The organism is Coprothermobacter proteolyticus DSM 5265 (genome assembly GCF_000020945.1).
Classification (GTDB): domain Bacteria; phylum Coprothermobacterota; class Coprothermobacteria; order Coprothermobacterales; family Coprothermobacteraceae; genus Coprothermobacter; species Coprothermobacter proteolyticus.
The window spans coordinates 510,905-568,575 of the sequence record NC_011295.1; the positions used below are offsets into that span (position 1 = coordinate 510,905).

53 protein-coding genes (2 of these 53 running past the window's edge) are annotated in these 57,671 nt (G+C 46.1%); 37 read left to right on the top strand and 16 right to left on the bottom strand.

What is annotated here, in order from left to right:
- The 14 genes from atpB to COPRO5265_RS02670 form a co-directional block, all read left to right on the top strand.
- Positions 1 to 476, top strand: partial view of a F0F1 ATP synthase subunit A gene (atpB, locus tag COPRO5265_RS02605; protein WP_012543928.1) — the 3' portion only. 163 nt of this gene lie to the left of the window's left edge; 476 of the gene's 639 nt are visible here — the last part of the coding sequence; the start codon falls outside the window, past its left edge; it ends in the stop codon at positions 474 to 476.
- On the top strand, positions 473 to 712 hold the full coding sequence (atpE, locus tag COPRO5265_RS02610; protein WP_012544564.1) for an ATP synthase F0 subunit C: 240 nt from the start codon (positions 473 to 475) through the stop codon (positions 710 to 712). The genes atpB and atpE overlap by 4 nt, the downstream gene beginning before the upstream one ends.
- Before the next feature lie 29 nt (positions 713 to 741).
- Positions 742 to 1,476: an ATP synthase F0 subunit B gene (locus COPRO5265_RS02615; protein ID WP_012544128.1), complete on the top strand. Its 735-nt coding sequence runs from the start codon at positions 742 to 744 to the stop codon at positions 1,474 to 1,476.
- Entirely contained in the window at positions 1,466 to 2,947 is a 1,482-nt protein-coding gene (atpA, locus tag COPRO5265_RS02620; RefSeq protein WP_012544315.1) for a F0F1 ATP synthase subunit alpha, read from the top strand. Before COPRO5265_RS02615 ends, atpA begins: the two co-directional genes overlap by 11 nt.
- Complete coding sequence (locus COPRO5265_RS02625) at positions 2,925 to 3,755, top strand: F0F1 ATP synthase subunit gamma (protein ID WP_012544606.1); 831 nt, start codon at positions 2,925 to 2,927, stop codon at positions 3,753 to 3,755. Before atpA ends, COPRO5265_RS02625 begins: the two co-directional genes overlap by 23 nt.
- A complete protein-coding gene (atpD, locus tag COPRO5265_RS02630; RefSeq protein ID WP_012543762.1) occupies positions 3,745 to 5,100 on the top strand; it encodes a F0F1 ATP synthase subunit beta in 1,356 nt (451 codons plus the stop codon). Before COPRO5265_RS02625 ends, atpD begins: the two co-directional genes overlap by 11 nt.
- Complete coding sequence (locus COPRO5265_RS02635; protein WP_041735621.1) at positions 5,093 to 5,437, top strand: F0F1 ATP synthase subunit epsilon; 345 nt, start codon at positions 5,093 to 5,095, stop codon at positions 5,435 to 5,437. The genes atpD and COPRO5265_RS02635 overlap by 8 nt, the downstream gene beginning before the upstream one ends.
- A 77-nt stretch (positions 5,438 to 5,514) precedes the next feature.
- Positions 5,515 to 6,729 carry a molybdopterin molybdotransferase MoeA gene (locus COPRO5265_RS02640; RefSeq protein ID WP_012543960.1) on the top strand — a complete coding sequence of 405 codons (1,215 nt, stop codon included), beginning with the start codon at positions 5,515 to 5,517 and terminating at the stop codon, positions 6,727 to 6,729.
- Positions 6,726 to 8,570 (top strand): substrate-binding domain-containing protein, encoded by a 1,845-nt coding sequence (locus tag COPRO5265_RS02645; protein WP_012544365.1) that lies wholly within the window; start codon positions 6,726 to 6,728, stop codon positions 8,568 to 8,570. Before COPRO5265_RS02640 ends, COPRO5265_RS02645 begins: the two co-directional genes overlap by 4 nt.
- A 96-nt stretch (positions 8,571 to 8,666) precedes the next feature.
- On the top strand, positions 8,667 to 9,605 hold the full coding sequence (locus COPRO5265_RS02650) for a GTP 3',8-cyclase MoaA (RefSeq protein WP_012543542.1): 939 nt from the start codon (positions 8,667 to 8,669) through the stop codon (positions 9,603 to 9,605).
- Positions 9,606 to 9,652: 47 nt separating this feature from the next.
- Positions 9,653 to 10,918 (top strand): bifunctional folylpolyglutamate synthase/dihydrofolate synthase, encoded by a 1,266-nt coding sequence (locus tag COPRO5265_RS02655; protein ID WP_107689294.1) that lies wholly within the window; start codon positions 9,653 to 9,655, stop codon positions 10,916 to 10,918.
- Positions 10,899 to 11,417 (top strand): cyclic pyranopterin monophosphate synthase MoaC, encoded by a 519-nt coding sequence (locus COPRO5265_RS02660; RefSeq protein ID WP_012543706.1) that lies wholly within the window; start codon positions 10,899 to 10,901, stop codon positions 11,415 to 11,417. The genes COPRO5265_RS02655 and COPRO5265_RS02660 overlap by 20 nt, the downstream gene beginning before the upstream one ends.
- Complete coding sequence (locus COPRO5265_RS02665; protein WP_012543750.1) at positions 11,402 to 11,971, top strand: cyclic pyranopterin monophosphate synthase MoaC; 570 nt, start codon at positions 11,402 to 11,404, stop codon at positions 11,969 to 11,971. Before COPRO5265_RS02660 ends, COPRO5265_RS02665 begins: the two co-directional genes overlap by 16 nt.
- The gene (locus COPRO5265_RS02670) at positions 11,964 to 12,458 is read left to right on the top strand and encodes a MogA/MoaB family molybdenum cofactor biosynthesis protein (RefSeq protein ID WP_012543919.1); all 495 of its coding nucleotides are present in this window, start codon (positions 11,964 to 11,966) and stop codon (positions 12,456 to 12,458) included. The genes COPRO5265_RS02665 and COPRO5265_RS02670 overlap by 8 nt, the downstream gene beginning before the upstream one ends.
- Here the strand turns inward: COPRO5265_RS02670 and COPRO5265_RS02675 are convergent.
- The 3 genes from COPRO5265_RS02675 to COPRO5265_RS02685 are packed head-to-tail and all read right to left on the bottom strand — an operon-like array spanning position 12,448 to position 15,727.
- Complete coding sequence (locus COPRO5265_RS02675) at positions 12,448 to 13,317, bottom strand: ROK family protein (protein WP_012544399.1); 870 nt, start codon at positions 13,315 to 13,317, stop codon at positions 12,448 to 12,450. The two genes, COPRO5265_RS02670 and COPRO5265_RS02675, sit on opposite strands and share 11 nt — an antisense overlap.
- A gap of 41 nt (positions 13,318 to 13,358) precedes the next feature.
- The gene (locus COPRO5265_RS02680; protein WP_012544578.1) at positions 13,359 to 14,558 is read right to left on the bottom strand and encodes an NAD(P)-dependent malic enzyme; all 1,200 of its coding nucleotides are present in this window, start codon (positions 14,556 to 14,558) and stop codon (positions 13,359 to 13,361) included.
- Positions 14,549 to 15,727 carry a sodium ion-translocating decarboxylase subunit beta gene (locus tag COPRO5265_RS02685; protein ID WP_012544642.1) on the bottom strand — a complete coding sequence of 393 codons (1,179 nt, stop codon included), beginning with the start codon at positions 15,725 to 15,727 and terminating at the stop codon, positions 14,549 to 14,551. The genes COPRO5265_RS02680 and COPRO5265_RS02685 overlap by 10 nt, the downstream gene beginning before the upstream one ends.
- A 61-nt stretch (positions 15,728 to 15,788) precedes the next feature.
- On the opposite strand from COPRO5265_RS02685, the gene COPRO5265_RS02690 reads away from it, so the two are divergent.
- Positions 15,789 to 16,520 carry a phosphocholine cytidylyltransferase family protein gene (locus COPRO5265_RS02690; RefSeq protein ID WP_012544069.1) on the top strand — a complete coding sequence of 244 codons (732 nt, stop codon included), beginning with the start codon at positions 15,789 to 15,791 and terminating at the stop codon, positions 16,518 to 16,520.
- Complete coding sequence (locus COPRO5265_RS02695) at positions 16,513 to 17,559, top strand: iron-containing alcohol dehydrogenase family protein (RefSeq protein ID WP_012544480.1); 1,047 nt, start codon at positions 16,513 to 16,515, stop codon at positions 17,557 to 17,559. The genes COPRO5265_RS02690 and COPRO5265_RS02695 overlap by 8 nt, the downstream gene beginning before the upstream one ends.
- Here COPRO5265_RS02695 and COPRO5265_RS02700 read toward each other — a convergent pair.
- The 6 genes from COPRO5265_RS02700 to COPRO5265_RS02725 form a co-directional block, all read right to left on the bottom strand.
- Positions 17,485 to 18,270, bottom strand: a complete 786-nt coding sequence (locus COPRO5265_RS02700) for a lytic transglycosylase domain-containing protein (protein WP_012543589.1) — start codon at positions 18,268 to 18,270, stop codon at positions 17,485 to 17,487. The two genes, COPRO5265_RS02695 and COPRO5265_RS02700, sit on opposite strands and share 75 nt — an antisense overlap.
- On the bottom strand, positions 18,237 to 19,772 hold the full coding sequence (locus tag COPRO5265_RS02705; protein ID WP_234397841.1) for a bifunctional metallophosphatase/5'-nucleotidase: 1,536 nt from the start codon (positions 19,770 to 19,772) through the stop codon (positions 18,237 to 18,239). The genes COPRO5265_RS02700 and COPRO5265_RS02705 overlap by 34 nt, the downstream gene beginning before the upstream one ends.
- An 11-nt stretch (positions 19,773 to 19,783) precedes the next feature.
- Positions 19,784 to 20,590, bottom strand: coding sequence for a DegV family protein (locus COPRO5265_RS02710; RefSeq protein ID WP_012544241.1), 807 nt, complete (start codon positions 20,588 to 20,590; stop codon positions 19,784 to 19,786).
- Between the two features lie 53 nt (positions 20,591 to 20,643).
- Positions 20,644 to 21,468 carry a DegV family protein gene (locus COPRO5265_RS02715; protein ID WP_012543793.1) on the bottom strand — a complete coding sequence of 275 codons (825 nt, stop codon included), beginning with the start codon at positions 21,466 to 21,468 and terminating at the stop codon, positions 20,644 to 20,646.
- 34 nt (positions 21,469 to 21,502) lie between these two features.
- Positions 21,503 to 22,789, bottom strand: coding sequence for an asparagine--tRNA ligase (gene asnS / locus COPRO5265_RS02720; RefSeq protein ID WP_012544112.1), 1,287 nt, complete (start codon positions 22,787 to 22,789; stop codon positions 21,503 to 21,505).
- Positions 22,790 to 22,853: 64 nt separating this feature from the next.
- Complete coding sequence (locus COPRO5265_RS02725) at positions 22,854 to 23,282, bottom strand: type III secretion system chaperone family protein (RefSeq protein ID WP_012544764.1); 429 nt, start codon at positions 23,280 to 23,282, stop codon at positions 22,854 to 22,856.
- A gap of 112 nt (positions 23,283 to 23,394) precedes the next feature.
- On the opposite strand from COPRO5265_RS02725, the gene yfcE reads away from it, so the two are divergent.
- Positions 23,395 to 23,946, top strand: a complete 552-nt coding sequence (gene yfcE, locus COPRO5265_RS02730; protein ID WP_012543904.1) for a phosphodiesterase — start codon at positions 23,395 to 23,397, stop codon at positions 23,944 to 23,946.
- Here the strand turns inward: yfcE and COPRO5265_RS02735 are convergent.
- On the bottom strand, positions 23,939 to 24,991 hold the full coding sequence (locus tag COPRO5265_RS02735; RefSeq protein ID WP_012544576.1) for an asparaginase: 1,053 nt from the start codon (positions 24,989 to 24,991) through the stop codon (positions 23,939 to 23,941). The genes yfcE and COPRO5265_RS02735 overlap by 8 nt on opposite strands.
- Before the next feature lie 192 nt (positions 24,992 to 25,183).
- Between COPRO5265_RS02735 and COPRO5265_RS02740 the strand changes: the two genes are divergently transcribed.
- On the top strand, positions 25,184 to 25,960 hold the full coding sequence (locus COPRO5265_RS02740) for a radical SAM protein (protein WP_234397818.1): 777 nt from the start codon (positions 25,184 to 25,186) through the stop codon (positions 25,958 to 25,960).
- Between the two features lie 23 nt (positions 25,961 to 25,983).
- Here the strand turns inward: COPRO5265_RS02740 and COPRO5265_RS02745 are convergent, their stop codons facing one another.
- A complete protein-coding gene (locus COPRO5265_RS02745; protein WP_012544474.1) occupies positions 25,984 to 26,499 on the bottom strand; it encodes a type II secretion system protein in 516 nt (171 codons plus the stop codon).
- A 398-nt stretch (positions 26,500 to 26,897) separates the two neighbouring features.
- Here COPRO5265_RS02745 and infC point away from each other — a divergent pair, with 398 nt between their 5' ends.
- From infC to COPRO5265_RS02775, 6 genes are read left to right on the top strand one after another with little or no spacing between them, the layout of a single operon-like run.
- On the top strand, positions 26,898 to 27,449 hold the full coding sequence (gene infC / locus COPRO5265_RS02750; RefSeq protein ID WP_012544089.1) for a translation initiation factor IF-3: 552 nt from the start codon (positions 26,898 to 26,900) through the stop codon (positions 27,447 to 27,449).
- Positions 27,406 to 27,600: a 50S ribosomal protein L35 gene (rpmI, locus tag COPRO5265_RS02755; protein ID WP_041735625.1), complete on the top strand. Its 195-nt coding sequence runs from the start codon at positions 27,406 to 27,408 to the stop codon at positions 27,598 to 27,600. The genes infC and rpmI overlap by 44 nt, the downstream gene beginning before the upstream one ends.
- 14 nt (positions 27,601 to 27,614) lie before the next feature.
- The gene (gene rplT, locus COPRO5265_RS02760; RefSeq protein WP_012543582.1) at positions 27,615 to 27,968 is read left to right on the top strand and encodes a 50S ribosomal protein L20; all 354 of its coding nucleotides are present in this window, start codon (positions 27,615 to 27,617) and stop codon (positions 27,966 to 27,968) included.
- Positions 27,968 to 28,987, top strand: a complete 1,020-nt coding sequence (gene pheS, locus COPRO5265_RS02765) for a phenylalanine--tRNA ligase subunit alpha (RefSeq protein WP_012543792.1) — start codon at positions 27,968 to 27,970, stop codon at positions 28,985 to 28,987. The genes rplT and pheS overlap by 1 nt, the downstream gene beginning before the upstream one ends.
- 21 nt (positions 28,988 to 29,008) lie before the next feature.
- Positions 29,009 to 31,402 carry a phenylalanine--tRNA ligase subunit beta gene (gene pheT, locus COPRO5265_RS02770; RefSeq protein ID WP_012544284.1) on the top strand — a complete coding sequence of 798 codons (2,394 nt, stop codon included), beginning with the start codon at positions 29,009 to 29,011 and terminating at the stop codon, positions 31,400 to 31,402.
- Complete coding sequence (locus COPRO5265_RS02775; protein ID WP_012543971.1) at positions 31,399 to 33,747, top strand: endonuclease MutS2; 2,349 nt, start codon at positions 31,399 to 31,401, stop codon at positions 33,745 to 33,747. The genes pheT and COPRO5265_RS02775 overlap by 4 nt, the downstream gene beginning before the upstream one ends.
- 30 nt (positions 33,748 to 33,777) lie before the next feature.
- Here COPRO5265_RS02775 and panD read toward each other — a convergent pair whose 3' ends face one another.
- From panD to COPRO5265_RS02795, 4 genes are all read right to left on the bottom strand, one after another.
- Entirely contained in the window at positions 33,778 to 34,140 is a 363-nt protein-coding gene (panD, locus tag COPRO5265_RS02780) for an aspartate 1-decarboxylase (RefSeq protein WP_012544392.1), read from the bottom strand.
- Between the two features lie 7 nt (positions 34,141 to 34,147).
- Positions 34,148 to 35,011 (bottom strand): pantoate--beta-alanine ligase, encoded by an 864-nt coding sequence (panC, locus tag COPRO5265_RS02785; protein WP_012544839.1) that lies wholly within the window; start codon positions 35,009 to 35,011, stop codon positions 34,148 to 34,150.
- A 255-nt stretch (positions 35,012 to 35,266) separates the two neighbouring features.
- Positions 35,267 to 36,025, bottom strand: coding sequence for a 3-methyl-2-oxobutanoate hydroxymethyltransferase (gene panB, locus COPRO5265_RS02790; RefSeq protein WP_012544332.1), 759 nt, complete (start codon positions 36,023 to 36,025; stop codon positions 35,267 to 35,269).
- 4 nt (positions 36,026 to 36,029) lie between these two features.
- Entirely contained in the window at positions 36,030 to 36,833 is an 804-nt protein-coding gene (locus COPRO5265_RS02795) for a DUF2520 domain-containing protein (protein WP_012543805.1), read from the bottom strand.
- A gap of 525 nt (positions 36,834 to 37,358) precedes the next feature.
- Here COPRO5265_RS02795 and COPRO5265_RS02800 point away from each other — a divergent pair.
- From COPRO5265_RS02800 to COPRO5265_RS02830, 5 genes are all read left to right on the top strand, one after another.
- Positions 37,359 to 38,531 (top strand): DNA double-strand break repair nuclease NurA, encoded by a 1,173-nt coding sequence (locus tag COPRO5265_RS02800; protein ID WP_041736038.1) that lies wholly within the window; start codon positions 37,359 to 37,361, stop codon positions 38,529 to 38,531.
- A 381-nt stretch (positions 38,532 to 38,912) separates the two neighbouring features.
- Positions 38,913 to 40,712, top strand: a complete 1,800-nt coding sequence (locus tag COPRO5265_RS02810; protein WP_199906641.1) for an ATP-binding protein — start codon at positions 38,913 to 38,915, stop codon at positions 40,710 to 40,712.
- A gap of 412 nt (positions 40,713 to 41,124) precedes the next feature.
- Entirely contained in the window at positions 41,125 to 44,514 is a 3,390-nt protein-coding gene (locus tag COPRO5265_RS02820; protein WP_012544262.1) for a site-specific DNA-methyltransferase, read from the top strand.
- Positions 44,511 to 47,930 (top strand): DEAD/DEAH box helicase family protein, encoded by a 3,420-nt coding sequence (locus COPRO5265_RS02825; protein ID WP_012543525.1) that lies wholly within the window; start codon positions 44,511 to 44,513, stop codon positions 47,928 to 47,930. The genes COPRO5265_RS02820 and COPRO5265_RS02825 overlap by 4 nt, the downstream gene beginning before the upstream one ends.
- A 48-nt stretch (positions 47,931 to 47,978) precedes the next feature.
- A complete protein-coding gene (locus COPRO5265_RS02830) occupies positions 47,979 to 49,286 on the top strand; it encodes an acetamidase/formamidase family protein (RefSeq protein ID WP_012544713.1) in 1,308 nt (435 codons plus the stop codon).
- A gap of 92 nt (positions 49,287 to 49,378) precedes the next feature.
- Here COPRO5265_RS02830 and COPRO5265_RS02835 read toward each other — a convergent pair whose 3' ends face one another.
- On the bottom strand, positions 49,379 to 50,203 hold the full coding sequence (locus COPRO5265_RS02835) for an alpha/beta hydrolase (RefSeq protein WP_012543893.1): 825 nt from the start codon (positions 50,201 to 50,203) through the stop codon (positions 49,379 to 49,381).
- A gap of 185 nt (positions 50,204 to 50,388) precedes the next feature.
- On the opposite strand from COPRO5265_RS02835, the gene COPRO5265_RS02840 reads away from it, so the two are divergent.
- From COPRO5265_RS02840 to leuS, 8 genes are all read left to right on the top strand, one after another.
- Positions 50,389 to 51,306 carry a DUF5655 domain-containing protein gene (locus COPRO5265_RS02840; protein WP_012544791.1) on the top strand — a complete coding sequence of 306 codons (918 nt, stop codon included), beginning with the start codon at positions 50,389 to 50,391 and terminating at the stop codon, positions 51,304 to 51,306.
- 146 nt (positions 51,307 to 51,452) lie between these two features.
- Positions 51,453 to 51,737 (top strand): 30S ribosomal protein S6, encoded by a 285-nt coding sequence (gene rpsF / locus COPRO5265_RS02845; RefSeq protein WP_012544154.1) that lies wholly within the window; start codon positions 51,453 to 51,455, stop codon positions 51,735 to 51,737.
- A gap of 3 nt (positions 51,738 to 51,740) precedes the next feature.
- Complete coding sequence (locus COPRO5265_RS02850; protein WP_012544406.1) at positions 51,741 to 52,229, top strand: single-stranded DNA-binding protein; 489 nt, start codon at positions 51,741 to 51,743, stop codon at positions 52,227 to 52,229.
- A gap of 92 nt (positions 52,230 to 52,321) precedes the next feature.
- Positions 52,322 to 52,546 (top strand): 30S ribosomal protein S18, encoded by a 225-nt coding sequence (rpsR, locus tag COPRO5265_RS02855; RefSeq protein WP_012543648.1) that lies wholly within the window; start codon positions 52,322 to 52,324, stop codon positions 52,544 to 52,546.
- Between the two features lie 133 nt (positions 52,547 to 52,679).
- Positions 52,680 to 53,678, top strand: a complete 999-nt coding sequence (locus COPRO5265_RS02860) for a DUF2232 domain-containing protein (RefSeq protein WP_012544493.1) — start codon at positions 52,680 to 52,682, stop codon at positions 53,676 to 53,678.
- A 6-nt stretch (positions 53,679 to 53,684) separates the two neighbouring features.
- Complete coding sequence (rplI, locus tag COPRO5265_RS02865; protein WP_012543954.1) at positions 53,685 to 54,131, top strand: 50S ribosomal protein L9; 447 nt, start codon at positions 53,685 to 53,687, stop codon at positions 54,129 to 54,131.
- A gap of 18 nt (positions 54,132 to 54,149) precedes the next feature.
- Positions 54,150 to 55,520, top strand: a complete 1,371-nt coding sequence (dnaB, locus tag COPRO5265_RS02870; RefSeq protein WP_012544341.1) for a replicative DNA helicase — start codon at positions 54,150 to 54,152, stop codon at positions 55,518 to 55,520.
- Positions 55,492 to 57,671: the 5' portion of a leucine--tRNA ligase gene (gene leuS / locus COPRO5265_RS02875; RefSeq protein ID WP_012543639.1), read on the top strand. It continues 337 nt past the right edge of the window; 2,180 of the gene's 2,517 nt are visible here — the first part of the coding sequence; its start codon is at positions 55,492 to 55,494; the stop codon falls past the right edge of the window. Before dnaB ends, leuS begins: the two co-directional genes overlap by 29 nt.

A 57,671-nucleotide genomic window follows, 5' to 3' on the forward strand; every position in this document is an offset into this window, starting at 1 on the left:
AAGAACTTCTCGGTGATTATGCTGAGGAAGTTATGCCTTTTCTAGCCACATTTTTTGTTTACATTCTAACGGCGAACTGGTTGGGGCTGCTACCTGGATTTGTAGCTCCCACACGTGACCTATCTGTAACAGTAGGTTTGGCTTTACTTTTGCTCATTTGGATACATGCTTATGCCATAAGAAAAATGGGATGGAAGAAGTATCTTGCTGTGTTTTTCTCTCCGGCGTGGTGGATGTTCCCTTTAAACTTGATGGAACACATAACCAGGTTACTGTCTCTGTCTGTACGTCTTTATGGTAACGTATCAGGTGAACATTTGGCTGTTGCTGTCATATCTTTGCTAGTTCCTTTGATTGCGCCCATACCGTTATTGGGCTTAAGCATGTTTACAGGTTTCATTCAGGCATACATTTTTATGACTCTGGGTATGGCTTATACCGCTGAGTTTTTGGAAGAAGGAGGTCTTTTAACATGAGTAATGTAGTTGCTGCCATTTTATCTGCTGGATGGCCGTTGGGCATTGCAGCTGGATTAGCTGCTTTGGGCATGGGAATAGCTGCGGGAAAGGCTTTTGAGGCCATTTCTCGTCAGCCTGATGCATCTGGAGACATAAGAAGCTTGACGCTTATAGCTTTTGCTTTTATTGAGTCTTTGGTTATCTACGTTCTGGCTGTGGCTTTCTTGATGCTGTTTGTTAGACCAGGCGTTTAGTGAGCAAGTGAAGAGCTGTGTGATGGACTATGACCTTTAACTGGTTTTCGCTAGCAGCAGCCGTTGTTAACTTACTGATTCTTTATTGGATACTTCAGAGATACCTGTTTGGTCCACTGCTGAAGACCATAAAAGACCAGCAAGAGCAGTGGTTACAGAAGGAAAAAGAACTACAGCAGAAAGAACTGGAGATTGCGTCCAGAGAAGAACAATTAGAACATGAGCGACAGGAGCTTGAGTACGAGGTTAGGACGTACTACGAACAGGCCATGAAAGAAATAGAGGCGTTTAAGGAAAATGAGCAGGCCGATGCTAGGAAGAAAGCAGAGACAGTTTATCAACAAATTGTAAATGCGGCTAGAACCGAAGCCGATCGCATTAAGAAAGAAGCCTTGCAGCAGATCGACGATACCATAAAGGACGTTGTGACAAATGTCTACAAAGCATTTTTCCAGGGGCTAAACCACAATGGTGACTTTGTTGCTCTGCTGCTAGAAGGCCGTATTGATGAGATAAAGCCCTTGCTTGGGCAAGGACGTTCATACATCTTTACCAGCTCTCATCCACTTGACGATAAGCAGAAAGCCAGGGTGGAACATGTGCTCCAAGAAAAAGCCGGAGTTGGTGTATCCTCCTTTGAGGTGGATGAAGAGCTTGTTTTGGGCTTTCAGCTTTCCTGGAAAGCTGAGATGATCGAATACTCCCTGGCACAGCAGATCAGAGAGTACGTAAAGATTGAGGAGGCAGAAGGCATTGGAAGTTAAGCGCGAGCTGCCTTTTAGAATTGTTGTTCAGCCCCAAAGGTTGGAGAAGAAATTCTACGGCAGAGTAGTGGCTTACCGTGATGGCATAGCTACGGTGGAGGGCCTGGGAAACATTGGCTACTACGAGACCGTGCAGTTTGAAGAAGGTGCAAAGGGCATTGTCATGGACGTGGACCCCCAGCTTTCCTATGTAGTTACCACCAGTGGTGAAGTCCACATAGGTGAAATGTGTCTGGCCACTGGCGAGGTACCTGCTATACCGGTGGGTTATGATGTGTTGGGAAAGGTGCTGGATCCACTTGGAAACGTCCTGGAGGGCGACACTTTCACTCCTGCTCAGGTTTACCCGGTTGAGCGACCTGCTAAGCCCTTGTATGAAAGGTCTAGGGTCAACGAACCTGTGGAAACAGGTATTGCTGCCATTGACATGCTCATTCCAGTTGGGCACGGGCAAAGAGAGCTAATTTTGGGAGACAGGCAAGTAGGTAAAACCACATTAGCCACTGATATTCTCATAAATCAAAAAGGTAAGGACGTTATAGGCGTTTACGTCAGTATTGGCCAGAAGGTTTCAGATACCGCTGCCATCATTAATAGTTTCAAGGTGAATGATGTCATGGACCAAGTTGTCATGGTTGTAGCCGCAGCTAGCGACCCAGCCATTGTTAGGTTTTTAGCACCTTATGCTGGAGCTTCCATTGCTGAATATTTCATGGAACAAGGCAGAAAAGTAATCATCGTTTTTGATGATCTCTCCAAGCATGCTGTCAGCTACAGGGAACTTACGTTGCTCCTAAGGCGTCCACCGGGCAGAGAAGCTTATCCTGGCGACATCTTTTATGCCCATTCACGACTCTTGGAAAGAGCTGCCAAATTAACCAATGGCGGCTCCATAACAGCTTTTCCTATTTGTGAGACTCAGCTGGGTGATTTTTCAGCATACATTCCCACGAACCTCATCTCCATAACAGATGGTCAGCTGTTCCTTGACAGTGGGCTTTTTAATGCGGGTCGGCGGCCTGCCATAAACATTGGTCTGTCGGTATCCCGTGTAGGTGGGGCGGCACAGTACCCGGCGATAAGAAAGCTTTCTTCGGGTTTGAGATCCACATTGGCGCGCTATGAAGAATTGTCTGAGTTCACAAGATTTGGCGGCAAGTTGGATGATGCTTCTCAAAAAATCTTAAGCCGAGGAGAAAGAACGATTAAGCTTCTTGTACAAGCAGCCCATGAACTGTACAGTTCGTTGGAACAAGCTGCACTACTCGTGCTCCTGAACAATGGGTACTTTGATGCAGCAGATGTGGGCAACGTTAAGGAAGTCTGGAACAGCGTACGCGAGTACTTGAGGACAGAAGTGCCTCAGCTGAAGAGTGTAGACCTCCATGAGCCACTAGACGATGAAACTACCAGGCTCATACTCATGGCTGGCGAGAGGGCGATGAAAATTGGCAAGCTTAATGGAGCTTAGGAGACGTCTTAATACTATCCAAGGTCTCAGTCGCATTTCTCGAGGACTAAGGATTATTAATAGTTATTACATGGCTGGGGTGCGCAGGGATTTTGAGCAAATGGAGGCGTATGACGAAGCGTTGCTAGACAGTGTGGGAGCCATTTTGGGACTACTACCTTCAGAAGTCATTCAGTCTTCTCGATTCATAAATGCTCCTTCGTTGGCTCCGCGCGTAGTCTTGGCTTTTTTCAGCGATGGAGGGCTTTGCGGTAACTACAACGAGCTTGTGACCGAAGGTTTAGTCAGTTTAAAGTTGACGCAAAATGACAGGGTTTACGGTATTGGAACATTGGCTCCTGACAAACTTTCGGACCTTGGCATTAAGCCCGTGGATTACATTGGTGGACTCTATCAGTCTAAGAACACACCGCTTTTGGTGGATTTCTTCTTGGGCATAACTGAGGAGCTTTTCTCAGAACTTTGGCTGGTGTTCGTGCGGTCGGTGCCAGGTAAAGAGGGGCAATACGTTACTCAGAAAGCGAGCCCCATAACCTTGGAAGTGCAAGCGCGACATGGAGAGCTAATTGGAGAGCCCGAGGAGATCATTGATCAGGTATTAAGTTCCTACCTTACTGCAACCATGCTGCGAGCTTTCTACTCAGCTGCGTTTAGTGAGTTTTACATGCGCTGGTCGGCCATGACGCACGCAGAAGATAAAGCAAAAGAACTGGCTGACTCTGTAAAACTGAAGATTTCCCAAACTAGGCAGGAGCGTGTGACTAGGGAGCTACAAGATATAGTAGGTGGTATGAACTATGGAAGGTAAAGTAATAGGTATTCACGGTCCAGTTTTGGACCTTCAGTTCACTGATTACACCCCCTTTGAGCGTGAGCTCATAAAGGTGCGAGACATATTGGTGGAATGCAGAGCACTGTTGGGCGAAGGAAAGGTAAGAACAGTGGCACTGGGTCCTACCGAAGGCATCCGAAGAGGAGATAAAGCTACTGCACTTGGAAAGCCCATGACTATAAAGGTGGGAGAACAGCTCATCGGGCGTGTACTTTCGGGTATTGGAGCTCCACTTGACCAGAAGGAAGAACCCGAAGGTGAAGAACGCAGCGTATTCAACGTTCCACCGCAGGTGACTGCGGTTCTTCCTGTGTCCACTGTTCTGGAAACAGGTATAAAAGCATTGGATCTTCTAGCCCCGTTCCCACGTGGCGGTAAGATTGGTTTATTTGGAGGAGCTGGCGTTGGTAAAACCGTTTTGGTCATGGAGCTCATTCACAACGTCGCCATAAAGCACCGTGGTTACTCCGTATTTGCCGGTGTAGGAGAGCGCACACGTGAGGGGCAAGAGCTGTGGGAAGAGATGAGAGAAAGCGGTGTCATGGACCATTTGGTCATGATTTTTGGTCAGATGAACGAGCCACCCGGTGTTAGGGCAATAACGCCTTACGCTGCTGCTACTGTGGCTGAGTACCTCAGGAGCCAGTATGGTGGTGAAATCCTTTTGTTCATGGACAACATCTTCAGGTATGCTCAGGCAGGTATGGAAGTCTCCACTTTGCTCGGAAGGATGCCATCAGCCATGGGCTACCAGCCCACATTGTTCTCCGAAGTGGCACAAATTGAAGAAAGGATAAACAGTTTGGCTGAGGGCGCTATTACCTCAGTGCAAGCGGTTTATGTACCTGCTGACGACATCACTGACCCCGCACCTGCTACCATCTTTGGGCACCTGGATTCTTCTGTAGTTCTTTCGCGTGCCTTGACTGAAGTGGGTATTTATCCAGCCGTAGATCCGCTGCAAAGCAGTTCAAAAATGCTTGACCCAGAGGTGGTGGGATACAATCACGTACAAGTGGCTGGGCGCGTGAAGGAATTCTTGCAGCGTTATGAAGAACTAAAGGACATCATTGCACTACTTGGTATGGAAGAACTCAGTCCAGAAGATAGAGAAGTTGTACTTAGGGCGAGAAAAATACAAATGTTCTTGAGCCAGCCTTTCTTTGTAGCTGAGGCTTTTTCAGGTGCACCTGGTAAGTACGTGCCTTTAGAGAGAACCGTAGAAGGCTTCAAAGCCATAATCGATGGTAAGCTGGACCATGTACCAGAGAGCGCTCTGTACATGATCGGTGACATTAGCGAGGCTGGTGTTGATGTTTAGGGTGAACATTATAAGTTCCGATCAAATGCTTTTATTTGAGGCAAAATCGGTCATATTACCACTGGTAGATGGTTACATGGGTGTACTCCCTAGACACAGTCCTTTCGTGGCCACGTTGGACGTGGGGTTGGTTACCATAAAAACCGCAGAGGACGAGGAGAAGAATTATGCAGTTGCTGGCGGAGTGGCATCCTTCTCCTCTGGTTTTCTGCGTATCATAACGCCTGCTGTGTATGAAACTGACGATCTGAATACTTTTGTGGAAAAACTGGATGAGGAATACAAAAGAGCTCACGAAGCAAGTCAGCGTTACCGTTCAATAAAGCTGAATCCATAGCCGGCGACTCAAAAATGCTGTACATAATCATGAACAACAGCGTCCCATGATGAGTAAAACTATGCGATAATATTTTCATGGCTTTTTTGAATCTTTTTGACCAACGCAAGCTTTGGGAACTCGCAGAAAAGATTCCATTAGAACCTTTATCCGAGCGAAAGTCAATTTATGATGCATTGGGCTTGGTTTGCGCTGAGGACGTATTGGCACCTGAGGACATACCTCCAAAGGCTCGTTCTGAAGTAGATGGATACGCAGTACGGAGCCGTGATGTCAAAGGGGCTTCTGTGGAAAGGCCATCACTTCTTACGCGTGTGGGTAGCATTGTCGTAGACGAAGTTCCACAGTTTGAGCTTAACCCAGGTGAGTGTGCTTATATTCCTACTGGTGCTATTTTGCCTAAAGGCGCAGATGCTGTTGTAATGATTGAATATGTTGAAGAAAGTGGCAATTATGTGGAGGTTTTTAAGCCTGCTGCACCCTTGGAAAACGTGGTTTCGCCTGGCGAAGACATGAAACAAGGTGATATTGTACTAAAACGTGGTCAGCGCATTACTCCACAGGTAGTTGGATTGCTAAGTTATTTAGGAAAGTTGGAGGTTCAGGTGTACAGGCCTTTAAAGGTATTTGTGGCTGCTACTGGTAACGAAATTGTGGAACCTACTCAAGTACCTAACTTGGGACAGTACCGTGATGCTAACAGCTTAACTGTGTGGTCCATGCTCAAGGAAAGAGGATTTTATGCGCATAGGGGCTCCATTATTCGCGATGAACTCGAAAACATACATGAAGTCATAAATAAAGCTACTCAAAATTACGATGTCATTGTTTTGACTGGTGGTAGCAGTGCAGGCATTAGGGATTTGGTAGTACGTGCGGTGGAAGAAGCTGGTGGTACGGTACTTGCGCACGGGTTCACCATAAAACCTGGAAAACCTACGGTTATTGGCATTGTCAAGGAAAAACTGTTTGTTGGGCTACCAGGCCACCCCATGTCCTGCTTTGTTTCCGCATCACTAATCGTAATGCCTCTGCTCAGAAGGTTACAAGGTGAGAACGTAAAGCCAATGCCACTGCTTAAAGCTCGTTTGCGAACCGCTGTATTCTCCAGAATCGGTGTGGAAGAATGGATTCCGGTCAGGCTCAGCTATGAAGAAGAGCTGTGGGCAGAGCCTGTATTCTCCAAGTCTGGTATGGTAAGCAGCATGGTGCGAAATGAAGGCTTCTTGAGGATACCTCCCGAGTGTGAAGGAATGGAGCCCGGTGAGGTTGTGGAGGTGCTGTTGTTGTGAGAAAGATCTATTACGAAGTGCGAGAACTGGGGGAAGCAAAAGCGATTCTGCGTAACATGTGTCCTCCTTTAAAAGTTGAGACAATACCTGTTCGACAAGCATTAGGCAGAGTAACGGCTGAAGAAATACTGGCGAACCGAAGTGTTCCACATTACATAGCGGCTGCCTACGATGGTTACGCCGTTGATGCTTTAGTTACATATGGCGCTTCTGAAGGACATCCTTTGGAGCTCACTAATTACAGGGTTGTGAGCACGGGAGACGCTTTGGAATTTCGCGAAACCTGCGTAATTCCGCTGGAGGACGTTGTTGATTCTGGTGGTAAGAAGCTCATCTTCAAAGCATTTGCCGAAGGGACTAACGTGAGACAAGTTGGTGAAGACATCATAAAAGGCGACTTAGTGGTTCCTGCGAGGCACTGGCTGGAACCCATGGATATTGCGCTTTTATTGGCTGCGGGTGTTTATGAGGTCCCTGTTCTCAAGAAGCCCTTAGTTCTTCTCATACCCACCGGAGACGAAGTGCGATCCCCTGAGGAAGTCCTTAAGGAAGGAGAAATACCAGAAACCAATTCAGTGTTCATAGTAAATGAGTTAAAGGATTATTTCGATTTCATTGTGCTGCCACCTGTACCCAACAATGTGGACGCACTAAGGTCTGTCATTGACTCTTATTACAATGATGTGGACATCATTGCAACCATTGCAGGGTCATCTTACGGAGAAAGGGACGTGACAGCAAACCTACTGATGGGGCAAGGTTCGGACCCCGATTTACAGCAGCAACTTTACGTACATGGTATAAACATAAAACCAGGCAAGCCCACAATTTTGGCCAGTTATCGTGAAAAACCATTTATTGGATTCCCAGGTTTCCCTGTTTCTACTTGGGTAGTGGCTAAATTTGTGCTCGATAGCTTAGTCGAAAGCTACTATGGCTTATTGCCTCAGTGTTGGCAGCAAGGCAAAGCGCTAAGCGGTAGAAAAATACCCTCTGAGGGAGGAAGTATTGAATTTGTTAGAGGTGTTGTGGGCGCTGCTTCATCGCAAAAGGGATTGGTCTTCATGCCACTTAACCGTGGAGCTGGCGCTATGTCCAGCGTTGTTAGGGCTAACGCCGTATTAACCATCCCAGCAAATTCTGAAGGTTTCACTGAAGGAAGTGAACTTGAACTCCTCATGCGTTATGTGGGTTGGCCACTGCTGGTCGCCTCTGATGATATTGCCCTGAAGTTTCTGCTTAGTGATCTACGCAAGATGGGCGTTTTCCTAAACTATGTCTTTACTGGTTCTTCCACGGCCTTGGAGCTTCTTAGAAAAAATCTGGCAGCAGCAGCAGGAGCACATTTGCTTTGTCCTGATGGTTCGTACAACACCTGCATGGCTCCAGCTAATGCCATCAAAGTACCCTTCGTAAAACGTGAGCAAGGGTTCATGGTTCAGAGAGGTAATCCAAAGGGAATTAAGTCCGTGGAAGACTTAGAACGGTCGGATGTGGTTTTTGTGAACCGCGACAGGGGTTCGGGCACACGCATCTTACTGGATTACTTACTCCAACAAAAGGGCTTAGAACCGGATCACATTAAAGGCTATGATCATGAAGAGTTTTCGCATTTGCGGGTGGGTATGTGCGTGGCAAGTGGGTTAGCTGATGTGGGGCTCGGCATTAAGTTTGCTGCTGACGTTTTGGGACTGGATTTCGTCCCCGTGGCTGAAGAGGAGTATGACTTGTTCTTTCTTTCCGAGTACTCCAATCTAGCAGACACGATTAGTGACTTCATCAAGAGTAAACAGTTCCGCGCTCGTCTTTCCAACATGGGCGGCTACCGTTTAGTTGAATGAGAACACGAGTACCCAGGATAGAGGAGAATACTGCCGTTGAGAGTGAATCAAAATAAAACAAATAAATTAAATAACAGTAAGGAAGTGTAAAGTAAGGTGAAAGACAGCTTTGGCAGGGAAATAAACTATCTTCGAATCTCTGTAACTGACCGCTGCAATTTCGACTGTTTGTATTGCAGCCATCCAGTAGAAATGCTGCCCAGAGAAAGAGTACTTCGTTTTGAAGACATCGTCGTTTTGGTACAGGCAGCCAAGGAGCTTGGCATAAAGAAGGTCAGATTGACTGGCGGTGAGCCACTGCTGCGCAGAGACATTGATAAACTAGTTGCCATGCTTCACGAGTTGGATGTAACAGTGCACACAACAACCAACGGTTTCATGCTAGCGCGTTTAGCCGAGCCTCTAAAAGAAGCAGGTTTAGATGGGTTAAATGTGAGCTTGGATTTTGTTGATGCTGAGAAATTCCGTCAAATCACTGGTGGTGGTGATTTAGCAACAGTTGTGCAGGGAATTGATAAAGCACTCGAGGTTGGTCTGCCTGTAAAATTGAACGCTGTTTTTACTACCATGCACGAAACCAAGGATCTAAAAGAACTGTTGAATTTTGGTAAAGAACGCAATCTGCCTATACGTTTTATTGAGCTCATGCCGAAGAATCTCGGTTCATTTTCTTCTCTTTTTAGGCCAATTGGTGATGCTCAAAGTATGATTGAGAGTTTTACCCAGCTAAGGCCCGTAGGTACTAATGCGGTCAGTGGTGGTCCAGCTGAGTATTATCTGACCGATGACGGTGTAGAAGTTGGCTTTATTGGATTTTTCAGCCTGAACCAATGTAAACAGTGCAACCGCATTCGCGTTACCAGTAGCGGCGCCATTTATCCTTGCCTATTACGGAATGTTAAAGTTGAAGCTTTCGAAAGCATTAAGCAGGGCAAAGAAGCCACCAAAGAGGCTTTACTTAAAGCTGTTTCTATTAAGCCTGTGGCAGGCAATCCTGAGGAAGTTGGGCCTGACATGTCTGAGATTGGTGGTTAAAAAGGGAATGTTTGTAAAGATTAGTAGCAATATGATGAAATGAGGACATGGAAACGGATATGCTAGATGCCTATGAACGCATTAGCGAGGAACTAAACCAAGCTCCATGGTTTGGCCGCACGCCAGACCTTACACGCATGGATGCTCTGCTGGATGAACTGGGTTTACCCCAAGCTAACACAAAGAACATCATCGTAACAGGTACTGACGGCAAGGGTAGTGTGTGCAGCTACCTGCATTCCATTTTGGGCAGGCGCTACAAAGTGGGACGGTTCATATCGCCGCATTTGGAAGAGTGGACTGAACGTATAACCGTGGGAAAAGATGACATTTCCAAAGAGGATTTTGCACGGCTCTATGTTAAGGTCATGGAAGGAGCCAAAAAAGCTTGTCGTGTCAGTGGTGAGATGCCTACTGTTTTTGAGCGCTTGCTTGCCATGGCACTGCTTTACTTTGAAGAGCAGGGCACTGAGTGGAACGTCATAGAAGTAGGCATTGAAGGGCACTACGATTCCACAAACTTGCTACCTGCCAAAGCCGTGGTAGTCACTTCAGTAGGTATGGACCATATGAGATTACTCGGCAACACCATTGAAGAGATTGCAGACGCTATTTCTGCCGCATTTCGTCCCCATGCAGTTGCTGTAATAGGTAAAACTGACCCTGCGGCCATGAACATACTGGAAGTGAACGCAAGAAGGAAAAAAGCTACTGTTTACCGGTACGGTAGAGACTTTTGGTACGATGGGAAGTTTCTCAGTTATTCAGGTAGCTTGGACTTTCAACTTGCTCTTAGGGGCGTTCACCAGTGGTACAACGCTTCAGCTGCCATACAAACAGTGCTGGCGCTGTCAAGTACTGAGCTTAACAACATCGACGCTTCAGATATTCAAGAAGGGCTTCGAGAAGCCTTTTGGCCAGGCAGGATGGAGACTGTAAGGGAGAATCCTCTAATTATCTTGGATGGTGCACACAATCCTCATGCTGCACAGTCGCTGAGAACTTCTTTAGACTTGCTGTATCCCGGTAAGAAATGGAACATCTTTTTCGCTGCCATGAAAGATAAGGATTGGAGATCAGTACTAACACAGTTTCTGGATTTGGCTAACCATGTTTACGTAGTTAGAATGCCCTATGAGAGGGCGGAAAGTCCTGAAACCATCGTGGAGTTCTTGAAAGAAAAAGGTACATCGTCTTCAGTGTGCGAAGAGCAGGATGTAATCAAATGCGATGAAGACGCTTTGGTCTTCGGTTCCCTGTATTTGGTGGGTGATGTGAGGAGGTTAACGAGAAATGCGGTTCACTCATTTTGAAAATGGTCAAGCCATCATGGTTAACATTGGTGAGAAGTCATTATCTCACCGTGTAACAAAGGCTGTCTTATTTGGTACTCGTTTTAGTGTACCTTTGGCAAGGAAAGCCATGACTCTTACGCATGAATTCATACCCATGGCACATCCGTTACCTATTGCACCACTTAATTCCTCGTTTAAACGCAAAGCACAGGTAATTGAAGTGCAGGTTAGCTGCGATTACAAAACAGGATTGGAACTTGAAGCCATCATGGCAGCTGCAGGTTTTATGAAGGAAATACCCTATCTTGGTTTTGCTGCTATTACGCACAAAGAAGGCGGGAAGTCCGGTACCTTAGAAAGGCGAGCACAGATTTATAGAGAAGGCTTTTCTTTCCAGAAGGGAATATGGTACCGCGTGGTGGGCAAGGGGTGGCTAAAAGCCACAGAACATGGTCTCGAGAAAGTGCCAGACTTTCAGCTGGAGGCAGGGGATGTGATACTATGCAGCTTACAGTAACTGCTCAAGGGACTGTAGCCTTTCGTCCTGATAAATTTGACTTAGTGAGCAGCGAGAAGCTCCCTAAGGGGCCTTTCTTGGAGACGGCGCGTTTGGCTGCGTTCCTAGCTGCAAAACGTGATAGTTTTTTTGGTAGCCGAGTATTCATAACTCACATGGAAATTAAGCATCACTGGGGGCCTTCTGAACTTAGTTTTACTGTGAGGCTAGTTGCCGATGGGGATGATGAAAAGGAGATTATGCGTAGGGCTTGGTTCTCCGCATTCGTTTGTTGTTTGACTACTTACGACATGGTAAAGGCCGTAGACCCTGATGCTGTCATTGAAGATGTCGGTATTGTGTCAATAAATGATGAGGATCTTCCTGAAGTGGATTTGAGTCACGCAGACCTCAGTGATTTCCAAGACGGCTACTACTGTGGTTTTTCTCCTACTTTGATTGTGGAAAGAGGACAGATCCGATCTGCCTTTAATGCGCCGTGGAGTAATAGCAATGTACGACTCCGGTGGCTTACGGCAGGTAAGAAATTCAAAGGAGGTTTCTCGGGTGAGTAAATTGACTCCCGTAATTACGTGCTCCATTCTTATCTGTTCAGACAGGTGCTTTCGCGGTGAAAGGGAAGATAAAACAGGTCCCGTATTAAAAGAAACACTGGAACGCTTAGGATATCATGTGCATGATGTGAAGGTTGTCCCAGATGAACTGGACGTCATCGTTGATCAGTTGAAGGAATGGGTACGTCTGGGCATGGATCTCATAATAACTTCTGGTGGCACAGGTGTTGGGCCAAGGGACGTTACCCCTGAAGCCACCATAAAGGTCATTGAGCGAGAAATACCAGGTATGTCATTTGCAGCTTTGATGTTGTCACTTCAGAAAACACCACATGCTGTGTTATCCAGAGCCAAAGCAGGTGTGGCAGGTACCACCTTAATAATAAACCTACCTGGTTCCACAAAAGGTGCTCAAGAGATTATCGAATACTTGGATCCCGCTCTAAAACATGCCGTCCCAATCATACATGGGGAAGTCATCGAGTAAGAGCTTGTTCCACTAATGCAGATGCGCCTAGCAATGCCGCCTCTTTCAGCGTACTAACCACGGTTGGCGTGTCTTTTACGGGTGGCACTGCGCGTCTGCGGATCTCTGCCTCATATATGTCTTGCCATAAGGGGAAGGTTGCGCTGATGCTACCCCCTAGAACGATAATATCGGGGTTCAAAATGTTTGCCAATGATGCACAAGCGATGCCCAGGTAATAACCCAGTCTTTGATAAAGAAAGATTGCCTCTTTGTCTCCACTGCGTGCTCTTTCATGGATTTGTGCACCTGTAAGCTTTTCTCCTGTGCGTTCGCTGTACCATTTTTCTAAAGCCCAACCGCCTGCCAATGACTCCAAGCAGCCATGGGAACCACACGTGCACGCTGGACCTTCTGCTTCTATGACCATGTGTCCGATTTCTAAAGTGGCGCCTCTTTTTGAGCGGAGCAAATCGCCTTCGTAAACAAAACCTCCACCAATGCCAGTACCCAATGTAACACCAAGAACGGATTCAGGTTTGCTACCTAGTTCGTACTTCCAGACCCCCAAAGCAAAAATGTTGGCATCGTTTTCCACGAACACGGGCACATTCAATTCCTCCTGCAAGAGCCTTCCCAATGGAAAGTTCTCCCAGCCAATATTCCCGCCAAATATGACGGTCCCAGTTTCGTAATCCACCTGTCCTGCTACGCCAATGCCCACTCCGTCAATATCTTTATCTTTGATATAGGATGAAATCAAATTGACAATGTTTTCACTGGGGCTGTTAAGAAAACGATCCCTGGCAATGAGTTTTCCGTCTTTGACAATACCCATGTCCACTTTTGTCCCACCCACATCTATTGCCAAAATCTCCATGGAAATCCTCCTCTCTTCATCCAACTTGCTCCTTGATGGTTTTACTTTCGGTTCATTCTCCAGTTAAGTTCTTCAGCCCACATAGAGGCATTTTCTTTACTAGCGCATTTCTTTGAAAAGTGTTCTACCACGGTTCTTGCCACAAACTGATGCACCTCAGAATCCATCTGTGGAACAATACGCTGCTTCTTCATGGCAAGCTCAGAAAGGGCTTTTGCCACCTCTATACCAACTGCTGTGTTGTACTGCTGCTGAGTAACCAATAGCCCCAGCATAAGCCCAGGAAAGATGAGTGAATTATTCACTTGGTTGGGATCATCGGAGCGTCCTGAACCGTATATGGTTACTCCCATGGCACATGCTTCTTCCCGGGATACTTCCGGTACGGGATTAGCCAGTGAAAGCACAGTGTTAGGTTTTTTCATATTCCTCAAATACTCCAGTGGGAAAACGCCAGGACCAGGGCGGGAAGCTGCAATTAAGAATGATGCTCCTTTTAATGCTTCTTCTAAATTACTGCTGCCAAGTTTGTTAGTTTTAGATAAAATGTTTCCCATCCAATGCTGCTGGCTATTTTCACTGTTATAAACCAGGTCTCGATCAACTACTATTACATTTCCTATGTTGCCTAGCAACAGCTCATCAAGCAGCTGTAGGAAGCCCATGTTTGCCGAGCCAGCTCCCAAAAGCACTATTTTTTCGCTTTCTAGCTTTAGTCCTGCCATGGAGGATGAAGCGAGTACAGCTGCTAGCATGATTATTCCTGTACCCTCCATGTCATCGTGTATGATAGGTATGCGCAAAAACTTGCGTGCTTCAGTGAGTACATTGAAAGCATCAGGCTGTTTTATGTCTTCCAAGTTTATGCCACCCAATGAAGGTTCAATGGCACTGAGGAAGGCAAGTATGGCTTCCTCGGTTTCGGCCCTTATGCAAAGCGGAATTGCGTCTATGCCAGCGTAGTATTTGTACAAAACTGCTTTTCCTTCCATGACTGGCAAGCCTGCTTCGGGACCAATATTACCCAGCCCCAAGATGCGCGTTCCGTTGCTTATTACGCCAATGGTGTTCCACCTATTTGTCATATCCCAGACCAAGGCGCTATCAGCAGCTATGCTCTGGCAAGGCTCTGCCACGCCTGGTGTGTAAAACACGTGCAGATTGCGAGCTAAGGGTACTCTAACTCGGAGTTCCCATTTTCCACGGTAAAGCTTATGTAAGAAGGAAGGCGTTATTTCCACTTTCTCACCCCGGTAAATATGATCACCAATACGAGCATGGCAAGCAAGCTTCTGCCGAAAGCTACGCCTGCTATCTGTAAAGGATTGTCAAGTCCAGATAGCACTGTTTGTAGCAAGAACGTACCTGCAAATACGGAGCCTAGTTGTCCAGCCACGTTTGCACTGACTGCGGGGAGCAGTAAAAATGTTGACGGTTCCATCTTCTGCACGTAACGGTGTACTACACGTGCCGCCATGGGGAATGCACTATTTCCTGCTGCACCTAGGGCGGGATTAAAGCTGCGATTCACAATATGCATCACCTTAGCGACCAAAATGCCTGCTGCAATATTCATGATGAAGGCAAACAATCCAATGCCCATAATAGCAAGGGTCTGGAGCTGGAAAAAGGATTCTGCTCTTATCGAGCTTCCTATGAGCATGCCCACGAAGATCGTTGCCACGGGCGCAAGAATTTCCTCAGCTGCTTCCTTTAGCGAAGGGGTTTTTTCATTCTCCTTTAGGAAATAACCAAACACCAAAAATCCCAATAGTGGTAAGGACATAGGAGCGATAAAACCTGCAGTCAGTGTGACGATGAAAGGGAACAAGAGCCTGGCATTTTTGCTAATGTCACCTCTGGCGGTAGTTTGTGCCTTTATCTCATTTCTTGTAACTAGCCCTTTTAACAAAGGTGGGATGAGCAACGGGACAATGGACACATAGCTGTAAGCAGCCATGGAAATGGTACCCACAAGATCAGGTTTTAGTTTCGAAGCCACATAAATAGACGTGGGACCATCAGCAGTTCCAATGCTGGCTATGGATGCTGCACTGGGTATGTCGAATCCAAAAAGAATGGCAACAAAAAATGCGATGAATATGCCCAGTTGTGAAAACAGTCCCAAAATCATGTAGCTTGGATTGGCTATAAGAGGACCAAAGTCCATCATGGCACCCACGCCTATGAAAATAATCAGGGGAAGGAGCTCTGTTTTTATTAGCGCATTGAACATTTGGTCCATGAGGCCGCCTTGCTCTGCCAAAGGACTATTCGGTATGTTCACCATGAACATGAAAAAGCCAATGGGTATGAGTAAAAGCGGTTCCAAATCAAAACGATAAGAAAGGTAGATCAGCAGCAATCCTAAAGCCATCAATCCAATTTGCGACCACAGTAAACTGTCCAAGAATAAACACCTCCTGCGTTCTACAGCATGTATGTTAACATAGCATTGGAGAGGTGAAAACTTGAAATTCGTCATATTAGCTGCTGGAGAAGGAAAACGTTTAAAACCGCTAACCAGCGATAGGCCTAAAGCCATGGTTGAAGTTTTGGGCAAACCGTTGGTGCAGTGGCAATTGGAAGCACTTAGTAATTTGGGAGTGCCGCGCGATGAGGTGGTAGTCATCGGCGGGTTTGGCTATGACAAATTAAAGGAATTTCTCACAGGCAAGGTTCAGGTGCTTTATAACCCTTACTGGAGCGCGGCAAATAACGTGCTCACTGTTTACTACGCACTGGAGCAACTGAATGACGATATTGCCATCATAAACTCCGACGTCATAGCTGAGGAGGCTGTCTATGCTTTGTTCCATCCTGACAATGAACCTTACGCAGTGGTGGATGGGGGAGTAGATGCTGCTGAAGAAGAGATGAAGGTTAAGCTGGAAAATGGTAAGATAGTACTTTTTTCCAAGCGAATAGACCCTTCTGAGTCTGTTGGTGAATACATTGGTCTTTCTTATATCCCTAGGCGGCTTAGGGGCAAAATGCTATCCATCATTGAAGGTATGTGGAACCGTGGAGAGTTGGATAGATGGTACGAAGACGCTTTTAACATTCTCTGCGAGACTGTGCCGATGACTCCCGTATTCTGTACGGGTATGCTATGGACGGAGATCGACACCCACGAAGATCTGGAAAGAGCGAAGCAAATAGCAGCTCAGTTACAGAAGGAGAAGGTGGAGGGGGATGTTTAGTAAGGCTGTCAGCTTGCCCATTTTTTGGATGATTGGTGAAAACATCATGGGAGACATTAAAGATGTTCTTTCTCAGTACAACATGGTGTTTCACCGCCCCTTGGTAGTTACAGGCAGCGGAGTCACCTCTGAGTTGGGGGAGAACTACTTTTCCTCCTATAAACGTGTTTCCATAAACAGTAACCACATTTCCGATGTGGAGAAGGTTAAAGCACAGGCACGTTCAGTGGGGTCTGATTTACTGATCGGTTTTGGTGGCGGGAAAGTTATCGATGTGGCAAAAATGGCAGCTACGGAGCTTAATTTGCCATTTCTGTCAGTGCCCACGGCTACCAGCAACGACGCTGTGGCTTCACCTGTCGCTGTTATAAACTTTGGTGACTACGTAAAATCCATGGGAGCCATGGCGCCAATAGGAGTAGTGGCTGACCTGAACATACTGCGGAATCAACCACGAAAGCAGTTTTTAGCAGGTGTGGGAGACTTGTTTTCCAACATATCTGCATTGGCTGACTGGCAGCTAGCAGCTGATCGTGGGTTTGAAAGAGTGGACCCCGTGGCTGCATACTTGAGCCGCAACGCTGTGGAGAATCTTTTCCGAGCCATAGAGAATGGTTCTGATCTGTATGCGACGTTGGTAGAAGGATTGGTCGTGTCCGGTGTGGCTATGGTTTTAGCGGGCAACAGTCGTCCCAGTAGTGGTGCTGAACATCTCATATCTCATGCCTTAGATCGTTTCCCCATACACGATTTGCATGGCCTTCAGGTAGGGGTGGCAGCGTTTTTCACTTTGCGTCTTCATGGCATGGATCATCTCCGTTACAAGAAACTGCTAAGTCAAATTGGGTTCCCTTGCAGTTGGCAGGAGCTCAATGTGGATAGGGAAACTTTTATGAAAGCTGTGCAACTTGCGCCTCAAACACGCAGCGGAAGGTATACCATACTTAGTGAAGTTACCCCTGAACTACTGCAGGAAGCGTACGACGAAGTTTATGGAGTAAGTGTTAGCGGGGACGGGGAATTCTCTATTCAGGATTAAGTAGTTCTCGTAAAGTTTTCCTAGAATAGCCACGGCATATTGTTGGGTAGAAGTGCCAGTTTTGTCGTAAAGCTCCTTTCCTTGTTCCTTTATTTTTGCCACTCCGCCATCACCCGCGAAGTAGGCTACTAACCCCCAGTAAACATTATCGTTCCATCGTTGTATGCGCTTTGAGAGGTAGAACGTACCGGCTTTGATGTTGTCGCAAATACTTGTGGGATCGTCGGACAAACCCAGTTGTGGCTTGAGTTCGTTATAAAGAGCTGGCATGATTTGCATAAGTCCCACTGCACCTTGTATACTCTGGACCTTGGGGTTGAAGCCGCTTTCTTGTTCAATAACCGCGGTTATTAAAAGTGGATCTACGTGGTACAGGTAAGAGTACTGAATAATACAAGCACTTATTGTTTCTCTGTCCTTATCACTTAGGTTCTTGTTCATGGCAACCTTAAAGGTGGATTTATCAATGCGGGTCTTGATAAGTTTATCTATTTCTTCCACTCTTAGTACAGGGAATGCATAGTTCGGGAAATTGTCCAGGTTCGTGGGCTTCAGAGTTCTCGATATCACCGGTGACAAGAAACTTACCATTATTGAATGGTCCATGACGTTCCAGTTTCTTTGAATCGTGTATTCCACATAAAAGCTTCCTATCAAAATGAGCGCCATTATTACACTTAGCACAATGTGAAAGAATTTGCCACGAACCACCAGTTTCTCTCCTTTCTCGGAGTTATTGTCCCTTTTTCACTTAAGTACTTCTCGAAATAATCACGAAGTAATTGTGGTGAGTAAAACTCAATGGGCTGGTTCTTTAGCATGGTAAATCCACCGGCTCCAGACGCTCTGTAGCTAGTCAGACTTACCCAGTAGTTTTGTCTAGAGTGCAGTTCGCTACCCATGTATTTTGCCTTTTTCACCTTATTTCCCCAGGGTTCCGTCAGATCGTAAATGACTTCTAAGCCACCTATGGTTTCAAAATTATAAGTTTTGACGAAAGGATGCCGTATTGGCCTTATTGATCCCGAAGGAGTCGCGGAAACCAAATAATAGTAGCGAGCATTCCATTCCAATGCTTTTTTAAGTGTGTGTCCTGTAATCTTTAATACCACAGGTTCATTGTCAAAAGGATACAGGCTGAACGCATCCCGTCGTGTTAGCCATCCTTTCTTAATGGTTATTGGTTCAAAGGGGCTAGGTGGGTGCATGGCAATTTCGTTTTCTGTGGCATAACGCAATACATCCAAGTACAGGTTTGAAACGGGCTCAGCAGCCAGTTTCCATGTGTCACTGACGAAATCTTCTGCAGCAATACCAATGACTTCGTTAATCCAATCGTTGGTTTTTCTGTGATCAGACCAGAACATATCAAGAATTTCTGGATCGTCTTCTATGCCGTAAAGATCAACATTTTGAACTCGTGTCACTTTTCCGTCAGCAATCTCGATGAGTGCCACTCCTTTACCGTAGGAAGGTGGCTGCACCAACACGGTGTTGTTCAGCTTGTAAGGTCCAAACGCTCTGTGAGTATGCCCGAACACGATAACATCAATATTTGGTACCTTTGTGGCCAGTGAGTAAACAAAGTTTTCTTTTGAGGATTCCGACACCCGGCGTCTTTTTAGGGGATCGTATTCAATGCCAGAATGAGCCAACACAACAATAACATCAACTTTTTGATCCTTTAGTTGTGAAACCAGGTTTTTAGCTACTTTTATGGGGTTTTCAAACTTTAGTCCTTTCCATTTCCAGGGTAGGTCGAAGTCCTCAATAGCAGGCGTTGTGAGTGCAATGACACCTACGCTCCAGTCACCGAAGCGGTACACCTTAAATGGTAACCATTTGGTTTGGCCAGTGAGCTGCTCTTGTATGTTTGCACTGAGCAATGGGAATTTTGCTTGTTTTTCTATTTCCGTTAAGTATCGAAGTCCGTAGTTGAACTCATGGTTCCCAATGCACATCCCGTTAAGTCCCATCTCGTTGTAGGCTTCAACTACTGGGTTTACCTTATTACCAAAAAAACGATGTGCATAGAAGGTTAGTGGAGACCCCTGAAAAGCGTCGCCATTATCAAAAAACAACGTGGGTGCTTCCTGGCGTTGTTTCTTTAAAAACGTACTAACTTTACTTAACCCGCCTGGGAATGGCTTAGCATGAACGTAGTCAAAGGGCAAGATTTGGCCGTGGAGGTCGGTAGCCACGACCATTCTCACGCTAGGCAAAGTCAGAGATTACCTCCTTCAACAAATGCAAAGCCGTAAGCATTGTTTCCGGCAAATGCACCCACAATGGGACTTACTTGCACCAGGTAGGCGCCTTTTTCTTGCGCGTACTGGACAATGTCACCAGACAAGTCCGTGTAAGCCATGGCGATAGGGTATCTCGGTTCCACCAGATTCATTATCTTATCAACATTTTTCTTAAATATGGTGAAAGGTGAGCCACGCTCGTTCTTTAGTGGTTTTATTTCCCCACCTTTTATTCGTATGAAGGGCACAGTTTTTAAGAGGCCACCAACCCAACCAGCAAAAGCAGGTAATCTACCTAATCTTACTAGGTTTTTAAGCGTGGCAATGACCGCGACCAAGGAAATCTTTTCTCTTATCTGCATCAGTTCTTCATACGTTTCTTCAATGGTTTTTCCTTGCTCCCTTAGCTGTACGGCAATGTGAGCAAGCAGTCCGCTTGCTATGGAGGCATTCAAAGTGTCCAGCACTTTCACATTCTTAGTGGTTTCTCTTGCTGCGGCCAGAGCTGACTGCATAGTTCCGCTCAGACTGGATGCAACTGTAAGCACCAATATGTCTTGCTCTGGAATACTTTGGAATACCTTCTTGAAGTCTTCAGGACTGGGCTGACTCGTAGTAAACGTATCAATGACTGAAGACATGATTGAGTAGAACTTGTCGCGGGTAATCTCAACGCGATCTTTTAAGAACTTCTCTCCGACGCGCAAATACAAAGGAATAACCGTAAAGCTTGGGTAATCCTGTAAATGGTCAATAGCCGAATCAATCACAATGTGGAACATTTCTCACTCGCACCTGCCTTTCGCCGATTAAGTCTTTTTGGGCCTGTTTTGCTTTACTCTTTCTGCTCTCTTTCTTTTTCCACATATGCGACTGCAAAGGTGTTGTTGCCAGTATACGCACCTACTATGGGATTTCCCCTTGCCAGCAATGCGTTGTGCTCCTTCACAAGCTGTTCAATTTCTGGTACGTAATCTGTGTACCCAACAATAAACGGATAGGAGCGATCGGCATTTCCTTCAGCCTCTTCTACCAACTTCTGCAAAATGTTAAAAGGCTTACCTCGTTCGTTCCTCATGGGTACAATGTATCCCTCTTTAAGCTCCACAACGGGTTTTACTCGTAGTATTTCCCCTACAAGTCCTGTAAAGCGCGATATTCTGCCTGTTCTCATAAGATTCTTTAAAGTGGCAATTACTGCCCAGAAGCGTGTTCGCTCCCGCAGCTCATATAGTTTGTTTACAACATCTTCAAGGGGTAGACCTTGATTTCTCATATTCAAGGCCATCAGAGCCAAGACGCCTGCCCCCATGGATAGATTCCATGTATCAAATACTACGACATTCTTCTTGTCGCTTTCTTGAGCAGCTGACAGGGCTGAGTTGTACGTTCCGCTTATTTTGGAACTTATGGTCATTACTAGAACATCTTCGTGCTTGGAGCTATTAATGGCTGCTAGAAAATCTTCCATGTTAGGCTGGCTTGTTGATATGCGATCGTACTCGTTGGGCAGGATTCTGAAGAACTCATCTCTGCTAATGTCTACAACGTCTTTATAATACTGAGTGTCAATCTTTACGTAAAGTGGTACCAAGGAGAAGTCATCAAATGTCGACCCCTCGGGCAAATCGATTGCTGAATCGATTATGACATGAAACATGATTTCTCGTTCTTCCTCCTTTTTATTGTTGATGTCATGGTGTTAGCTTGTGTAACATTCTAGGGAATGGTATGGTTTCTCTGATGTGTTCCAGCTTGCAGATCCATGCTACAGTCCTTTCCAAACCAATACCAAAACCCGAGTGAGGTACGGAACCGTATCTTCTCAGATCCAAGTACCACTGATAGTATTCTTCGTTCAGACCGAACTCTCTTATTTTCTGCAGTAGCAAATCGTAATCATGAATACGCTGGCTCCCTCCAATGATTTCTCCGTAACCTTCGGGTGCCAATAGGTCGGCAGCCAATACAACCTCAGGGTTTTCCGGGTCGGGCTGCATGTAGAAAGCTTTTATTTTTGCAGGGAAGTGCGTTAGGAAAACGGGTTTTTCATATTGGTTGGACAGGAACGTTTCTTCGGGTGCTCCTAAGTCATCTCCCCATGTAATATCGAATCCGTTTTTATTTAGTAGGTCCACAGCTTCAGTGTACGTTATTCTCGGGAATGGCGGTTCAACCTTCATCAGTGGTTCCAACGGACGTTCCAGGATGGCCAAATCGTCTTCGTTTTCCTCCAGCACTCTTTTTACAATGTAGCTGACGAACTGTTCTTGGAGCTGAAGGTTATCTTCATATTCAAACCACGCTGCCTCAGGTTCTATCATCCAAAACTCCAGCAAGTGCCGGCGTGTTTTACTCTTCTCAGCTCTGAAGGTGGGCCCAAAGGTGTAAACCTTTCCTAATGCCAAGGCGCCTGCTTCGGCATAAAGCTGTCCACTTTGACTCAAATATGCTTTATCCCCGTGGTAGTCTACTTCAAATAGTGTAGTGGTTCCTTCAGCTGCGGCTGTGGTAATGATGGGGGTGTCGAATCTGTAGAAACCATTTTCATTTAAGAAATCAATCATGGCGTTTTCAATGGTGTGCCTGATGCGTAAAATGGCACTCTGTTTTCTGCTTCTTATCCACAAATGCCTGTTTTCTTCCAAGAACTCAATACCATGCTCTTTTCGTCCCAAAGGCCAGTCTTTGGTTATGTGAAACGCTTCAAAGTGATCTGCATGGATTTCATATCCACCAGGTGCACGAGGCTCACTTTTTGCTACACCTTTTACCACAATGGAGCTCTCCAGAGAAGCCTCTTTAGCTTGCTCCCACTGATCGGGTTTAAGTCGCTCTTGCTCTAACACTACCTGCATAAAACCTGAGCCATCTCTCATGACGATAAAAATGATCTTTCCCTTTTCACGCTTCGTGTGGATCCAACCTCTTAGCTCTACTTGTTCTCCCTCGTGCTTCCCAATGTCACGTATGCTAACCATCTTTTCCACGTCTGTCACACGCTCCCTTTCGCTTATATTATGTGCGCTATGTGCTATGCCTTAGCTACATTATTTGGTTTTTGGGATTCTTTGGTATCTCGAATCCAATTGGCTTTGCCTTTATGGCTCGTATTTGTGGTATGAAATCAAAAGCGGCGCTGACCACAATCTGCATAGAAACCTGAAATTCTTCGAAGCTCATGTTCACAGTGGGGAAGTCGCACACAAGACGAACCATGCCATCGTCAGCCATGGCGAATTTTGCCATGGCAATACGGTAATTCATCTCAAATAACTGATTTAACAGTTCCGAAGACACTTTTTCTTCTGCCATGAGTGGAACTTCGAAGCGTAAAAAATCTCGACTTAGTGTCAGCACCAAATTAATCTCCACATTATCTTGATGGAAGGGAATGTCCCATTGGAAGCCGTTGAATTGAAATTGAAGATTTAGAATACGAAGGTACTCGTTTATTATGCCTGGCGTTACCAAACCGGCAGACCTCCTTTTTGAGCATTATTGTTGGCCTGTTACTGCTGTACCATTATTTTGTGATAATCTGAAAACTTTTCTATATTATAAGTCAGGAGGTGTCTAAAACCATATGAAAATACTAATTGCATCTGACCTGCATGGTAGCGTAGCAGCATTCCAAAAGGTTTTGGAAAATGAACCAGATTCTGAAATGGTGCTTCTCTTGGGGGATTACCTGTATCATGGACCCCGCAACCCGTTACCTGAAGGTTACAATCCAAGAGCCATGGCGGATCTAATAAATTCTTTGAGCAATGCTGTATTGGTTAAAGGCAACGTGGATGCACCCATCGACGAGGAACTTATTAAATGGCCCATGTCACCTTTGGTTCATTTAGTCTTTCACGATGGCGGCAATAATAGGAATGACATTCACATCTTAGCTCATCACGGTCACAACGCTGATCCAACAAAGCTTTACAAAACGCAAATGGTGGTTTCTGGACACACCCACATAAAAGTGCTGGAATATGACGCGAAAGAAGGCGTTTTCAGGCTTAACCCTGGTAGTCCATCACTGTCCAAAGACGGAACTCCATCCTATGCCGTCATCCTCAGCGATTTTAGAGCACAGCTCAAATCATTGGACGGTCAAGTCATAAAGGAGATTCAGATTAGCTAAGCACTTTCCAGCCTGGATCAACTTTCAGCTTTATGACTGGTTTTATAATGCCAACGACTTCTTGCCTATGGTTTTTCACAGGAGGCTGGTATTGATTTTTTAAAGCTTCGCCGTGAATATCTTCATCAGTTACCAAACCCAGTTGCCTAAGGACCTCCAATGTGATGGCTCCCAGTGCTCTACTACTACCATCTACCACTTTTACTGCAATACCCAGGCCACGATTTAGCACGGACACCAGTTGAACAGCTTCAGCACCGCCCTTACTTAGGAATGCGCCTTGGAAGAAGAGCATAAATTCAGTGTCAAAGCGACCTTTCCCTGCGACCAAATGAGGGTACCTTGTCATGGCCATTGCTACTTTTGATGCTGGTTCCTTATATTCCTCGGGCAGAATTTCAGGAGTTCCCAGTTTTGCGAAAGCCAATGCAGCGTTGTAAAGAGGCACTCCAAAAACAGGTACGCCGCAGCCGTCAATACCTATCTCCACTTTCTCTGGAGGCATCTCAAAGAACTCTGACACTATTTTAAGTATCCTTTGCTGCACTGGGTGATCCAGGAGAAAGTAAGTCTGCAGTGGCCACTTGTGGTACACGCACTGTGCAAGCATGCCTGTATGTTTCCCTGAACAATTATGAAAAGCTGGGGTCAGCTCGATGTTGTTCAGCTTTATGAATTCGGCGGTACTCTTGTCAAAAGGTTCGTGAACGCCACACTGCAAATATGACTCGTCCAAGCCAATTTTCTTTAGCGCTGATCTTACAAGTTCCACATGTTCCAGCGTACCAGAATGTGAAGCGCACATCACAGCTATTTCTTCCATGGTGAAACCGTACTGGATGTCCAATTTATCCATGAGCATAGGGATGGCTTGTAGCGGTTTTGAAGCTGATCTAAGGAAAGTTACGCGCTGAGGTGAGCCAGCTGAGGCAATCAATCTTCCTTTGTAGTCCACTACCACTGCATCTGCGTAATGCACACTTTCTGTTAGCTCGTTTCTTAAAACTAGCGCACCCAATGTGGGCGGATTTGCATAGTCTTCCACGGTTTGCCTCCTTGGTATGTTACGTTAAGTGTCGTTTAAATTTTAGCACTTTGAGTCAAGTTAGTAGATTACAGGTCAATGATGAGATATCAGCCGCAAAGCACAGTAATTGTTAGATAATAACAGCTTACAAGACATTGTTGACGAAAATGGCATTTGATACAGAATTAGAGCGTTCTATACTAATTTATTGTGAATAATACGCAGAATGTTCAGAGGAGGACAAAAAAGACATTGGAAAACCGTCTGAGTTTGGGGGAACAGAAACAATCTCTGATTTACGGTCCTGTGAGTAGTAGGCGTTTTGGTACCACAATTGGAATTAGTCTCATACCGTTGAAGGTTTGTTCTTTTGATTGCGTTTTTTGTGAACTTTCCGTTCACACCAACGTGTTAACGCTGGAACGCCACACGTACGTCAGTGTAAACGAAGTACTCAAGGAACTGAGAAATTTCCCAACTCAGGGAGTGGATTACATTGCGCTCTCAGGAGCTGGCGAACCCACATTAGCAGCGAACATGGGCGAAGTCATTGATGCTCTTCACCAAAAGTACTCAGTGCCAGTCTTGGTTCTGAGTAACGGAAGCACGGTATTCATGAAGGATGTTCAAGAAGAATTAAGAAAAGCTGATGCTGTTAAGCTCACGTTCTCCTCACTAAAGGAAGAATCCTTCAAGCGTTTGAATCAGCCTGCAGAAGGGGTAACGGCCTCAAAAGTAGCGCGAGGTATTGAAGAATTTGCCTCTTCTTACGCAGGCACGTTGTATTTCGAGGTGGTTGTGGTTAAAGGTATAAACGATGATCTGTCTGAGGTAAGAAAAACAGTTGAGTTCTTAGCTCAGTTTAAGCCTTACCACATCGATATAAACAGACCTGCAAGGCCGGGAACGGCGCGTTATCTTGAGCTACCTGATAAAGAGCTTTATATGCCTTTGGAGCGCGAATTCCCAGCCGTCAGGGTGTTCTAAAGTTAAAACGTGTCGTTGACTGTTTAGCGGAGCTTAACTAAAACAGGGTCAACGGTGCTGGTGGCGCAGACTGCATAGTCATAACCTAACAGTGTTAGGCTGTCAACAGGGAGCGCTTCTATGCTCGCAGTCGTTGCCATGGCCTCTGCCGCCTTATTTGCTGATTTATCCACTGGCCAGCAAATGTAAAAAATACTTCCTGCCGGAGTTTCTTCGCTACTGTAGGCAAAGAAATTCTCCAGCTTCTTTTCTTTGTCCCACGGCCAAGGAGTGGATCTTTCGTAGTAAGCTTTTAACATGTCGGTACCTGTCTGAGATTCATCTAATACCACATTCCCCGTTGGGTACAACTGATGATCTATGCGGTACAGTTCTAAATACTGAAGCACTTTGGGTGATGAGGAGAGTAGCGTACTCACATTCGCTCGCTGGCGCGCCAGTGCGTAGGACGGATACAGTGTTGCTGTAAGCAACGCAATTACTGCTAGTACTACCATGATTTCCATGAGTGTGAAGCCTTTTCTTGCCCTTAACTTCAAACTAACAGCCTCCCTTTTTTTGAGAAAAACGTGTTTTTGTCTCTGAAAGGTTCGGTCCGCATTCAAAACTCAGCCTTGCCATGCAGACCAATAAAGACAAAACTCTTTCATTGTACAGCATTCGGGTTACACAACTTTATGGTTGGTTGTGAACTCGCGCAAGCATGTACTTAAGTAAGACTCACATGGTATAATTGATTGCAGTAGAACGTGTGTTCTATGGAAAAGTGGAAGTAGGCGCCACGCCTCACCTGTCGGCAAATTGATGCGCTTGGCAGGTTATCAGTGTGAGCAGAGTGGCTCGCACGACATGTGGCAGTGGGTGCGCATACTTTCACCCACTTTTTTAATTGAGGAGGTAGAAGAACATAAGCACTTCGAAGGATTTAGGGTACAGGGTGAATGAACAGATTCGAGCACCAAAGGTCAGAGTGGTTGACGAAAATGGAAAGCAATTGGGTGTTTTCATCACCGCAGAAGCCATAAGAATGGCACGTAGCAGAGGTTATGATTTGGTGGAAGTAGCTCCTACTGCAGATCCGCCCGTTTGTCGATTTATCGACTACGATAAGTTCCGCTATGAAATGGCGAAGAAGGCCAAGGAGGCAAAGAGAAACCAGACCATCATCGAAGTGAAAGAGATTCGTCTCAGATTGGGTACCGATGTTCACGATATGGAAACGAAGATGAAAAAGATCAGGGAATTCTTGGAAGAAGGTAACAAAGTTAAGGTAACCCTGCGTCCTAGAGGCCGTGAGAGGGCTCTTGAAGAACAAATTCGTCAGAAACTATTGTCCATTGCAGAAAAGCTGTCAGATGTGGGACAAGTAGAGCAAGACGTGCGAGCAGAGGGCAGAAATTTCTATTTCATGATAGCGCCTAAGAAGAAGAAGGAGGCAACCAAAGATGGGAAAACCGAAGAACAGCAGGACAGCAGCCAAGAGGTTTAAAGTTACTGGTTCTGGCAAGTTCATGTACCGTTCTGCCATGAACCACTTGAGAAGGCATAAAAGTGCTTCAAGGTTGAGAAGGCTAAAAGCACCAAAAGTCATTGATGAAACCTATTTGGGCCACGTTCAAGATTTGTTGCCCAGGCCATAGGAGGTGTTCTGAGAATGCGTGTTAAGACTAGTGTTGCTAAAAGGGCAAGGCATAAAAAGGTATTAAAAGAAGCGAAAGGTTATTTTGGCGCTTCTCATCGTGTTTATAGGAAAGCGCATGAAGCAGTTCTGAAGGCTGGTGAAGATGCTTTTGCCGGGCGTAAGCAGCGGAAAAGAGATATGCGTAGTCTATGGATTACCAGGATTAACGCTGCAGCCAGGAACCACGGCATGAACTATTCTAACTTCATGCACGGCTTAAAAGTTGCCGGCATACAAATTGATAGAAAGATGCTGGCGGAATTGGCTGTCACCGACCCAGAGGGCTTTAGTGCTCTGGTAGAGAAGGCCAAGGAGGCCGTCGGATAATGATGAAGGAGGTTGAAGAGGTCGAGCAAGTAGCACGTGATTTCGAATCCGACCTTCAAGAGCTTCCTCCTGATCAGCTGAAGATCAAGTATTTGTCTCGTAAAGGTTTAGTTTCAAAGCTTTTGGAGAAAATCCCGACGCTACCACCTGAGCAGCGTCGGGATTTTGGTAAGTACGTCAATGATTTAAAAAGACACATAGAAGAGCAAATTAAGCAGAAGGAAGAGCAGCTGCTTTCCATTGGAAGTAAGCATCTTGCTCAAGAGCCTTTGTTCCTTAACGATCTGACTTTGGAAGGCAAGCGTCCTCCTTTGGGAAACGTGCACGTACTTTTTAAAGCCCGTGATGAGCTACTAAGCATTTTCAAATTCATGGGATTTAGTTTTTTTGACGGGCCTGAGCTGGAAACAGATTTTTATAACTTCGAAGCATTAAACTTTCCTCCTTACCACCCCGCCAGGGATATGCAGGACACTTTGGTAGTGGGGGACAGGGTACTCAGAACGCACTCTTCAGCCATGCAGGTCAGAGCCATGGAAGCCTGGGGTGTCCCCATAAAGGTCATTCTTCCCGGTAGGGTTTACCGCCGTGAGGAAGTATCAGCCAGAAAATATCCTGTGTTTTACCAGTTTGACTGCTTGGCTGTGGGTGAAAACATTGGGGTGGGCCACCTCAAATGGACTTTGGAAACTTTCCTCAGTGCTTACTTTGAGAAGAATGTCACAGTTAGATTTAGACCCAGTTATTTCCCCTTCGTGGAACCCGGCAATGAAGTTGACGTGAAGTGTGTTTTTTGCGATGGTCAAGGTTGCAGTGTGTGTGGGGGAACAGGCTGGTTAGAAATACTTGGGGCCGGTTTGGTGCACCCAAGGGTTTTGGAATATGCAGGGGTGGATCCCAATCGTTACAGTGGTTTTGCCTTCGGTGTGGGTGTTGACCGCATGGCCATGCTCAAATACGGTATCAACGACATACGTCTTCTTTATGAGGGCGACGTTAGTTTCCTCAGGTCGCTTTAAGGTGCTAAGGTGTGATGTGCGATGAAATTCAGTTTTAACCAACTTAAAAAGTTTTGGCAGGAAAAGGACCAAGTTACCTGGCAGCAGGTAAAAAGTTATCTGGAAAAACACTTGGAAGTTGAAGTTGAGGAAGAAGTACCCATTGACATACCCGATTCATGGTGGCTAAAAGAGGTAGCTCCAGCTAATGAAAAAAACTCCAGAGCGGAGGTGCATCTGGAAAACGGCTCTGTGATTCCGGTGTACTTACCCGAGGAAGTTTCTCATAGTAACAGTAGCGGTACCAGCATTTGTGTGCTTGTGGATACCAAGAGTGGCACGCTGCTTTCCAGGGGCGATTTGGGGCCGTTGCAAGAGCTGCTTGGTTTTGCAACGGTAAGTAGTAATGGCAGCGAAGCAGGTTCTCCTAAGGAAGCAGGGACCTCTGCCGGCCGCGATGATTTGTCAGATTTGGTTCTTCTAAGAAATGCCCCTGAAGGGCCTCTTAAAGAGGTGCTTGAGCTTCCGGATATGCTTATAAAGCTTAGTGTGCTACCAAACCGCGGTGACCTGAGTCACTTATTTGGTTTGGCTCGAGAGATTGCCTGCGGTATGGGGCTTACACTGGTGGTGCCTACCTTCCAGCATAAGCTGGAAAAACGAAACGGGTTGGTGTCCATTCAAACTGATGGCTGCTTAGTTTATGTGGGCATGCTACTGGAGAACTTGAGAGTTGAGGAAAGTCCGTGGTGGCTTAAGCTGGAGTTGATGCGTTTTGGGCAGCGCTGCATAAACAACGTAGTAGATCTAACGAATTACTTCCTTTTCAACTACGGTCAACCCATGCACGCTTTCGATTTTGATACCCTTACTGACCATCGCATTGTTGTGCGTCAGGCAAAACCGGGGGAGAAACTGGTGCTGCTAAACAATGAAGAGGTCACATTGGATGAAGACTGCATGGTAATAGCGGACGCAGTGAAACCAGTGGGTGTTGCTGGCGTCATGGGCGGCCGAGATGCTTCTGTAAGCTCTCAAACAAAGCGCGTACTTTTGGAGGTAGCAGCATTCGCTCCTTCTTCCGTTGCTATGAGCTCTCGAAAGCTTGGCGTAAGAACTGATGCCAGCATGCTTTACGAGCGTGGCGTGGCACCTTTTGGCCAGGTGGATATGGCGCTTTTGTTCGCCGATTTTGTAGAGCAAATGGGTTGCGCTCAGGCGACTGCTTTGTGGTTTGCTGGGGAAGAAAGACGTTACAGATTGGTTGACTACAACCCACAGCGAATCGTAAAACTTTCTTCTGTGAAAGATCAGGACCTGGTTGATATGATTTCCACCAAACAGTGGGAAGTTATCACAGAAGAAGGGAATAATGATGGTAAGAAGAAAATTAGAATTCCTGCTTATCGGTGGGACATAACCAGAACTGAGGACTTGGTGGATGAACTAGTAAAATTCGTGGGTTATGACCGTATCCCCTCATTGCCCTTGATGGATTATATTCCCTTTAGGGAAAAGGAATCCATTACAAAGGAAAACAAACTTCGAGAAGCAAGCTCGCTTTACTTTCAAGAGGTATTCATGGTTTCACTCATATCGGACAAGGATGTGCAGAACATTTCTGCACACATGGGCATAGATGCCAAGAATGTGCTGGCTGTGGACAACCCAGTAAGCCGTGAACTGGCTTATTTAAGACCTAACTTACTTATAAGCTTGATAAAGGCAGCTCTACTTAACCAAAATCGCTTCCACGACGATGTGCACTTGTTTGAAATTGGCTCAGTGTTCACAAGAGTATCCAAAGACGCCAATAGCACTGAGGTTGAGGAAAGACGTCACATAGCTTACTTGTCAAAAGGGCTTTACTGGGAGAATGCTTTGGATAAAGACCTGTGGAGCTACCGTGAGTTTAAAGGCGCTTTGGAGAACATCTTTGAACGCTGTAGTCTTACACTGGGGTGGGAGAATGCTTTTGTTTCGTGGGCTGAAAGCCAGTTCTCTGGTATCATAAAGTATGAAGGACGCGAAGTGGGGCAGGTGGGCATGCTCAAGCCGAGTTTATTGAAAGCATATGATTTGAAGGGTCCCGTATTTGCAGCTGAACTGGATCTAGATGTTTTGCCACTAGTCACGGGAAGAGAACCCGTATTTCCACTTAAGTTCCCCCAAAGCTGGAGAGATCTGTCGGTGGTCATGCCCGTGGAAGTGCCCGTTTCAGAACTTGCCAAACTCTTTGAAGGTGAACCACTAGTAAAAGATTGGAAAGTTGTGGATTTGTACCGCGGTGAAAAGTTATCGCCTAGTGAAAAGAGTGTTACCGTGCGTGTGTGGTTAGGCGCTGAAGACCACACGGTCAGTAGCGAGGAAGTAGATCAAGTCGTGGAGCGCGTTTTAGGGCGCTTAACGGAGGCGGGATGGCATTTAAGGACATGAAAGACGATTTGGAGAGCCTGGAATACGGCAAAATACTGGCTCAAATAAAATCTCATGCCTCTTCTGAGTATGGCCAGCGTTATCTAGAAACGCACTTGCCTTCGTCAGATATCCAGCAGGTGGAGAAGTGGCTGAAGGAAACAGAAGAGGCTTGGGAACTTGTTAGAAAGAACGTCGATCCGTTCACTTTCTTTGTTTCCGATGTGGATGCCGTGGTGGATCTACTGAACAAACAGGGTTACGTACCCGTTGAGGATTTTTTGAATTTCGTAAAAGCAGCTGACGTTTTGGTGCAGCTTAGAAGAAAGCTCTCTGCAGAAACAGGCGTGTTGGGCAGTTTAGCTAAACGCATTGTTCCATTAGATGCTTGGCTAAACGACGTGCGCAGCAAGGTTGACGAAAGCGGGTATGTAAAAGATGATGCCAGCCGTAAGCTTTCCGATATCAGACGTGACCAGAAAAGGCTTTCCAATGAAATTCAAGATAAGTTGCAAAGGGAAATGGACCGCTACCAGCGGTTCATCTCCGACAGGTTGGTGGTAAAAAGAGGAAATCGCTACGCCATTCCTGTAAAGAGTTCCAATGTACCGCAAGTGAAAGGCATCGTTTTGGACTGGTCTGGCTCGGGTCAGACCGCCTATGTGGAGCCTTTCTCAGTGGTGGACATGAACAACCGCTTGGAAGAGCTGCGATTCATGGAGGAACAGGAGATCTACCGCATCTTTCAGGAACTTTGCAGCCAGCTTTATCCCATTGCAGAGGAAATACGTATTTCACTCAGAATTCTAGGGGAAATTGATGCAGCTTACGCCAAGGCAAAATGGGGATCTTCCATGCGCGGTACGTTGCCCAAGATATCACAAAATGGGCTTATCAATATAAAAGGTGCCAGGCATCCTCTCATCCCACAGGATCGTGTAGTGCCTGTGGACATTGTGGTCCCCGAAGGTCGAATCGGTGTCATACTCAGTGGACCTAACACGGGTGGGAAAACGGTAACCTTAAAAACCATTGGGCTCTTTGCCGCTCTGCTAAAGATTGGTGCGCCAGTGCCAGCTGTGGATGCACAACTGCCTCTTTACAACCGCATATTAATGGACATTGGCGATCAGCAGAGTATTGAAAGCAGCTTGTCCACCTTTGCTTCTCACATTGCCAGACTAAAAGTCATCGTGGAGGAAGCTGATTCAGGTGATTTGGTGCTCATCGATGAGCTGGGTTCTGGTACAGACCCCGATGAAGGTGCAGCCATTGCTGAAGCTGTTGTGGATTTTCTGGTGCGTCGCAATGTCCAGTTTTTCATAGCTACTCATTTGTGGCGTCTAAAGACCTTAGCAGCTGACCGGAAAGAAATCATCAACGCTTCAGTGGACTTCGACACCGAGAAGCTAAAACCTCTTTACAAGCTAAACATGGGTGTGCCGGGAAGGTCTTATGCCTTGGAGATTGCGCAGAAGTGGGGCATGCCTGAACTTTTCATAAGTACGGCGCGTTCAAAGCTTTCTGAAGATCATGAGCGGGTTGAGAAGCTCATCGAGCAACTTCAAGAACGTGTGAAAAGCTACGAAGACCTTCAGCGCGAAGCTGCCAGACTTCGTGACGAGCTGCGCGAGAAGAATAACCAACTTGACAAGGCTTTAAGCCAACTAGATGCCAAGAGGACAAAAATACTGGATGAAACCAGAGCAAAAGCAAAGAGAATATTGGAAGAGGCTGATGAAGAAAGCAAGCGTTTGCTAAAGGAACTTAGCCAGCAGAGTAAAGCCAATCAAAGGGCTTATCAAATACGCGAGCAAATAAAGAACATGCTTGAAGAAGTCGTAAAAGAGGACGACGAAATGATGGAAAAACAACGCGGTGGACCTGAGCCTATTCCGGTTCAGATCAGAGAAGGGGATACCGTTTATGTGACTAAGTTCAAACAACTTGGTCTGGTTTTAAAGCTTTCAGAAGACACAGCTGAAGTACAAATAGGACCATTAAGAGCTACGGTGGCAAAAACTGAGCTGAGCAAGGTTGATGCTTCAGCCATGGAGCATCGTCGTGGCGTGAGCAGTGTCATAAAAGGTGGCAGCGGAGTGGAGATCAACGTTACTCAGGATGTCCCCATGAAACTGGAGGTACACGGATTAAGTGTGGACGATGCTTTGGAAAAGGTGGACAAGTACTTGGACCAAGCTTACGCAGCTGGTCTGCCTTATGTATATATCATCCATGGTCGTGGTACGGGTGCTTTGCTCAGAGCCATTCATGAGTACTTAAGTACTCATCCCCATGTAAGCCGATTCCGCTTCGCCGAACCCAGCGAAGGCGGAACCAGCGTTACCATGGTTTACTTTAGTTAAGACTGCATCTGCTATTTATGTTTATTATTATTACGCCTTCAGTTTCTTAACTTCTTTTATGTTGTTCTCTTCATCCATGATGAGCACCGTAGTATCGACTTCTTCATCGGGTTCTTTCATGGCAAATGCCATCACAATAACGCGATCGCCTACCACAGCAGATCTTGCTGCTGCACCGTTAAGACCTACTTCGCGTGAATTAGCGGGAGCCGGTATGATGTAAGTTTCAAAGCGCTCACCATTTGTTACGTTAGCCACTAATACTTTTTCATATGGCCTCAAGTTGGCTTGTTTTATGAGTTCTTCATCCAAACTCAAGCTGCCTTCGTAATCCACGTTGCACACAGTAACGCGGGCATTGTGAATCTTGCTTTTTAATACCGTTATAAGCATGCTCTTATCACCGAACCTCTATTACTAAATTATCAATAAGTCTAACCTTGCCCAAAAACACTGCCGTGGCAATGATGATCTTCTGCGGAGGTTCTATTTTGGGCAACAGCTCCAACGTGTCATAATCCACTAGCTGGAAGTACTGTACCTTAAATCCTTGCTGAGAAAGAAACCTTGTACAAGTGCCTATTACTTCAGCAGTGCTTATGACCCCTTTTTCCAAAATGAGATCTTTTGCCATTAGTAGCGATTTGTAAATGGAAGCTGCTTTTTCTCTTTCTTCAGCGCTAAGGTAAGTGTTTCTTGAGGACAAGGCAAGCCCTGAGGGTTCCCGCACTGTGGGTACAGGAACTATTTCAATGTTCATGTTTAGATCATTCACCATTTCCTCAATAATACGTAACTGCTGTATGTCCTTCATTCCAAAATAAGCCCTGTTCGGACTAACAATGTTGAAAAGCTTTGTGACCACGGTTACCACACCACGGAAATGACCTGGACGGAAGCGGCCGCACAGGTTCTCATCCAAGTGCTTAACGTCCACAAAAACATCCACCTGATTGCCTTTTTTGGGATACATCTCTTCCACCGTGGGCACAAACAGAAAATCCACTCCGTGTTCACTACAAAGCTGTGCGTCCCGATCCATGTCCCTGGGGTAAACTAGGTAATCTTCGTTGGGCCCAAACTGAAGGGGATTAACAAAATCGCTGACTACCACCACATCGTTTTCTTTTCGAGCGGTGTCGATAAGTGCTAAATGGCCCTCGTGCAAGTACCCCATGGTCGGTACAAGCCCCACTGACTTACCTTGTCTTTTCATTTCTGCAACTTTCTCTCTCATGGTCTTAATGTCACGTACGATCTCCATGGCTTGCTAATGCCTCCTATGTAAAACTGACTAAAGCATTTTTTGTTGCTGCCACAATAAGTATGCACCCACAGATGGTGTTTTCTTTGCGAGCTTCACATTCTTCCCTGCATGGAGTTGTGGCAACCCAGCACCGTGCAGGTAGCATATTCTCATTGTATACACAATATACACAACTATGTGGTTTATTAATTTAACTGCAAAAGTTTGTAATCCAAATCTTTTAACAGCAAGCAGCTTGTTACTTTCTTGAAGCTACAGCTTGCCTTGTTCCACGTCGTTCTTGTAACTGCTTACTGCCTTTTTCAGCTCTGCTCGCAAGTCAAAGTAAGGCTTGGCAAAAGGTGGCCTGTCCTTGGTCAGCCCCATGAAGTCGTGGAGCACCAGTACCTGACCGTCACATTCAGGCCCAGCTCCAATGCCGATGGTAGGTATTTGCACCAGCTCAGTTATTTCCTTAGCCAAAGTGGCGGCCATGTTTTCCAAAACCAAAGAAAAAGCACCTGCTTCATAAAGGGCCTTTGCACTGCGCTTAAGGTATTCCGCATCTGATATGTCTTTACCACGCTTGCCATAACCCATAAGTTTGGCGCTTTGAGGTGTAACGCCTATGTGTCCCATGACTGGTATGCCAATTTCTGTAAGCCTGCGTACCAGGTGAGCGACTTCCTCTCCACCTTCAAGTTTCACAGCGTCGCAGTTGGTTTCCTTCATAACCAGTCCACAGTTTCGCAGGGCTTCTTCAACGCTTATCTGGTAGGACAAGAAAGGCATATCAGCCACCACAAAGGTGTTGGGAGCACCGCGTTTTACCATTTCGGTGTGGTAAATGATTTGATCCAAAGTCACCGGTAAAGTGGTCTCCTTGCCTTGAACCACATTACCCAAGGAGTCGCCCACAAGCAGAGCATCCACGCCAGCCTCTTCTAAGGCGCTGGCAAAGGAAAAATCGTAGCAGGTAAGCATGATTATTTTCTTACTGCCTTTGAGTTTCTTAAACTGAGTGGCGTTCATTTTATTAAATGCCTCCCTCCATTATGATTTCCGCCAGCAATCGGTAAACCAAAGACCATTTTTCGCTAAGTGTGGAAGCCTCTGCATCTATAACTTCCATGTCTTTCCTCACTGCAGGCCCTGTCAAACTGTCTTTACCTAATTTCAAGTAGTTTCTCAGTGTTGTTTCAACAATTTCCTTCACAAACAGTTTTTCAGCATCCAGTTCGCCGCTGGAGTGTTCATTACTAGGCGCATCATCATCATCATAAGCAGGTGTGACGCCAGCTTCTCTTAGCAGCTCTCCGCCTTTAATCATGAGCACATCCACGTAGTTGGAAAGCAGAACAGCTGCCGTGTGGTAAGTGGTCTTTTTTTGAGAATCGATTCTATGCAACCTTAGTGGAACAATGCTGGCAAGTTCTGCTGCAATCTGCTCAGCCTCCCTGTTTCCCTCAAAGGTTGCCAGTGCATTAACCAGCAGGTTGTGATCTTGCTCAGGTATGGGCAGCCATGGGTGAAGCGATCCGACGTAATTCGCCATAGGCTCAATTACACTGGAAGGGTGGAACCCACTGGTATGAAGAGCAACTGTGAAGCTTTGTGAAAACTGCTCAGCCACGTTTTTCAAGGCTTTATCAGATACTGCCACAAAAGCAAAATCGCCTTTCACTTGCGTCGGGTCACTAATGGCGACTGCACCCACTTTCTTTGCCAAAATGCTGGCATTTTCAAAGGTTCGATTCCAAACGCGCAGACTTCCCATCTTCATTAAGAAAGGAGCAAAGGCTCCCGCCACGCGACCCGCACCAATAAGCACTATGTCCATTTTATGCCTTTATTGTACAACCATTTGCAGTTTTAAGTTCTCTTTCACATACGCCATTGTCTTTTTTGGTCGCTTTACTTGTAGAAGTTTCAGTTTGAATAGTTTCGGTCACAAGTTACTGAGTAATTTAGCGTAACTAGTGAAAAATGCACCCATGTGGCTTAAAATTGTATGAAATGGGGCGTACTTAACTAAGGCGAGGGATTTTGTCGAAGTTTCGGTTACAGCTCATTCTTGTTTGATGGTCATTGGTGGTGTGGCAGAGTTCACGCGAGCAAGTGTTTAACAATGCTGGGTGAGTGTGTGTGTGTATATGTGTGTAACGCTGCCCACGTGAATGTTCTGTGCATGTTCTGAGCATGTTATGCGCAAGCCGATGTGCAAACGGCTCTCGTGACCAGACACTGCTTACACACAGAAGAATGGAATCGCACAGGTGTCACGGTTACTGCAATTCCACCTTGCCCTGCTGCGGTTTGTTGGGAGGAGAAGAGATGCGAAGTACCGAAAAGGGTGGTGTTGGCTTTGGTTGACGAGCCCTTTGATTTCCAAACGGGTTTTACTGAGTTACCCATGGGACTGGTGGAGGATTTGCTGTCACAAAGTTCCAAATTGGCCGAACACGTCAGAAAACAGATCCAGGAAATGCAGCAAGTTAAGAAAGAAGTTCGTGAGCAGTTGAAGCGTGAGGGTGTGTTGAGGCGTGACGGGGATTTTGGGTACTATGACGTACCTACCAGCTGCGGAGTGGACGGAGCTTACGCCACTGAGCGTTTGCTCGCTTTGGACTTCGGCGTTGCTGCCGCTGTTGCCGTGGAAGGTATCATACCGCCCTCCGCAAGAAGTTATTGGTCAGACCCTCAACACAAGGCTCATGCTGATGCTTATGCACACAGTGACGACACCCCAGTAATCTTACGGGCGCTCATGATGGAATTTGAACTGGAACTGGCTGAGCAGGCTCCTCATGATGTGGTGTTCCTGGACGGTTCCATGGCCACCCCCATCATACTCATGGATCAAGCCATAAACCGTCTCATCGAGCAGACTAAACAGGGAACTTACCACGCCTTGGCGGTGAAGGTGTTGGAGGGGTTTCCCACCTACTTAAGAGATTACCTAAGCATAAGCTCAGGAAAAAGGTCTGATAAGATCTGGGTTGCTTCACCTAAATACAGCTCAAATCGTGAGTTTGGGAAAGTTCTCCAATGGCGTATTCCACTGGACGATCGGGCCGTGTTTACCTATGTGCTGGAAGCGGGAGAGTTTGCCGGCCCTGTTCAGGTGCAGCGGCCAGCTAGGATGTGGCACCTCTCACCACCGGATGAAAACGACGAAGTAACAAAACAACAAATTGAAAAACTCATCAATCAGCTAACTTCACTGCAAGTGCTCTACTACAGACCAACAGCCATGGTACCTGCCATGCGTCTGGAAGTGCCTGCACCCGTGGCTACAAACGACACCAGGTTGGCCATGCTTTTACAGGCGGTTAAACACCAGTGTATGACTCCCGGGGTTATGGAACCTTTTCCACTTTACATGGCTGATCGCATGGTGAAGCACATTGGTGCTGCTATGCCGGCTCTGAGGCAAAATGCGACTACTGCATTGACCGAAGATGGCATTGAGGCATTTGACATGGACAACGTTTTCTTCAGTTTGCACGGCTACAGGAGCGAATCTGGTGGTTACTAAAATGTGGTGCGGGTATTCGGGCAGGGAAGAACGTGTAGAAGAATATGCGAAATATGTAAAGCACGTAAATTACGTGCACACGACCCGGAACAGAAGAACTTTTACAGCATGTGGAACTGAAACACGGGAGCATGTTAACACAGTGTCGTTATTTCCTGTGTCGACCGCGATGAGGCAAAGTGCTGACCACTTTTGCAGCGGTTCAGGTATGACCGGAATGACAGGTGTGGCAGGTATGACAGGCATGAATAACCAGATCGCGGAGCCGGATTTTGCATGGTGCCATGATGAGTGAACGCTGCCAATTATGCTCACATTTGAATCCACGTGTCTCTAATCCCAGTGTATTTAAGCGGGGTTTTCATAAGGTGAAAACATGGATTGAAAGGAGGCATAAAGGATTTGGGCAAGTATGAAGGGGAACAAATAAAAAAGCTCATGCAAAGGGCCGAACGCGTGGGGACTCTGGGTTCTCCATCTAGTACCGGTACGCTCAGTGTGGAAATACTAGAAACCGCAGTTTCCAAGAAACTTGTTGGCGAGATGATTTTGTTCAATTTTATTCAAGATAGCAAGGAGCATTTCGGTCTCGGACAAATAAACGAGGTCATACTTAAGAACAAATGGCTTGAGGATCCCACAATGAGGGCGTTAGCTCGGAGGCGTGGAAACGTGAACCAAGTTAGCGGCATGCAGGATACTCACCGGGCTGATGTCATGGTAAGTGCGGTTTTTGGGTTGGGTGAAAAGGGTTTCGAGCCAAGCGTATTGGGTACTGTACCACCTACTGGTACCATGCTTCACTTGGTTAACGACGAGATCTTGGATTTACTTCTAAACCGCTACAAAAACGAAATCTTCTACCTGGGTCGCATCTATGGTTCTGAGACGAAACTGCCCATGTGGTTCAAGCATTTTGGCACAGGTCCGGCAGGTGCTGGTGAAGCTTATCACATTGGTGTGTTTGGCAGAACAGGCTCTGGCAAATCTGTTTTGGCAAAAATGATTACACTGGCTTATGCGAGGCACGCCGACATGGGTATTTTCATTCTTGATCCGCAAGGGGAATTTGCTTTGGGCCTTGGTGATGGTGCTCCCGGTATCAAATCCATGGGAAACGTTCTTTGTAAGCCGGTCTTGCGTAAACTAGGACGTGAAGCTGTGGTTTACGACATTGAGAACATCTTGCTCCAGGATTGGTACTTGTTTACTCATTTCTTGAAGGAGTTTGGGTTTTTTAGTGACCTTGGCATAAAGTATGAGGATTACCAGGAAATCGCTGCGGATTACTTGGAGGATTTTTTACGTGACAGCGGCACCGTAAGCTTTCAAAACCTGAGTGAAGAAACGTTGTTACCTGTTCTGGATTACTTGTACAGAGTGGCTGAGAAAATTTACGCGGGAAAAGCTGGTTACGACCGAGTGCGTTCAAACGTGGATGAGCTAAAGCAGAAAATGGAGGAAGGCACCTTTTCACGCACTCAAAGAACATGGAACACTGTTATCCGGTTTTTTAAATGGAGTAGCGGAAAAAAAACTCCTGCTCAGATCATCAACGACCATGTTTTAACCCCGGAGAAAAAACCTGTTGTTGTCATCGATCTTTCGAAGAAAGCTGAAGGGGTTAGCGAAATAAGTTGGAACGAGTCCATAAAACCGCTCATCATTGGTACTTTTCTTGGTGCCCTGGTTCGCGAGGCAGAAAATCATTACAAGGAAGGAAAGAGCCTGAACACGTTGGTGGTCATTGATGAAGCGCATCGCTTTGTACCCAGTGGCCGACTGGAAAACAGGAACAGTGAATCAGTAAGGCGCACTTTGATTGATGCAGTGAGAACCACAAGAAAGTACGGTCTGGGGTGGATGTTCATAAGTCAAACTTTGTCAAGCTTGGACCGGGAAATAGTGGAGCAACTCCGCATAAGCTTCTTTGGTTTTGGGCTTTCCATGGGAAGCGAACTTCGTTCGCTGACTGAAATCATTGGTGGTTCGCAAAGTGCCATGAACCTGTATCAGTCGTTCCGCGATCCCCACAGCTCATTCGATTTGGAGTCCAGGCAGTACTCGTTCATGACAGTGGGTCCAGTTTCGCCATTGTCCTTTGCTGGTACGCCATTGTTTTTTAATGCTTTTAACGATGTGGGTGAGTTTCTGCGTGCTAACAACTTGGAGATTTACTGATCGCTGCTGGTATGTGCTTTTTTGTGTGTGGACCCCAAAGGATTTCTATTTCGGTGACGGTGGCTGGAATGGCTTTTTTTCGCGTTTAACGTTCAAGTTTAATAGTGGTGATTGAACGCGCTTATGCGGGCTAAAATCACTCATGTGGAGTGTGAAGTGCCGACTATGAAGTGGGAACTGACATGGTTCATGTAATAGCTGTTTCCAGGGTTTCTAAGACCAAGAGTTTTAACGATTATCAAAACTGTGTGGTGTTGTTTCCACTGGAAGGTGACGCTCGCCCCTTTGGGATCATTTGGGAACTTGTAAATCGTACTTACCTGCTTAGCGCATTGATGCTTTGCATCCCACAATGCACAACAAAAAACTAGGAATACAAAGGAGTAACGTGGAAAGGGGGACTTAAATTTCCATGAAGAATGAAAAAGTGCGTAGTAATGGCGCAAACAATGAAGTGCTGGGAAAGCTGCAGAATTTGTTGAAACAGCTTTTTGAAATTGATGCATCATCGGATTTGGATTTCGGGATTTACCGCATTTTGAATTTCCGCAGACGTGAAATCAACAAGTTCATTGAAGAGCGACTGCCACAGCGTGTGAATGAGGCCTTTGCGCACTTTGCTGCTCATACTGAGGAGGAAATAAACAGGCGTATGGCCGAATTGCGGAGGAAAATCCGGGAAAACTTTGGTGAACAGGCTGTCGACGCCAATGGCACCTTGAAGCAGGAATTCAGGAACACGCCACTGGGCCAGGAATACGAACAACTTAGCAAGCAGCAAGCTGATGCAGTGGCCGTGGAAGATATGAAAACAAGGGTTTACAATGATCTTTACACGTTTTTCAGTCGGTATTACGAAGATGGGGATTTTGTGCCTCGTTACCGCTACAGCATACGCGGGCACAAGTACGCCATTCCCTACAACGGCGAGGAGATCAAGCTGTACTGGGTGAACAGTGGGCAGTACTACACAAAGACGGGCACATTGTTCCGCGATTACACCTTTGTTGCTGGTAACACAAGAATCGTATTCAGATTAAGTGAAGCAACTGAAGAACTCGGTTCAAACAAAGCCACAAATGACCGGTTTTTCGTGCTTGACTCAGAAGAGCCGATCGTCTTTGAAACTGGACCCAAAGGGGAAGACGGCAAATCCAGAACTGTGGTAGTGCGTTTCAACTACAGAGAACTTTACGAGGGCGATGCATGGTTTCAGCACATACAGGGTTTGTCGGCAAAACCGTCAAATGCCAGTTCTAATAATGAAAGTAGTGGCAAGGTTGAGGAAGTAGAATCCTGGGAAGAGGAAAATTATGATGAGGACGAAGGTACTCAACTTGGTAGTGGTACTGCTCGAACCACTGTAAGAATCAAGCAGGACAACTTAACCCCCCTTTTGGAGGAAGCCATCATTGACGCTGTGGCAAAAGAGGACAAAATGCTTGCTGATTGGTTAGCTGAGCCAGTTCAAAGAAATGCTGGGCCGGACCGTCGGCAGGAAGGTGATCAGCAACAAAATAGGAGCCTGCTTGGTTATCACTTGCGCCGTTTCACTTCAAAGAACAATCGTGATTACTTCATTCACAAGAATCTGCGTGCATTTCTGAATGACCAACTGGATTACTTCATAAAAGCTGAGGTACTTGATACGAGCACTTTGTTGGAGCCGAATGAGGTCAATAAGCACTTGAGCCGGGCTGGCGCGGTAAAGGAACTTGGCACTGCCATCATCGATTTTTTGGCTCAGGTTGAAGATTTCCAAAAACGGCTTTGGGAAAAGAAGAAATTTGTTATTAAAACCGATTACGTGATCACACTGAACAGGCTTGCTCAGTGGACAAACCCTGAGTTCATGAAATACGTGGAAGAAGCCGTACTTGGGAACCAGGAGCAGCTAAGTGAATGGAACACCATGTTGGCATTGAATCCTGAGACCACTCGTTGGACTCGCAAAAGTCTGCTCAGGGGTGGAAGTGCAAATGACAGCGAGCTGTGGAGTGCAGGGGTTGGTAGCGATGCACTTAGGCCGGAAATGTACAAGCCACTACCTTTGGATACTGCTTATTTTGATTCAGAGTTCAAGTGGCGTGTGTTGGCCGAAATAAGCAAAAGCGTGGGACTGGATGATGCACTTGATGGTTTGCTTGTGAAGAGTGAGAACTTCCAGGCTCTGAACACGCTACTGGGTAAGTACAAAGCCAAAGTCCAGACCATTTACATTGATCCGCCATTCAACAAGGAGCAGGATGCTGACTTTCTCTACAATGTGAAGTACAAAGATTCCACATGGGCAAGCATGTTGGAAAACCGCCTGCGGCTTGGACGAGAAATGCTTAGTGAGCGCGGCAGCATCTTCGTGCGTTGCGACTACAACGGCAACTGGATTGTAAGGCCTTTAATGAACGAGATTTTTGGAGCAGAGAATTTCAGGAACGAAATAGTAATAAGTAGAATAAGCAAACAAGACCCGAAAGTTAAGCGATTTAATACTGCAACAGATTCTTTGTTTTTTTACTCCAAGACAATAGGTTCTCCTTTTAATCTTTTATTCAAAAAACTGGCAAAAAACAAAGAAGAAAGATGGCATGCCATGGATTCACAAGGAAAGGGGCAACCACTTTATATTTTTGGCTATTTGCTTAGTCCACCAAATAATCGGCACTGGACATATGGGCAAGAAAAAATAAAACAAATGGAAAGGGAAAAAACAATAAGATTGAAATGCAAGAAATGTGGATACATTCATACCTCAGGTATTTGGAAAGGATGTCCAGAATGTAAGAATCGAGAAGATGTTAAGGTTGAATACTTGTTAGCGCCGACAGAAGTGAAACAAATTGATTCAAATTGGACTGATGTTCCTGGTTATTCATTTGTTACAGATTTCGCTACTGAAAACTCCGAGATTCTTCTCAAGCGAGTCATCGAATCAACTTCAAACCGCGGTGACTTGGTTATGGACTTCTTCCTCGGTTCTGGCACCACCACTGCTGTTGCTCACAAGCTGGGCAGGAAGTGGATCGGTGTGGAAATGGGCGAGCATTTCTGGACAGTGGTGCTACCACGCATGAAAAAGGTGTTGGCTTACGACAAAAGCGGCATTTCCAAGGAGCAAGATGTTAAAGAAACATACAATGAGAAAACTGCTGGAGGTTTTTTCAAATACCAAATCCTGGAGCAGTACGAGGATGTGCTGGATAACCTGGAGCTTAGTCCCAACGACAACTACCTTAGTTTGTTTCAGGACGAGTACTTGCTGAAGTACTTCTTAACCGAAGAATCGAAAAACTCTCCTTATTTGCTGCAGATTGAACAGCTCAGTAAGCCCTTTAGTTACAAACTTAAGGTGAATCTTAAGGAAGTTGGTGATCCGCAGGAGTTAGTGATTGACCTGCCTGAAACGTTTAACTACTTACTTGGGCTTAATGTGAAGTGCATGGTCATGAAAACAATGGGTGGCGATGGAGAAGCTGTCAGTGAAATTGGCGACGCAGTAGCAACACCGCTCATTGGCAATAAGTACTTATTTGTACTGGGTTTGGAACAAGAAAGTCAGCAGAAGGTAGCAGTGATTTGGCGTGATTGGCACAGTAAGAGTTGGAAAAAGACGGATTACGATGCCGACAAAACGTTCATTGTGGAAAGTCTTAAGGAAATTACTGGCGAAAACCTCACGTTGAAAACTGTTTACGTGAATGGGCAGTCCACCTTGACTCACAGTGATGTGAGCGGAGCTGTCGTCATGGCCATTGAGCCCGAGTTCAAGCGACTGATGGAATCAACTGGGGTGAGTTTACCGTGAGCAATGTGGAAAAGTACTTGGTGTTGAGCAAATACTTCATGCGTGAGGTTCTCGGTGTCCCCAGTTTGAAAAATGTCCGAGAAGTGCTCCTCAGGGCGAAACCCGGTGTGGACTCCGATGGTGTTACTTACTTTTGTAGGAAGCTCATCGATGAGCTGGACACCACATTAAAAATTCAACCAGATATGCTCATGGCCTATGACAAAAACATTCAGGAATATGTGGATTACATAAACAAACGCAGAAATAATGTGTCGTTGAAGTACTTCCAGTACTTGGCGCTACTGGTTACTGAGATTTATCTGGACCGTCTTACCAATGACACGAACCGGTTTGTAAGCGACTTGAACGAGTTTTTGCACACTTACAGCAACGAAGTCAAGTTCAAAAAGGAACTAAGCAACTTCACCAGTGAAGATCTTAAGAAGCTGGCTTTCTGGATGGCAACCGGAAGTGGGAAAACACTCATCATGCACATGAATTACCTCCAGTTCATGCGTTACAAGCCATTTGAACCAAGCAACATAATTCTGCTAACTCCTAATGAGGGGCTTTCCACGCAACACCATGAAGAACTGCGCATTAGTGGCATACCGGCCACTTTGTATCACGAAAACTTGCTTGCAGCAACTGGATCCACGGTAATCCCTGGGCAAGTACTGGTCATTGAAATTACGAAGTTGAAGGAAGAGAAAAGGGGCAGCGGAGTAACGTTGCCTGTGGATGCTTTTGAAGGGCGCAATTTGGTCTTTGTGGACGAAGGGCACAAGGGAAAGGGAAGCGAAGAGCGAGTTTGGGCACGTTTGCGAGACGCTTTGGGTTCCAATGGTTTTACGTTCGAGTACAGTGCAACTTTCGGTCAAATACTGAGTGAAAAAGATTGGACTACCATGGAGGAATACGCAAAGTCCATTGTTTTTGACTACTCCTACAAGTTTTTTTACAATGACCATTACGGAAAAGATTTTCGGGTCATGAACGTGAAAAAGGCTCCTTCATTGGCGCAGACGGACTATTCCCGCGTCATGTTCACTGCGAACCTACTCAGTTTTTACCAACAGCTTCTCAGTTACCAGAAGAACCGGGATTTGGCTATTCTGCACAACCTGGAAAAACCACTGTGGATCTTTGTGGGAGCCACAGTTCAGGGCGAAAGTTCTGATGTGGCATTGGTTACGCGGTTCTTCCGTGAAGCGGTGGATGGAAGCTTGAAGGACGTAGCTCGGCGCATTCTGAGTGGTGATTACTTGGATGATGAGGGAAACGATTTGTTCGGCGACCGGTTCGATGAACTTCGGAAGAATTTCATCGAACCACGGCAAATGGAAAGCGAACATGGCTCCGGTAATTGGTTGGATGCACTGTGGGATGATCTCATGCAGCGTGTTTTTCACGGTCGGGGTTCACTGCGAGTAGTTCAGCTAAGCAACGCTCCAGGCGAATTCGGGCTACGCGTGGGGGAAAACCCATATTTCGGCCTCATAAATGTGGGACAGGACAGCGGCCTTGTAAGGGCATTGAAAAACAACGGTTTTGAATTGGAAAAAGATGTTATCACGTCGTCCCTGTTTGAACAAATAAAGGAAACTGATTCCCGAATTAACGTGCTTCTGGGGTCGCGAAAGTTCATTGAGGGATGGGACACGTGGCGTGTTTCCTCTATGGGGCTTCTGAATATGGGGCGTGGCCAAGGTCCGCAAATCATTCAGCTTTTTGGTCGTGGCGTGCGCATCAAGGGAAAGAACATGACACTGCAAAGAAGCGGCCACCCTGACTTGAGCAATCTGGAAACGCTTTTCATTTACGGCATAAAAGCGAATTACTTGGAACAATTTCTTGAAGCCATAAGAAAAGAAGGTGTAGATTACGAAGAAATACTAGTTCCCATTCAAGCGCGGCATCAGGAAAGATGGAAAGAACTGGTTGTGCCTGTTCGCAGTACATCCAAACCGTTTGAAGAATGTGTGGTTTTGGTGTTGGGCGCTGAAGAAAACATCATGGATGACTATTATGGCGAAACAGTAGCAGGAGGAAAAGAAGAGGAACAGGAAGATGAAGAACACGGTGGGGTGGCCGGTGATAGCGGTACTACAACGGTCACACTGGATTTATCGCCGCAAATAAGTACTTATGATGGTTACCGGCCACGTGATTTGTCATCAACGACGGAAGCCATAGCAGGTGGTCAAGTTAAATTGGGAAAGGGAAGTACGTCACCATTGTTGTGGGATGAATATGCCGATTACGTGGATTGGGAAGCGGTTTTCTTGGAAATGTTGCGCTTTAAGGCATCACGCGGTTACTGGAACCTGGTCTTTGACGTGGATTCCTTGAAGCGTATCTGGAAAGACAACCGCCTCACCATTTACTACCCGGGCTTCGAAGTAAGGTCCATGAAAGACGTTGCCGATTTACGGGGCGTTGTTACTCAGGGTTTGAAAAAATACGTCGATGTGTTCTACAGCAAGCAAGAACGCCATTGGAAAACGAAAAACATGAAACCAGCTACTTTGGAGGAGGCAACTGGCACAAGTAGGCAACTGAGTTTGTTCACCGTGAATGAGGAACAGCCCAGCTACTACGTGGTCAAAGTTCCCAGTGACAACAAAACTGCCATTCAAAGGCTGAACAGCCTGGTTATGAACATGACGACAATGGTGACGACGAACACGCAGCTGAACGGTGCTGCAACCACACCTACTGGTGTTGGTGGCAATGCCACAAACAATGGCAAGAGCGATGATAACAGCAATCCCTTGTTGGTTTTAAATGAGTTGGTCATCGTGCCACTGCTCTCTCAGCGAGCACTGAATAATTTGGTCAAGAAAGCACAGCAGGATGAGGACTGGGAGGCACATCCGGCACCGCTGAATGAAGGGGAGGAAAAATTTCTAAGGGACTTGCACCATTTCGTGAGCGAAAACGACGTACCGGGTGGCTTCACCCCATATGTGATGAGGAACCAGTCCAGAACGGGAATTGGTTTTCAGCTGGAATGGGCGGGGTTTTACCCCGACTTCATTATTTGGTTGGTCAAGCCAGGTGAGCAGATCATAGTGTTTGTGGACCCACATGGCCTGGTTCACGCTCATGGTCTGGATGACGAGAAAATCAAGTTTTGCTGCAGTGGAATAAAAACCATTGAGAAGCAGCTACGGAAAAGAATGAGGAGTAGCAAAGCTGCAACGCTGGCTCCGCCACCAGGTACTGCGCCAGTTCCGGCCAAGGTAACTCTTGACGCTTTCATCATTTCGACGACGCCCTATGATGTCCTGATCAAACAGAGGCCCGACATGGATAAACCCAAGGCCTTGTATGAACAGAAGCATGTGTTGTTCCTTGAGGATAAGAGCTGGCCAGGGAAGATGCTTATAAAAGTAGTATTTGGTGACGACAGCAGCAAAAACGTGTTGTGAACAACAAGTTCAAAACATTTGGTAAGAAAAAGAGGAGATGAGACACAAATGGCAGACAAAGACTTTAAGCCCGTGGTGTTTGTGGACAAATTCACCGAAGGGGTGTTGGATCCCAATGAGGAAATGGAGTATTTTGTTCAAGATGGTGGTTACATTGTGGCAAACACGGCTCCTGGTTGTTGGGGTCCCATGTTAACACCCAAGCTAAAAGGCGGACACGAGGTTACCAAGCCCGTCTATGTGGAAGGGGCTGAAGTGGGAGACAGCGTAGCAATTTACATAAAAGACCTTCAAGTAACTTCCATTGCCACCTCGTCAGGCAAGGATGTGGTCATTGAGGGCAGATATGAAGGGGATCCTTTTGTGGCTAAACGATGCCCCAGTTGCGGCACGGAAAGACCCGAGACCAGAATAGAAGGTACAGGCCCAGATGCCATACGGTGTGCTGTATGCGGTGCTGATGTGGCAGCGTTCAAGTTCGAGAACGGTTACACCATTGTGTTTGATCACGAGAAAGGTATTGGAATAACCGTATCCGAGGAAATTGCACGTGCCATTGGAGAGAATCCCCGCTACTACATGCAAACGCCTGCAAATTCTGTGCAGAATCCTGTTGTTGTGCTGGCACCGCATGATTTGGTGGGTACTGTGGCAAGAATGCGCCCATTCCTGGGACAACTGGGTTCCACACCTTCCATTCCTTTCCCTGATTCTCACAACGCAGGTGATTTTGGCCAACTGCTTATTGGAGCAACCCATGAGTATGGCATGACCAAAGAACAGTTGGATGAGCACAGAACCGATGGGCACATGGATGTTAACATGACCCGCAAAGGCGCTGTGGTCATTGTACCAGTAAAAGTAAAGGGCGCAGGCATTTATTTAGGCGATATGCATGCCATGCAGGGTAACGGTGAAATAGCCGGCCATACTACTGACGTTGCAGGCATTGCCACTGTGCAGGTAAAGGTTCTTAAGGGCGTCACAGTGGAAGGCCCTATCATAGTTCCCAACGAGGATGATCTGCCACCCATGGCAAAACCTTTCACCGATGAAGAAATGGATGCTGCATATGTTTTAGCTGAGCAGTGGGGACAAAACCAGATTGAAGAAAGTTATCCGTTGTGCTTTGTGGGAACGGGAGCTACCCTAAACGAAGCCACCGATAATGGTTTGATGCGTGCTTCAAGGTTCTTGGGTATTCCCTATGCTGAGGTTCTGAACCGAGCTACAATCACCGGAGCCATTGGCATAGGTCGTTTACCTGGCGTTGCCACGGTGACATTCTTAGTTCCCATGGAACTGCTTGATAAAAAAGGCTTGCTTGATCTTGTACAGGACAAATACGGAGGTTAATGCCACAGGTAAGCCTCATTTGTGACGGTTTACACAGTTCATGTAAGGTGGGTTGCGCAGGAGCGTTACCGCACACACACGTTTGTGAGAAGTTAACTACTCAGCGCAGCCCATTTTATGAACTTTTCAAAGTAAATGCGCCAATATTCCTCGCTGTGAGTAGCATCCTTATCCACTACAAAGGTGACGTTTTCACGTCCCAGCTTCTTTTGAAGAACTTCACACAGCTTCGTGTTCGTACTTAGAAATGCCAGTGCCTCCTCAGGACGTTGCGGATCTGTTATCTCGTTTCCGCCCACATACAGCCATACTTTTACTTTGCTTTGCAAATCAAGCCTACTGATGAATTCCACCATGCGGTCATAGGTAAAAAGCAGGGCTGTTGAGAAAGCGCCAACTGTGGAAAACACGTTGTTGTATTTGAGCCCCATATACAGGGAAATAAGCCCGCCCAAAGAGCTTCCAGCAATCATGGTGTGCTCTTTGCCAGGTAAGGTTCTAAATTCGCTGTCAATGACCGGTTTCAAAGTTTCTACGATGAACTCTGAGTACTTGTCGCCTTCACCATCAACCAAGGTGTAATTCCAAGGATTCTCGGGTGTCTCGTAAATGCTGCACTGCCAAGGACAGTACTCATCAAGGCGTCGCGTACCCACAGTGCTACTGTCAATGCCCACCACAATAAATGCATACCTTTGGGGGTCCAGTTCAAAAAGCCTGTCCAGGGTTTGGTTTACCTCCCACGAGAACCCAGACAGCTTGCTTGGTTCAAATAAGTTTTGTCCATCATGCATGTACAATACAGGGTAGCGTCTACTCAAGTTTACAAAGTAATCGGGTGGAAGGTAAATCCTAACGTTTCTGTCCCGGTTAAGCTGTGGCATGTGCGCGCGTATGGTCATCAGTCTCTCAGGCATCTTAAGCGCCTTCCTTTCCAAACTAAAGAATACGAGTCTTTCAGCTTACTCTATTGAAAAGCATATTATCATTTCATGTTCCTCTTTGCCAGAGCGCAAGTTTTCTTTGTAAGCTAAAATATGATAAAGAACTCCGAATATTGCATTGAGTGTTGTATTCGGCTGCAAGGGGGAGGGATGGTTATATGCCACTCTATGAAATAAAAGATGGAAAACTAAAGCCCATTAAGGAAGAAGATTTCAAGTTGGAGAAAGACTTGCAGAAACTATGTGATGATAATCTTGAGACATTGTTTAGTTTGGAGCTGGTAAAGAGTCAATTCGCCATCGAGAACTTTAGAATCGACACATTAGCATTTGACGAGGAAACTAAAGCGTTTGTTGTAATTGAGTATAAAAAAGGTGAGAACTTCAGCGTTATTGACCAAGGTTACACGTATTTGTCTTTGGTGCTCAATAACAAAGCAGAGTGTGTCTTAGCGTATCAGGAGGCTTTTGATAAGTCCTTGAGAAAAACCGAAGTGGAGTGGTCGCAGACCAGGGTAATTTTCGTTTCCCCTTATTTTACTACTTACCAGATTAACTCGATTAACTTTAAGGATTTGCCTATTGAGTTGTGGAAGGTAAAAAGGTACTCGAACAACACAGTTTTGGTAGAACAGGTTGAACCAGCCCGTGCAAATGAGTCTATAAAAGTAATTGCTAAGGAAGGCAGCACGGCGAGGCCAACGGCGCCCGAGGAAGTAAGAACATATACTGAAGAGGACCTCTTAGCTAGGGCTTCAGAATCGACGAAAGAGCTATACGAACGACTCAAAGAACGGATTTTGCAGCTGGGTGATGTCAAGGTTAAGGTGACGAAGTTGTACATTGCTTTTGTTGCAGCAACTAACTTTGCCGATGTGGAGGTGCAGAGGAAAGGTTTGAAGGTTTTCTTAAATATGAGGAAGGGTGAACTCAATGATCCTATGAGTAAGGCTCGCGACGTATCAACGATAGGGCATTGGGGCAACGGAGATTACGAGATTAGGGTTGACACTGATACGGATCTGGATTACGTAATGTACCTCATTAAGCAGTCTTACGAAAGGAATAGGGCTTAGCCTTTTTGTGCCTCTTGCTGTACAATACTATTGTTTGCTAAAATAATTGTTTAGCAACACATAAATGAAGGACAAAGAAAAACAAACCCTGCTTTCCCAAATTCACAAGAGAAGGGGAAAGCTGCTATGACCGAAGGGAGGATTTTATGAACAGAAAGTACGAACTCATGGTTATTTACAGGGCCGAAGATGACAACGGCTACCAAGAAGGCAACGACTGGGTTACCGAAAAGGTGCAGTCGTACCAAGGGCAAGTAACTAAGTTAGACCCTTGGGGTCTTAGACGACTAGCTTATCCCATTGAAAAGCGTACACAGGCTTATTACAGCGTATTTCAGATTGAGTTGCCTGTGGAAAACCTGGATGAATTTTCTCAGGACTTAAAAGTGGATGAGAGAATTCTCCGGTTCATGATTACTAGAGGCGAGTGAGAAGTGCTGAATAAAGTGCTGCTGATCGGGCGGTTAACAACCGATCCTGTGATTAAAGCTTTGCCCAGTGGGAAGAGAGTGGCTAATTTTACATTAGCCATTGACAACCCGGGTAAGGACCAATCGGGAGCTCCGCTCCCAGCTGATTTTATCGATTGTGTGGCCTACAGCGACAATTTGGTGCGCTTGTTGGACCTTTATGTGAGAAAGGGTCGCTTAATTTTTGCTGAAGGCCGGTTGCGCATTAGAAGTTACACCGATCGTAACGGTATAAGAAGAAGGACTTCAGAAGTTGTCCTTTCCACGATTCAGTTTTTGGATTCCAAGAAAGACGCTCAGCAAAGTTCCACTGGCGTGAGCACGGGAAGTAGTGTGAAGGGCACGGAAGATGTGGACGCCATGGACATTTTGAACGAAGTGGAATCCAAGCTGCAGGAACAGGATTCTGACGATCTGGTGGACTTGGATGAAAACTTTGACGTTCCATTTTAGTTTGGACAACTTCGATGCGCTGCGCATCTCAATTGCTCGTGCAACGCACAATTACACAATTAAGAAGAAGATTATTCGGAGGTGAATAAGTAATGCCAGTACAGAGAAAAAGAAGAATAAAACTGTGCCCACTTTGCGCAGATGGCGTAAGGGAAGTTGATTATAAGGACGTAAACCGCCTGAGAAGGTTCACTTCTGACAGAGGTAAAATTCTGCCTCGCAGGGTAACTGGGGTTTGCGCCTTTCATCAAAGGTCACTTTCTAGAGCCATTAAAAGGGCACGGGAAATGGCTCTGCTGCCTTACGTGATGCAGTAAATGATACCCATCAGATTAAAGTGTTTTGAAGACGAAGACGAGAGCGCAGGAGTAAGGGTAGGGCTACGTAGGTGGATAATGCTCGCAGCATGCACGTACATGATCGAACATGACTGAGTAAAGGTACCGTGTGATGAGACAAGATTCTACAAAGGCTATTGTGGAGAGCGGGCTTATGTCCGCTCTTGCTGTTATATTGGTGCTCATGGGATGGTACCTTCCCGTGGTGGGTGCCCTCATAAGTTTGATTGCGCCGCTGCCATTTTTGGTTGTGTCTGCTAAACACGGGCTGCGCTACGGTGCCATCACGGTGGCTGTGTCGGCACTTATAAGTTACTTTCTTACGGGAGATCCGCTAATCATTGTTAGTGTGGTGCTCTCTTTGGGAAGCATTGGCTTGGCTCTGGGCTGGGCAGTCTCTCATGGTTACAGTGCTGAGCGCACCCTGCTCTTGGGGGCCGCGGTCTTTGTGATTGTGACAACGCTAATACTTTATGGATCTCAGCTCATTCTCCACCAAAACATTTTGAAGGAAATGGCTGATGTGATGAGGCAGTCTGCGTCCATGCTTGAGAGCCGGTTTGCGGGTACTGGCACAGCAACTGGAGGCATGACTGCCACCACTGCCACAACCGCCACTGGGGCTACTAGCACAGCTACTTCTTCTTTGAAAGGCATCGCCGAAAGCTACAAGCAGTATGCAGATACGCTGGAAAGTGGTTTAATGACGCCAGCGTTGATTCTTTTAGGAAGCGTGCTCTTGGCTTTTTACAACTACATCATACTGAAGCCCTTTGCTCAAAGGCTGGGTGTGGCTTTACCAAATTTACCAACCATGCAGGAGATAAGGTTGCCTGCGCTGGGGGTTTGGTTTATTCCTGCAGCGCTTCTGCTTATGGTGATTAAGTCTTCCTACACTGCGTTTTTGGGATTCAACCTTTATGTGATTGGATTGTATTATTTGATTTTCTGCGGCATGTTCTACTTGTGCAGGATTCTTTTAGGTGAGAAAGACAATAAATTTGTCAAAGCATTGTTCATAATTGGGCTTGTCTTTCCTTACTTCCCGCAGGTGTATTTCCTGTTTGGCATTTACGACTGCATAATGAGGTTATTACGAAGGGAGGGGTGAATACCGGTGAAAGTATATTTACTTCAAGATTTACCAGGTACGGGAAAAAAAGGACAAATTGTTGATGTTGCTGAAGGCTATGCTCGTAACTACCTGTTCAAGAACAACTTAGCGATCTTGGCTGACGAAAAACTCATTGAACAGGTGAAAAAGCGCGAAGAGCGTGAGCAAAGAAAAGAGGAAGAACGCTATCAGAAAGCTTTGGATTTAAAGAAGGAACTAGAAGGAAAAGCAGTAGTAGTAAAAGCACCAGGTGGCGAAACAGGAAAGCTGTACGGGGCTGTTACTACAAGACAAATAGCTCATGCACTAAAAGAGCAGTTAAAGCTGGAAGTGGACAGCAAAGACATAAACATGCCGGATCCCATAAAGAGCGTGGGGGTCTATGATGTTGACATACACCTGTTCAAGGACGTATGGGCAACTGTGAAGGTGAAAGTGGAGAAAGAATGAGAAAGAGAATGAGAGAAAATGATTAACGAATCTTCATTTGGGATGCCTTATTCTCACGAGGCAGAAGTTTCGGTACTCGGTTCCTGCCTCATTAATAAGGACGCTCTTGCAGAAGTAGCAGGCTCACTTTTGCCTGAAGATTTTTACGAAGAGCGTCACAAGATCTTATTTCAGGTCATGACCCAGATGTATGAAGAGGGCATTCCTGTGGATTTGGTCACCTTCGTGGAAAGGCTTAAACGGGATAACCTGCTGGATGTGGTAGGTGGGCAGGAGTACGTAGCGCAGGTGGCTTCGTCAGTTTATACCGCTGCAAACGTGGGTACTTATGCAAAGCTGGTAAAGGAACGATCTCTGCAACGTTCGTTAATCAGAGTTGGCACGGAAATTGCACGCTTGGGTTACACTGGCAAGAATATCGAAGAGGATTTAGATAAGGCACAGCAATTGGTGTTTAGCCTTTCCATGTGGAAATACATGAAGTCGGCAACGCCAGTGAGCGAGCTGGTCAAGAGGTACTACTCACTCATTGAAGAAAGATATGCTCAGAGAAGCCGCGTAACAGGTTACCCCACCGGTTTGCAGAAGTTGGACGAGCTTTTGACGGGATTTCAAAGGTCGGATCTGCTTATCTTGGCTGCGCGCCCCGGCATGGGTAAAACGGCCTTTGCTCTGAACGTGGCGACTTACATGTCCATGGAAGAAGAAATACCAGTGCTGTTTTTCTCTTTGGAAATGTCTGCAACGCAGCTTGTGCAGCGTCTGTTGTCTGCTGTATCCAATGTGCCTTCCCAAAAACTGAAAACAGGTTACTTAGCTACGGAAGACTTCGATGCACTGCGTATTGCCATGTCACGTCTGGAAGATGCTCCTCTGTGGATAGATGAATCTCCCGGATTATCGGTTTTGGAAATAAGATCCAGAGCCAGAAGAGCAGTGGCAGAACTGGGCATTAAGATGATCATTATTGACTACTTGCAGCTTATAAGGTTGGGTCAGAACGTGGATAACCGGGTTCAGGAAGTTTCTGAGATTACCCGTTCTTTAAAGAATCTTGCGCGGGAACTGGATATACCGCTTTTGGTGCTGTCGCAGCTGAGCCGAGCTGTGGAACAAAGGGCGGACAAACGTCCACAGCTGAGTGACTTAAGGGAAAGCGGTAGCATTGAGCAGGATGCCGATGTGGTAATGTTTCTTTACAGCGAGGATTATTACAAGCAGCAAAAGGGACTTCGCCCAGAAAACTCCACAGTGGAACTGGTGGTTGCTAAACACAGGAATGGTCCCACGGGCGAAGTAAAATTAATGTTTAGAAAGGATATTGGCAGATTCTATTCGCTTGAGGAGAATGTTTGGGGTGATGAAGGTGCGGCAGTCAGCGAAGAATAACGAAAGCAACGGCAGTACAGAATACGATTTCAAAAAGGCCGAGGAGCGTTGGTCAAAGTACTGGCAAGAACGTGGCCTTTTTAAAGCTAATGGGACTCTTGGTACGAAGCCCAAACAGTACGTGCTGGAAATGTTCCCTTACCCCTCAGGCAAGCTTCACATGGGACATGTTAGGAATTACTCCTTGGGAGATGTGGTAGCACGTTACAACAGAATGAGAGGTTTTGATGTGCTTCATCCCATGGGATGGGACGCTTTTGGGTTGCCTGCAGAGAACGCAGCCATTGAGAGGGGTATTCACCCGGAAAACTGGACTTTGTCCAACATCGGTTACATGAGAGAGCAGATGAAAAAGCTAGGTTTTAGCTATGATTGGGACAGAGAAGTCGCCACTTGTTTGCCTGATTACTACAAATGGACTCAGTGGTTGTTCCTAAAGCTTTATGAAAATGGCTTGGCATACAAGAAGCGTGCAAAGGTGAACTGGTGTCCTCACTGCAAGACGGTACTTGCTAACGAGCAAGTTATTGATGGTAAATGCTGGCGTTGTCACAGTCCAATTGAAAAAAGGGAAATTGAACAGTGGTTTTTCAAAATAACGGCATATGCTGAAGATTTGCTCAATGATTTGGATAACTTGGATTGGCCTGAGCATGTAAAAGCACAGCAGCGTAACTGGATTGGTCGCTCTGAAGGTGCTTTGGTGAAGTTTGCCATTGAAGGGACTGACAAAGTCATTGAAATATTTACAACCAGATTGGACACCATTTACGGTGCTACCTTCATGGTCTTAGCTCCTGAGCATCCACTGGCAATGGAGTTGGTACAGGGTACTGCGCTAAAAGAGCTTTACGACGAATACTTAAAAAGGATCTCCTTGAAATCAGAAATTGACCGCCTCAGCACGGAAAAAGAAAAAGAAGGTTTCTTCCTTGGCAAGTACGCTGTAAACCCCTTTAACGGTGAAAGAATACCAATTTATGCTGGTGATTACGTGCTTACGGAATACGGCACAGGCGCTATCATGGCAGTGCCAGCTCATGATGAACGCGACTACGCTTTTGCAGTTAAATACAACATTCCCATAAGACCAGTGGTGGTTCCCAAAGACGGTGAAGAGATAAAGAATGGCGAGGTCTTCACCGAATATGGTGTGCTGGTAAATAGTGGGCCTTACACAGGAAAAACCTCTGAAGAAGCCCAGAAGCTCATGGCTGAGTACTTAGAAGAGCACAACTTGGGGCAAAAATCTGTAACGTACAGGCTTAGAGATTGGCTGGTGAGCCGCCAGAGGTACTGGGGTGCTCCAATTCCCGTAGTTTATTGTGAACACTGCGGAACAGTACCCGTCCCTGAGGATCAGCTTCCAGTGATTCTACCCAGAGAAGTGGATTACCTGCCTGGCGATTTGGTTTCTCCCTTGGCTACTGATGAAGAGTTTGTGCACACTACTTGTCCAAAGTGTGGTGGTCCGGCTCGACGGGAAACTGATACCATGGACACGTTTGTGGATAGCTCGTGGTATTACCTAAGGTACGTAGATCCACATAACGAACAAGCGCCATTTGATAAGGAACTGGCACAGTATTGGATGCCTGTGGACATATACATTGGCGGTGTGGAGCATGCCGTACTGCATTTGCTTTACAGTCGTTTTATTACCAAAGCGCTAAAAGACATGGGATACGTGACGATTAGCGAGCCCTTTAGCAAACTATTTACTCAGGGTATGGTAACTTTGGGTGGTTCAGCCATGTCGAAGTCAAAAGGCAACATTGTGGATCCAGATGATATCCTAAGGGACTATGGTGCTGATGCAGCAAGGATGTACACACTGTTTGTGGCGCCACCTGAAAAGGATTTTGAGTGGAGCCAGCAAGGGCTGGAAGGTATTGTAAGGTTCATAAGACGCATTTGGAACTTCTACTGCAAATATGCTGATGAGGTAAAAGAAGCTGTGGCAGCTCCTATGGGTAAGCTTTTCGAGGGAATGAGTGAGTACGATGAGAAAGCGCTCAGGGCAGTGAACCGTTTGGTCTACAGAGTCACTGAGGATATTGAGGATAACTACCGATTCAACACTGCCATTGCCGCCATGATGGAGTTCCTCAATGAAGTAACGGATTACGACGAAAAGGTTAGTAGCGCGGT

Coding starts and splice junctions, on each gene's coding strand:
- atpE (WP_012544564.1), top strand. CDS start 473: ATGAGTAATGTAGTTGCTGCCATTTTATCTGCTGGATGGCCGTTGGGC.
- COPRO5265_RS02615 (WP_012544128.1), top strand. CDS start 742: ATGACCTTTAACTGGTTTTCGCTAGCAGCAGCCGTTGTTAACTTACTG.
- atpD (WP_012543762.1), top strand. CDS start 3,745: ATGGAAGGTAAAGTAATAGGTATTCACGGTCCAGTTTTGGACCTTCAG.
- COPRO5265_RS02635 (WP_041735621.1), top strand. CDS start 5,093: ATGTTTAGGGTGAACATTATAAGTTCCGATCAAATGCTTTTATTTGAG.
- COPRO5265_RS02640 (WP_012543960.1), top strand. CDS start 5,515: ATGGCTTTTTTGAATCTTTTTGACCAACGCAAGCTTTGGGAACTCGCA.
- COPRO5265_RS02655 (WP_107689294.1), top strand. CDS start 9,653: ATGGAAACGGATATGCTAGATGCCTATGAACGCATTAGCGAGGAACTA.
- COPRO5265_RS02660 (WP_012543706.1), top strand. CDS start 10,899: ATGCGGTTCACTCATTTTGAAAATGGTCAAGCCATCATGGTTAACATT.
- COPRO5265_RS02665 (WP_012543750.1), top strand. CDS start 11,402: ATGCAGCTTACAGTAACTGCTCAAGGGACTGTAGCCTTTCGTCCTGAT.
- COPRO5265_RS02675 (WP_012544399.1), bottom strand. CDS start 13,317: ATGGAGATTTTGGCAATAGATGTGGGTGGGACAAAAGTGGACATGGGT.
- COPRO5265_RS02695 (WP_012544480.1), top strand. CDS start 16,513: ATGTTTAGTAAGGCTGTCAGCTTGCCCATTTTTTGGATGATTGGTGAA.
- COPRO5265_RS02710 (WP_012544241.1), bottom strand. CDS start 20,590: ATGTTCCACATTGTGATTGATTCGGCTATTGACCATTTACAGGATTAC.
- COPRO5265_RS02715 (WP_012543793.1), bottom strand. CDS start 21,468: ATGTTTCATGTCATAATCGATTCAGCAATCGATTTGCCCGAGGGGTCG.
- asnS (WP_012544112.1), bottom strand. CDS start 22,789: ATGGTTAGCATACGTGACATTGGGAAGCACGAGGGAGAACAAGTAGAG.
- yfcE (WP_012543904.1), top strand. CDS start 23,395: ATGAAAATACTAATTGCATCTGACCTGCATGGTAGCGTAGCAGCATTC.
- rpmI (WP_041735625.1), top strand. CDS start 27,406: ATGGGAAAACCGAAGAACAGCAGGACAGCAGCCAAGAGGTTTAAAGTT.
- rplT (WP_012543582.1), top strand. CDS start 27,615: ATGCGTGTTAAGACTAGTGTTGCTAAAAGGGCAAGGCATAAAAAGGTA.
- pheS (WP_012543792.1), top strand. CDS start 27,968: ATGATGAAGGAGGTTGAAGAGGTCGAGCAAGTAGCACGTGATTTCGAA.
- pheT (WP_012544284.1), top strand. CDS start 29,009: ATGAAATTCAGTTTTAACCAACTTAAAAAGTTTTGGCAGGAAAAGGAC.
- COPRO5265_RS02775 (WP_012543971.1), top strand. CDS start 31,399: ATGAAAGACGATTTGGAGAGCCTGGAATACGGCAAAATACTGGCTCAA.
- panD (WP_012544392.1), bottom strand. CDS start 34,140: ATGCTTATAACGGTATTAAAAAGCAAGATTCACAATGCCCGCGTTACT.
- panC (WP_012544839.1), bottom strand. CDS start 35,011: ATGGAGATCGTACGTGACATTAAGACCATGAGAGAGAAAGTTGCAGAA.
- panB (WP_012544332.1), bottom strand. CDS start 36,025: ATGAACGCCACTCAGTTTAAGAAACTCAAAGGCAGTAAGAAAATAATC.
- COPRO5265_RS02795 (WP_012543805.1), bottom strand. CDS start 36,833: ATGGACATAGTGCTTATTGGTGCGGGTCGCGTGGCGGGAGCCTTTGCT.
- COPRO5265_RS02820 (WP_012544262.1), top strand. CDS start 41,125: ATGAAGAATGAAAAAGTGCGTAGTAATGGCGCAAACAATGAAGTGCTG.
- COPRO5265_RS02830 (WP_012544713.1), top strand. CDS start 47,979: ATGGCAGACAAAGACTTTAAGCCCGTGGTGTTTGTGGACAAATTCACC.
- COPRO5265_RS02835 (WP_012543893.1), bottom strand. CDS start 50,203: ATGCCTGAGAGACTGATGACCATACGCGCGCACATGCCACAGCTTAAC.
- COPRO5265_RS02840 (WP_012544791.1), top strand. CDS start 50,389: ATGCCACTCTATGAAATAAAAGATGGAAAACTAAAGCCCATTAAGGAA.
- rpsF (WP_012544154.1), top strand. CDS start 51,453: ATGAACAGAAAGTACGAACTCATGGTTATTTACAGGGCCGAAGATGAC.
- rpsR (WP_012543648.1), top strand. CDS start 52,322: ATGCCAGTACAGAGAAAAAGAAGAATAAAACTGTGCCCACTTTGCGCA.
- COPRO5265_RS02860 (WP_012544493.1), top strand. CDS start 52,680: ATGAGACAAGATTCTACAAAGGCTATTGTGGAGAGCGGGCTTATGTCC.
- dnaB (WP_012544341.1), top strand. CDS start 54,150: ATGATTAACGAATCTTCATTTGGGATGCCTTATTCTCACGAGGCAGAA.